48 protein-coding genes and 1 pseudogene are annotated in these 57,082 nt (G+C 62.5%); 16 read left to right on the plus strand and 33 right to left on the minus strand.

Annotated features, from left to right (window positions below):
• Positions 1-75: 75 nt before the first annotated feature.
• A complete protein-coding gene (locus HX818_RS18895; protein ID WP_003208253.1) occupies positions 76-966 on the minus strand; it encodes a LysR family transcriptional regulator in 891 nt (296 codons plus the stop codon).
• Between the two features lie 101 nt (positions 967-1,067).
• Here HX818_RS18895 and HX818_RS18900 point away from each other — a divergent pair, with 101 nt between their 5' ends.
• The 3 genes from HX818_RS18900 (at position 1,068) to HX818_RS18910 (ending at position 5,130) form a co-directional block, all read left to right on the plus strand.
• Positions 1,068-2,483, plus strand: a complete 1,416-nt coding sequence (locus tag HX818_RS18900) for an aldehyde dehydrogenase family protein (protein ID WP_177020544.1) — start codon at positions 1,068-1,070, stop codon at positions 2,481-2,483.
• A gap of 195 nt (positions 2,484-2,678) precedes the next feature.
• Positions 2,679-4,571: a penicillin-binding protein 2 gene (gene mrdA / locus HX818_RS18905; protein ID WP_177020545.1), complete on the plus strand. Its 1,893-nt coding sequence runs from the start codon at positions 2,679-2,681 to the stop codon at positions 4,569-4,571.
• A 91-nt stretch (positions 4,572-4,662) separates the two neighbouring features.
• On the plus strand, positions 4,663-5,130 hold the full coding sequence (locus HX818_RS18910) for an SRPBCC family protein (protein ID WP_003208248.1): 468 nt from the start codon (positions 4,663-4,665) through the stop codon (positions 5,128-5,130).
• Positions 5,131-5,151: 21 nt separating this feature from the next.
• On the opposite strand, the gene HX818_RS18915 is transcribed toward HX818_RS18910, so the two are convergent.
• The 7 genes from HX818_RS18915 to HX818_RS18945 form a co-directional block, all read right to left on the minus strand.
• Entirely contained in the window at positions 5,152-5,739 is a 588-nt protein-coding gene (locus HX818_RS18915) for a hypothetical protein (RefSeq protein ID WP_177020546.1), read from the minus strand.
• Positions 5,740-5,819: 80 nt separating this feature from the next.
• Positions 5,820-6,791: a cyclase family protein gene (locus tag HX818_RS18920; RefSeq protein ID WP_087695324.1), complete on the minus strand. Its 972-nt coding sequence runs from the start codon at positions 6,789-6,791 to the stop codon at positions 5,820-5,822.
• A gap of 27 nt (positions 6,792-6,818) precedes the next feature.
• Positions 6,819-7,577 carry an SDR family oxidoreductase gene (locus tag HX818_RS18925; RefSeq protein WP_008434578.1) on the minus strand — a complete coding sequence of 253 codons (759 nt, stop codon included), beginning with the start codon at positions 7,575-7,577 and terminating at the stop codon, positions 6,819-6,821.
• 32 nt (positions 7,578-7,609) lie between these two features.
• Positions 7,610-9,058 carry an aldehyde dehydrogenase family protein gene (locus HX818_RS18930; protein WP_177020547.1) on the minus strand — a complete coding sequence of 483 codons (1,449 nt, stop codon included), beginning with the start codon at positions 9,056-9,058 and terminating at the stop codon, positions 7,610-7,612.
• 2 nt (positions 9,059-9,060) lie between these two features.
• A complete protein-coding gene (locus tag HX818_RS18935; RefSeq protein WP_003208239.1) occupies positions 9,061-10,167 on the minus strand; it encodes a tartrate dehydrogenase in 1,107 nt (368 codons plus the stop codon).
• A 120-nt stretch (positions 10,168-10,287) separates the two neighbouring features.
• Complete coding sequence (locus HX818_RS18940; RefSeq protein ID WP_003208237.1) at positions 10,288-11,169, minus strand: LysR family transcriptional regulator; 882 nt, start codon at positions 11,167-11,169, stop codon at positions 10,288-10,290.
• Between the two features lie 194 nt (positions 11,170-11,363).
• Positions 11,364-13,598: a TonB-dependent siderophore receptor gene (locus HX818_RS18945; RefSeq protein WP_102369592.1), complete on the minus strand. Its 2,235-nt coding sequence runs from the start codon at positions 13,596-13,598 to the stop codon at positions 11,364-11,366.
• 230 nt (positions 13,599-13,828) lie between these two features.
• Here HX818_RS18945 and HX818_RS18950 point away from each other — a divergent pair, with 230 nt between their 5' ends.
• Both HX818_RS18950 and HX818_RS18955 read left to right on the plus strand, forming a co-directional pair.
• The gene (locus HX818_RS18950; RefSeq protein ID WP_177020548.1) at positions 13,829-16,186 is read left to right on the plus strand and encodes a DNA polymerase II; all 2,358 of its coding nucleotides are present in this window, start codon (positions 13,829-13,831) and stop codon (positions 16,184-16,186) included.
• A gap of 72 nt (positions 16,187-16,258) precedes the next feature.
• Positions 16,259-16,837, plus strand: coding sequence for a GNAT family N-acetyltransferase (locus HX818_RS18955; protein ID WP_087695329.1), 579 nt, complete (start codon positions 16,259-16,261; stop codon positions 16,835-16,837).
• Here HX818_RS18955 and HX818_RS18960 read toward each other — a convergent pair.
• Positions 16,834-17,049: an AbrB/MazE/SpoVT family DNA-binding domain-containing protein gene (locus tag HX818_RS18960; protein ID WP_003208231.1), complete on the minus strand. Its 216-nt coding sequence runs from the start codon at positions 17,047-17,049 to the stop codon at positions 16,834-16,836. The two genes, HX818_RS18955 and HX818_RS18960, sit on opposite strands and share 4 nt — an antisense overlap.
• 70 nt (positions 17,050-17,119) lie before the next feature.
• Between HX818_RS18960 and HX818_RS18965 the strand changes: the two genes are divergently transcribed.
• Together HX818_RS18965 and HX818_RS18970 are read left to right on the plus strand one after the other, a co-directional pair.
• Positions 17,120-17,740 carry a glutathione S-transferase gene (locus HX818_RS18965; RefSeq protein WP_177020549.1) on the plus strand — a complete coding sequence of 207 codons (621 nt, stop codon included), beginning with the start codon at positions 17,120-17,122 and terminating at the stop codon, positions 17,738-17,740.
• A 164-nt stretch (positions 17,741-17,904) separates the two neighbouring features.
• On the plus strand, positions 17,905-18,486 hold the full coding sequence (locus tag HX818_RS18970; protein WP_177020550.1) for a DUF4174 domain-containing protein: 582 nt from the start codon (positions 17,905-17,907) through the stop codon (positions 18,484-18,486).
• A 103-nt stretch (positions 18,487-18,589) separates the two neighbouring features.
• Here HX818_RS18970 and HX818_RS18975 read toward each other — a convergent pair whose 3' ends face one another.
• From HX818_RS18975 to HX818_RS19055, 17 genes are all read right to left on the minus strand, one after another.
• Positions 18,590-19,654, minus strand: a complete 1,065-nt coding sequence (locus HX818_RS18975; protein ID WP_003208223.1) for an acyltransferase family protein — start codon at positions 19,652-19,654, stop codon at positions 18,590-18,592.
• Between the two features lie 15 nt (positions 19,655-19,669).
• Entirely contained in the window at positions 19,670-21,085 is a 1,416-nt protein-coding gene (gene murJ / locus HX818_RS18980) for a murein biosynthesis integral membrane protein MurJ (RefSeq protein WP_177020551.1), read from the minus strand.
• 2 nt (positions 21,086-21,087) lie between these two features.
• Positions 21,088-22,515 carry an O-antigen ligase family protein gene (locus tag HX818_RS18985; protein WP_177020562.1) on the minus strand — a complete coding sequence of 476 codons (1,428 nt, stop codon included), beginning with the start codon at positions 22,513-22,515 and terminating at the stop codon, positions 21,088-21,090.
• 2 nt (positions 22,516-22,517) lie between these two features.
• Positions 22,518-23,621, minus strand: coding sequence for a glycosyltransferase family 1 protein (locus HX818_RS18990; protein ID WP_008434566.1), 1,104 nt, complete (start codon positions 23,619-23,621; stop codon positions 22,518-22,520).
• On the minus strand, positions 23,612-24,829 hold the full coding sequence (locus tag HX818_RS18995; protein WP_177020552.1) for a glycosyltransferase family 4 protein: 1,218 nt from the start codon (positions 24,827-24,829) through the stop codon (positions 23,612-23,614). Before HX818_RS18995 ends, HX818_RS18990 begins: the two co-directional genes overlap by 10 nt.
• Before the next feature lie 8 nt (positions 24,830-24,837).
• Positions 24,838-26,166: a cellulase family glycosylhydrolase gene (locus HX818_RS19000; protein WP_008434562.1), complete on the minus strand. Its 1,329-nt coding sequence runs from the start codon at positions 26,164-26,166 to the stop codon at positions 24,838-24,840.
• On the minus strand, positions 26,156-27,346 hold the full coding sequence (locus tag HX818_RS19005) for a glycosyltransferase (protein ID WP_003208215.1): 1,191 nt from the start codon (positions 27,344-27,346) through the stop codon (positions 26,156-26,158). The genes HX818_RS19000 and HX818_RS19005 overlap by 11 nt, the downstream gene beginning before the upstream one ends.
• A complete protein-coding gene (locus tag HX818_RS19010; RefSeq protein ID WP_003208213.1) occupies positions 27,346-29,337 on the minus strand; it encodes an exopolysaccharide transport family protein in 1,992 nt (663 codons plus the stop codon). The genes HX818_RS19005 and HX818_RS19010 overlap by 1 nt, the downstream gene beginning before the upstream one ends.
• A 14-nt stretch (positions 29,338-29,351) precedes the next feature.
• On the minus strand, positions 29,352-30,116 hold the full coding sequence (locus HX818_RS19015; protein ID WP_008434559.1) for a polysaccharide biosynthesis/export family protein: 765 nt from the start codon (positions 30,114-30,116) through the stop codon (positions 29,352-29,354).
• Between the two features lie 29 nt (positions 30,117-30,145).
• Positions 30,146-31,057 carry a glycosyltransferase family 2 protein gene (locus tag HX818_RS19020; protein WP_008434557.1) on the minus strand — a complete coding sequence of 304 codons (912 nt, stop codon included), beginning with the start codon at positions 31,055-31,057 and terminating at the stop codon, positions 30,146-30,148.
• A complete protein-coding gene (locus HX818_RS19025; RefSeq protein WP_003208208.1) occupies positions 31,057-32,517 on the minus strand; it encodes a mannose-1-phosphate guanylyltransferase/mannose-6-phosphate isomerase in 1,461 nt (486 codons plus the stop codon). The genes HX818_RS19020 and HX818_RS19025 overlap by 1 nt, the downstream gene beginning before the upstream one ends.
• Positions 32,517-33,956: an undecaprenyl-phosphate glucose phosphotransferase gene (locus tag HX818_RS19030; RefSeq protein WP_003208206.1), complete on the minus strand. Its 1,440-nt coding sequence runs from the start codon at positions 33,954-33,956 to the stop codon at positions 32,517-32,519. The genes HX818_RS19025 and HX818_RS19030 overlap by 1 nt, the downstream gene beginning before the upstream one ends.
• Positions 33,957-34,400: 444 nt before the next feature.
• Positions 34,401-36,887, minus strand: a complete 2,487-nt coding sequence (locus tag HX818_RS19035) for a TonB-dependent receptor (protein ID WP_177020553.1) — start codon at positions 36,885-36,887, stop codon at positions 34,401-34,403.
• A 105-nt stretch (positions 36,888-36,992) separates the two neighbouring features.
• The gene (locus HX818_RS19040; RefSeq protein ID WP_177020554.1) at positions 36,993-37,952 is read right to left on the minus strand and encodes a FecR domain-containing protein; all 960 of its coding nucleotides are present in this window, start codon (positions 37,950-37,952) and stop codon (positions 36,993-36,995) included.
• Positions 37,939-38,454: a sigma-70 family RNA polymerase sigma factor gene (locus tag HX818_RS19045; protein WP_102369583.1), complete on the minus strand. Its 516-nt coding sequence runs from the start codon at positions 38,452-38,454 to the stop codon at positions 37,939-37,941. The genes HX818_RS19040 and HX818_RS19045 overlap by 14 nt, the downstream gene beginning before the upstream one ends.
• A gap of 129 nt (positions 38,455-38,583) precedes the next feature.
• Positions 38,584-38,886 (minus strand): DUF6124 family protein, encoded by a 303-nt coding sequence (locus HX818_RS19050; protein WP_003208197.1) that lies wholly within the window; start codon positions 38,884-38,886, stop codon positions 38,584-38,586.
• Positions 38,887-39,188: 302 nt separating this feature from the next.
• On the minus strand, positions 39,189-40,514 hold the full coding sequence (locus HX818_RS19055) for a PLP-dependent aminotransferase family protein (protein ID WP_177020555.1): 1,326 nt from the start codon (positions 40,512-40,514) through the stop codon (positions 39,189-39,191).
• 94 nt (positions 40,515-40,608) lie between these two features.
• Here HX818_RS19055 and HX818_RS19060 point away from each other — a divergent pair, with 94 nt between their 5' ends.
• On the plus strand, positions 40,609-41,238 hold the full coding sequence (locus HX818_RS19060) for a LysE family translocator (RefSeq protein ID WP_087695340.1): 630 nt from the start codon (positions 40,609-40,611) through the stop codon (positions 41,236-41,238).
• A 27-nt stretch (positions 41,239-41,265) separates the two neighbouring features.
• Positions 41,266-41,607: an antibiotic biosynthesis monooxygenase gene (locus tag HX818_RS19065; protein ID WP_003208192.1), complete on the plus strand. Its 342-nt coding sequence runs from the start codon at positions 41,266-41,268 to the stop codon at positions 41,605-41,607.
• Here the strand turns inward: HX818_RS19065 and inhA are convergent.
• A complete protein-coding gene (gene inhA / locus HX818_RS19070) occupies positions 41,604-42,284 on the minus strand; it encodes an isonitrile hydratase (RefSeq protein ID WP_177020556.1) in 681 nt (226 codons plus the stop codon). The two genes, HX818_RS19065 and inhA, sit on opposite strands and share 4 nt — an antisense overlap.
• 90 nt (positions 42,285-42,374) lie before the next feature.
• Here inhA and HX818_RS19075 point away from each other — a divergent pair, with 90 nt between their 5' ends.
• From HX818_RS19075 to HX818_RS19085, 3 genes are all read left to right on the plus strand, one after another.
• Positions 42,375-43,343 (plus strand): GlxA family transcriptional regulator, encoded by a 969-nt coding sequence (locus HX818_RS19075; protein ID WP_102369580.1) that lies wholly within the window; start codon positions 42,375-42,377, stop codon positions 43,341-43,343.
• A 131-nt stretch (positions 43,344-43,474) separates the two neighbouring features.
• Positions 43,475-44,062, plus strand: a complete 588-nt coding sequence (locus HX818_RS19080) for a biliverdin-producing heme oxygenase (protein ID WP_032899296.1) — start codon at positions 43,475-43,477, stop codon at positions 44,060-44,062.
• Positions 44,059-46,254, plus strand: a complete 2,196-nt coding sequence (locus HX818_RS19085; RefSeq protein WP_177020557.1) for an ATP-binding protein — start codon at positions 44,059-44,061, stop codon at positions 46,252-46,254. Before HX818_RS19080 ends, HX818_RS19085 begins: the two co-directional genes overlap by 4 nt.
• Here the strand turns inward: HX818_RS19085 and HX818_RS19090 are convergent.
• The 6 genes and pseudogenes from HX818_RS19090 to HX818_RS19115 all read right to left on the minus strand — a co-directional run bounded on the left by HX818_RS19090 (position 46,232) and on the right by HX818_RS19115 (position 51,924).
• Entirely contained in the window at positions 46,232-47,140 is a 909-nt protein-coding gene (locus HX818_RS19090; protein WP_177020558.1) for an alpha/beta fold hydrolase, read from the minus strand. The two genes, HX818_RS19085 and HX818_RS19090, sit on opposite strands and share 23 nt — an antisense overlap.
• An 82-nt stretch (positions 47,141-47,222) precedes the next feature.
• Positions 47,223-47,582, minus strand: a complete 360-nt coding sequence (locus tag HX818_RS19095; protein WP_177020559.1) for a VOC family protein — start codon at positions 47,580-47,582, stop codon at positions 47,223-47,225.
• A complete protein-coding gene (locus tag HX818_RS19100) occupies positions 47,582-48,214 on the minus strand; it encodes a BRCT domain-containing protein (protein WP_003208180.1) in 633 nt (210 codons plus the stop codon). The genes HX818_RS19095 and HX818_RS19100 overlap by 1 nt, the downstream gene beginning before the upstream one ends.
• A gap of 491 nt (positions 48,215-48,705) precedes the next feature.
• Positions 48,706-49,167 (minus strand): cysteine hydrolase family protein, encoded by a 462-nt coding sequence (locus HX818_RS19105; RefSeq protein WP_008434533.1) that lies wholly within the window; start codon positions 49,165-49,167, stop codon positions 48,706-48,708.
• A 137-nt stretch (positions 49,168-49,304) separates the two neighbouring features.
• Positions 49,305-51,131: a glycoside hydrolase family 15 protein gene (locus HX818_RS19110; RefSeq protein ID WP_008434531.1), complete on the minus strand. Its 1,827-nt coding sequence runs from the start codon at positions 51,129-51,131 to the stop codon at positions 49,305-49,307.
• Positions 51,124-51,924, minus strand: a pseudogene (locus HX818_RS19115) (SDR family oxidoreductase). The gene HX818_RS19110 and the pseudogene HX818_RS19115 overlap by 8 nt, the downstream one beginning before the upstream one ends.
• Before the next feature lie 161 nt (positions 51,925-52,085).
• Here HX818_RS19115 and HX818_RS19120 point away from each other — a divergent pair.
• The 4 genes from HX818_RS19120 (at position 52,086) to HX818_RS19135 (ending at position 57,020) form a co-directional block, all read left to right on the plus strand.
• Complete coding sequence (locus tag HX818_RS19120; RefSeq protein ID WP_134327032.1) at positions 52,086-52,829, plus strand: helix-turn-helix domain-containing protein; 744 nt, start codon at positions 52,086-52,088, stop codon at positions 52,827-52,829.
• A gap of 114 nt (positions 52,830-52,943) precedes the next feature.
• The gene (locus tag HX818_RS19125; protein ID WP_003208173.1) at positions 52,944-54,392 is read left to right on the plus strand and encodes an efflux transporter outer membrane subunit; all 1,449 of its coding nucleotides are present in this window, start codon (positions 52,944-52,946) and stop codon (positions 54,390-54,392) included.
• The gene (locus tag HX818_RS19130; protein WP_003208172.1) at positions 54,389-55,519 is read left to right on the plus strand and encodes an HlyD family secretion protein; all 1,131 of its coding nucleotides are present in this window, start codon (positions 54,389-54,391) and stop codon (positions 55,517-55,519) included. Before HX818_RS19125 ends, HX818_RS19130 begins: the two co-directional genes overlap by 4 nt.
• Entirely contained in the window at positions 55,509-57,020 is a 1,512-nt protein-coding gene (locus HX818_RS19135; RefSeq protein ID WP_003208170.1) for an MDR family MFS transporter, read from the plus strand. Before HX818_RS19130 ends, HX818_RS19135 begins: the two co-directional genes overlap by 11 nt.
• The last annotated feature ends 62 nt before the right edge of the window (positions 57,021-57,082 follow it).

A 57,082-nucleotide genomic window follows, 5' to 3' on the forward strand; every position in this document is an offset into this window, starting at 1 on the left:
TGCAGTCAGGGGTTTTGTTTTGGGCGGTCGGAAAACGGGGAGAGAGCTGTTGGCCGTAAAAAAGATCCAGCCTGGTTAAAAGCCTTGCTCCCTGATCAACTCAATCAGTGCCCTTAACCCGGCCGGCACATGGCGCCTACCTGGGTAATAGAGGCGCAAGCAGTCAAAAGACGGCGTCCATTCCTCCAGTACGCGCACTAACGTCCCGTTCGCTAAATCGGCAGCGGCATTCCATTCCGTAAGATAGGTCAAGCCTAGTCCCGCCCTGGCAGCCTCAAGCATCAGAGTCGGATTATCCAGGGTCAAAACCCCTTGCACCTCGACAGCAAGCGCTTCGCCATGTCGCTCAAACTCCCAGTGATAGATCGCACCGCTGGGCATCCGGCTGCGAATACACTGATGGGCCCGCAGATCCATGGGACTGACGGGAACTGGGTTGAGAGCAAAATAGTCCGGGCTGCCCAATACCGAAAAACGCTGGGCCGGACTGATATCGACTGCGATCATGTCTTGAGGAACCGTACCCCCGAGCCGAATCCCCGCATCAAACCCCTGCGCGACGATATCCACCAGCCGCCCCTCAGTGACGATATCCAATTTCATCCGTGGATAACGTCGCAGATACTCCAGCAGCAACGGCATCACCTGCTTTGCCGCCCCCGCCGAGGTATTCAGGCGCAAGGTACCGCTGGGTTCCGCGCTGCGATTTCCTGCCTGTTCCAAGGCCGTGCGAATGCTCAACAGTGCAGGGGTAATGGTTTCGACAAACTCCGCGCCCACTTCAGATAACGACACGCTGCGCGTGGTGCGATTGAACAGCCTCACCCCCATCCGCGCTTCAAGCCCCGCGATAGAGTGGCTCAACGCCGATGTCGACACATTCAACTCGGTCGCCGCTGCACGAAAACTGCGATGCCGAGCCACTGCCAGCACCGCTTCCAACTCATTCAGCCCGGATGTATTCATTGTCCTGAATCGCTCATCAACTCATGCCGATTTGTACGGCTTATCAGCTTAATCATAGTGACTTACCGTAGGACGCACTAGCTCAGCGTCCCGGAGGACCTATGCAATACATCAACCAGATTTACATCAACGGCGACTTTGTGACGCCCCATGGCGAAGAGCTTTTTGACCTGTTCAACCCTGCAACAGGCCAGCGTATCGGCCAGGTTCGATTGGCAAATGAACAAGACGCCCTGGATGCCATCGCTGCCGCCAAGCGAGCTTTTACCGAGTTCTCCCATAGCTCTAAAGATGTGCGCATCGACTATCTCAAACGCCTTCACGCCGCAGTTGAATCCATTGAAGACGCACTTACCGACGCGATTATCGAGGAGTACGGCGCCCCAATATCCCGTGCGCGGTGGATGGCCAGGCATGCAGCCAGCGTCCTGCAAGATGCCGCTTCAGTACTGGAGAACTACAACTTCTCCCGACGCATTGGCATCGCCGAGGTGGTCATGCAGCCGCTGGGTGTGGCCGGCTTGATCACACCCTGGAACAGCAACGCCGGTTTTATCTGCGGCAAGCTCGCTGCGGCGTTGGCCGCCGGCTGTACCGCCGTGATCAAACCCAGTGAAATGAGCGCAATCCAGACCTCGCTAGTCACCCGCGCCCTGCATGACGCAGGCTTGCCTCCCGGTGTATTCAACATCGTCACTGGCCGTGGCGAAACCGTTGGCGCCGTGTTGAGCGCCCATCCCGACATCGCAAAAGTGTCCTTCACCGGTTCAACCGCTGTCGGCAAAACAATCCTGCGGACCGGCGCCGAGACCCTGAAGCGCGTGACCCTAGAGCTGGGCGGCAAATCACCGGTGCTGATTCTCGATGATGCGGACCTCAAGACGGCCGGGCCCATGGCCCTTCAGGCCGGTTTCATGAACAGCGGCCAGGCCTGCATCGCCGGCACTCGAATCCTGGTACCCGAAAGTCGTTTGGAAGAAATCGAAGCGCTGATGATCGACGAGGTGGGCAACGTGCAAGCCGGCGACCCTCGTGACCCAGCCACTGCGGTCGGCCCCATGGTCAGCCAAAAACAGTGGGAGCGCGTACAGCGCTACATTCAGGTCGGGATCGAGGAGGGCGCCCACCTATTGGCAGGAGGTCGCGGTTTGCCTGAGGGCATCAAAGCCGGGTGGTTCGTAAAACCAACCATATTCAGCCGGGTGACCAACCAAATGGCCATCGCCCGCGAGGAGATTTTCGGCCCAGTGCTCTCGATCATTACCTACGCAACCGAGGAAGAGGCCCTGACCATCGCCAACGACACACCCTACGGCCTCCAGGCATACATCCTGTCTTCAAATCCCGAACGCGCCCGCAGGCTGGCCAGCCGTATAGACGCTGGCCGAGTGCTGATCAATACCCTGGCCCATGAACCTCTTGCGCCGTTTGGTGGCTTCAAGCAATCGGGTATCGGCCGCGAGTACGGCACATTCGGCCTCGAAGCCTTCCTGGAGCCCAAGTCGATCCTGAGCTGATCGTCAGCATAAAAACGCATGAATAAGGTCAACGGCTCAAACCAAAGTGCATGAACAGGCTCCATTAGCACACCGTTCAGGGAAATCGATGCAAAGTGTTTCTGCATTTTTGGTATGGTGCAGCACATTTTCACAAGGACTGATTTCTCCTCCGCAGGAAGCGGCGTCGACCTTATTCAACGAGATGCTGTAGAAATGCCTGAACCAATACCGATCAAGGATCACGAAAAAGAAAACCGCCTGGTCAACAAGCGGCTGCTGGCCTGCGCGCTGCTTGTAATCGGCATTACCTGCGCCCTGGTAGGTCGGATGTACTTCCTGCAGGTGGTGCAGTACGACTACCACTCCACCATTTCCGAAAACAATCGCGTCCACGTCCTGCCGATCACACCGACCCGCGGCCTGATCTATGACCGCAACGGCGTAGTACTTGCCGACAACCGTCCCAGCTACAACCTGACCATCACCCGCGAGCGCACCACCGATCTCAAAGGAGAGCTGGACGCTATCGTCAGCCTCCTGCATCTGCCCGCCGAGGATCGCGGCGTATTTGATAAGGCGCTCAAGCAAGCCCGTCATCCCTTCGTGCCCGTCACCCTGTTCTACGAGCTGACCGAAGAGCAGATAGCCGTGCTGGCCGTCAACGAATTCCGCCTGCCGGGCGTGGATGTCGAGCCGCAATTCGTCCGCCATTACCCCCTGGGTGCGCACTTTGCCCACTCCATTGGCTACGTAGGCCGGATCAACGAAAAAGAATCCAAAGCCCTCGACTCAGTGGAGTACCGGGGCACCCAGTCCATTGGTAAAACCGGGATCGAGCGTTTCTACGAGTCCGAGTTGCATGGCCACGTCGGCTATGAAGAGGTTGAAACCAACGCCCAGGGCCGCGTCCTGCGGGTGCTCAAGCACACCGACCCGATCCCCGGCAAAAACATCGTGCTGAGCCTGGACGTCAAACTCCAGGAAGCTGCCGAAGAAGCCCTCGGCGACCGCCGTGGTTCGGTGGTTGCTCTCGACCCGGCAACTGGCGAAGTGCTGGCGATGGTCAGCAAGCCAAGTTTCGACCCGAACCTGTTTGTCACCGGCATCAGCTTCAAGGAATACGCCGCGCTGCACGACTCCCTCGACCGTCCGCTGTTCAACCGCGTGCTGCGCGGGCTCTACGCGCCGGGTTCGACGATCAAGCCGGAAGTCGCCATCGCTGGCCTCGACAGCGGCGTGGTTACCGCCCAGACCCGGGTGTTCGACCCGGGCTATTACCAACTCCCGGATTTCGACCACAAATACCGCAACTGGAACCACAGCGGTGATGGTTGGGTGGACATGGACGCAGCCATCATGCGCTCCAACGACACCTACTTCTACGACCTGGCCCACAAGCTGGGTATCGACCGCCTGCACGACTACCTGGCCGAGTTCGGCCTTGGCCAGAAAGTCTCCCTCGACATGTTCGAAGAGTCAGCCGGCCTGATGCCGTCCCAAGCCTGGAAGCGCGCTACCCGGCGCCAGCCTTGGTTCCCGGGTGAAACCGTGATCCTCGGCATCGGCCAGGGTTACATGCAGGTCACCCCGTTGCAGCTGGCCCAGGCCACTGCGCTGATCGCCAACAAGGGCGTGTGGAACCGACCGCACCTGGCCAAGACCATCAATGGCGTGCCGCCGGTGGATGAAAACCCGATGCCCAACGTGGTGCTCAAAGACCCACGCGACTGGGAGCAGGTCAACCACGGCATGCAATTGGTAATGCACGATCCACGCGGTATCGCCCGGGCGGCTGCAGCCGGTGCGCAGTACCGGATTGCTGGCAAGTCTGGTACTGCGCAGGTAGTGGCGATCAAGCAGGGCGAGCGTTACAACCGTCTCAAGACCCTGGAGCGCAACCGCGACAACGCCTTGTTCGTCGGCTTTGCCCCGGCGGAGCACCCGCGGATCGTGATTTCGGTGATGATCGAAAACGGCGAGGCTGGTGGCCGAGTGGCGGGGCCGGTGGTGCGCCAGATCATGGACGCCTGGCTGCTCGATCAGGAAGGCCACTTGAAGCTGCAATACGCAACCCCTGCCAAGGCGCCGGGTGATCCCCACGTTTGACGCCACAAGGGCATGACACCCTCATGCCCTATCCCTTTTCAAAGGTTGCGCATTGGTCGATGTCGCCTACTGTCAATACAGGAGGTGTCTCATGCACGAATCAAATGAAATCAAACGTAAAGTCCTGCTCAACGCTCCACGCCAACGGGTCTGGGAAGCACTGACCGACGCCGAGCAATTCGGCAGCTGGTTTGGCATCGCCCTCAAGGGCAAACAGTTCGCCCAGGGGCGGGCCATTGAAGCCCCCATCACCTATCCCGGTTACGAGCACGTGGTGTGGAAGGCAAGGATCGAGCGGCTTGAACCACAGACGCGGTTCTCTTTCAGCTGGCATCCCTACGCCGTAGACAAGGATGTGGATTACGACGCGGAAACCCCCACGCTGGTGGAGTTCACCCTTGAGGATCACGCCGAAGGCATCTTGTTGCGCGTGGTGGAGTCAGGTTTTGACGGGATCCCGGACGTTCGCCGCCAGAAGGCCTACAAGAAGAACTCCCGAGGCTGGGATGATCAGATGAACAACATCGAAGACTATCTGGCGAAATCCCATCAGCCGTGAGCTGATGGGGCGCCGCATTCATCAGCCTTCGTGGGCGGTGCTGATTTCCAGGGTATCGGTGTAGGTCACCAACACGCTTTGGCCGACCTTGAGGTCTTTGAGGCCGGCGCGGATTTGCGGTTTCTCCACGGTCAGCACTTTGCTCTGGCCCGCCGGGTTTTCCAGGGTTACCTGGTTTTTCGCCAGGTCAATGTGGGTGATCTTCAACTGCACCTGTACCTGGCGGAAGGCCGCACCGCCCGGGTTCGGGTTATCCGCGGTGGCGCGCAAGACGCCAGTCTTCTCGGTGGCGTCCGGTGCGCTCTTGTCGATGTCGGTGTCCAGCACGGCGGCGACCGAATGGGTCACCAGCACCTTGACCTGATCACCTGCCTTGAGATTGCCCAGGTCCTTGGCCTGGTCGCTGAGCTGCACATGCACCTTGCGGCCTTCGGCACCTTCGAGCACCACCTGATGGTTGGCGGCATCCACCTCCAGCACCTTGGTGGTCACCTCATCGGCTTCCAGCGACTTGGACAACGGGATATCGGCAGCATGTGCCGTCAGGGCACCAGCAGACAGCAGGGTTGCCAGGGCAATTGCCTGGCGAAGAGGGCGCAATACATTCATTGAGTGGACTTCCATGTGAGAGGAGCCTTGAGTCTAGTGGCGAGTTCGCGATTCGCAAATTCGCCACTGAGACGGAACGGCTACTTGATCACCACCGGATTCACCGGTGCGCCACTGCCCCCGACAATCTTCAGCGGGGCGGCGGTGTAGAGGAATTTCCACTGGCCGTCGTCCGCACAATCGGCGGCCAGTTCCTCCAGCAACACGATTTCGGTGAAGGCGATCCCCAGGTTGCGCATCAGCGCGCAATGCAGCGGAATCTGCACCCCGGACACCGGGTCGGTGATCACTTCGTTGGCGATGGTGTCGGTCACCAGGTTGGGGATTTCCATCTCGTGGAACCACTCCACCAGCTCCCGGCTGTAGGTCAGCCCCGGCTCCATCAGGTCCTTGAAGAACTCGGTCTTGCCCAGCTCATAAAACGCCCCCATGGACCCGGTGCGGATGATCAGGATGTCACGTTTTTCAATGGTCACGCCCTGGGCTTTGGCGGCGTCGAGCAGGTCCAGGTGGTTGAAGGTTTCGCCCCGGCCCAGGCACTTCTTGCCGCGATGGCGGGCCATGTCGATCAGCACCGCACGGCCCACCACGCCGCGTTCGGCAATCGCCAGCACGCTGGCCTTGGCCATGCCGCCAACGGTGGTCTGGGCGTCGTAGCCGTTCCACAGTTGATTGTCGTACCAGGCGTGGCCGAGGGCGTCGTACTGGGTCGAGCCTTGCAGCTGCATGAAGATCACGTCATCGGAATACGCCGCACCACCGGTCATGTGCGGTTGTTTGCCGAAGTGGTAATGGCTGTGGTCGAGGGTATTGAAGCGCATCGACGGGTTGCGCGCCGGCCACATCGGGTCGCCGTCGGGGTGGCCGATCTGCACTTGCAGGGTAAAGGTCTTGCCCTGGCGCACCGAGGCCACGCCCCGCAGTACTTCGGCTTCAGTCAGGTAATTGAGGGCGCCGACTTCGTCGTCCGGGCCCCATTTACCCCAGTTCTTTGGCAGGCCTTCAAGCAATTCGCGGGTGTTCGGCTCGTTCTTATTATGAAGATCACACATAGCAATTCCGGTCCCTGTGAAAGTGAGTTACACGCAGCGCCCGCCATCGACTTCAAGGCAAGTGCCGGTGATGAACGCCGCTTCGTCCGACGCCAGGTACAGGCAGGCGTTGGCCACATCTTGCGGGGTGGAAAAGCGCCCCAGGGGAATGGTCGCCATGAATTTCTGGCGGTTTTCCGGGGTGTCCGGCACGCCCATGAATTCGCTGAGCAACGCCGTGGCACCCACTACCGGGTTCACGCAGTTGACGCGGATATTGTCCGGCCCCAGCTCCGCCGCCATGGTCTTGCTCATGACCACCACTGCGCCCTTGCTGCCGTTATACCAGACCAGTCCCGGACGCGGGCGGATCGCCGCCGTCGAGGCAATATTGACGAACACGCCGCCGCCCTGGCCGCGAAAATGCGGCACAAAATGCTTGGCGCTCAAGAAGATGCTTTTGACGTTGACCGCAAACACCCGGTCGAATTCGGCTTCGTCGACTTCCAGCATCGGCCGGTTGCGGTGGGTGGTACCGGCGTTGTTGATGACGATATCGAGGCCGCCGAACTGCTCCAAAGTGCCACGCAGCAGGGCGCCCATGCTTTCATCGTTGGCCACGTTGACCTCGATGAAATGCGCATGGCCGCCGCTTTCGGCGATTTCATTGACCACCCGCTGACCGCCGACGGCGTTCATGTCGGCGACGATGACCTTGGCGCCCTGGCGCGCGAAAGTCTTGGCGATGCCCTCGCCAAACCCCGAACCGGCGCCGGTGACGATCGCGACTTTATTGGCTAAACGCATGGTGTGTTCTCCGTTCTTGTTGTTGTGAGGAATCAACCGTGTTTGATCGCAATGGTCTTCAAGGTGGTAAAGCCCAGCAGCGCCTCGAAGCCTTTTTCCCGTCCATACCCGCTGGCCTTCACGCCGCCGAATGGCAATTCAACGCCGCCACCGGCGCCATAGTTGTTGATGAACACCTGGCCACAACGCAGGGTGCGCGCCAGGCGCATTTGCCGCGCGCCATCGCGGGTCCACACGCCGGCCACCAGGCCGAACTCGGTGCCGTTGGCCAGGCGAATCGCTTCGGCTTCATCATCGAAGGGCATCACGGCCAGCACCGGGCCGAACACTTCCTGTTGCGCCAGGCGACTGTCAGGCGGCACATCGCGAAACAGCACCGCCTCCTGGAAATACCCGCCGCTGCCGGCCTCGGCCACCACCGTTCCGCGCGCGGCGACGGTGATCCCTTCCCGTTCGGCTTGACGAATAAACTCGCGCACCAGGCGCAGCTGCTTCTGATTGATCAGCGGGCCCATGTCCAGGTCCAGCGCCGAAGGCCCGGCGCGCAGTTCGCTGAAACGTTGGCTGAGGCGTGCGAGCAGGGTTTCGTAAATGCTGCGTTCCACCAGCAAACGGCTGCCGGCGGAGCAGGTTTGCCCGCAGTTCTGAATGATGGCGTTGACCAGCACCGGCAACGCTTCATCCAGGTCGGCATCGGCGAACACCAGTTGCGGCGACTTGCCGCCCAACTCCAGGGTGACCGGGCAGTGGCGTTCGGCAGCGGCTTTCGACACGGCAGTACCGGTGGCGGTGGAGCCGGTGAACGAAATGTGATCGATGCCCGGGTGTGCACACAACGCCGCGCCGGCTTCGTAGCCGTAACCGGTGACTACGTTGATCGCGCCGGCTGGAAAACCAACCTCGGCAGCGATTTCCGCCAGGCGCAGCAACGACAGGCTGGCATCTTCCGCCGGCTTGACCACGCACGCATTACCCGCCGCCAACGAGGCGCCGACGCTGCGCCCGAAAATCTGCATCGGGTAATTCCACGGGATGATATGCCCGGTCACCCCGTGGGGTTCGCGCACCGTCAACACCGTGTAGCCGGCCTGGTACGGCAGGGTTTCGCCGTGCAGTTTGTCGGCGGCACCCGCGTAGTATTCGAAATAGCGGGCAAGGGCGGTGGCATCGGCGCGGGCGACTTTCAGCGCCTTGCCGGTGTCCCGCGCCTCGATCTGCGCCAGCTCTTCATGATGTTCCAGCACCGCCACGCCAAGCTTGGCCAGCAAACGGCTGCGCTCCACGGCCGACAACCGGCCCCACGGGCCGTCGAAGGTTTCGCCGAGTGCCAGGCGCGCCGCGCTGATCGCCGCCTCGATATCGGCGGCCGTGCCACGGGCGATGCTCGAATAGGTTTCGCCGGTGCTGGGGTCGATCACCGGAATGTCTTCCAGCGAGGTCGACGCCAGCCATTGGTTGGCGATGTAATGTGCGTTGGTCATGTTCAGCTCCTGTTCCCTGCGACGCATTCGGCGATGGCGCGACCCACTTCGACAGTGCTGGCGCTGCCGCCCATTTCCCGGGTGCGCGGGCCTTCGGCAAGCACCGTTTCGATGGCGGACACGATGGCTGCCGCCGCTTCCTGATAAAGCGGATCACCGTCGCCCAGGTGCTCGATCATCAGCGCGGCCGACCAGATCTGCCCGATGGGATTGGCGACACCGAGCCCGGCAATATCCGGCGCGGAACCGTGTACCGGCTCGAACAGCGACGGGTAACGCCGCTCGGGATTGAGGTTGGCCGACGGCGCGATGCCGATGGTGCCGGTGCACGCCGGGCCGAGGTCGGAAAGGATGTCGCCGAACAGGTTGGAGGCCACCACCACATCGAACCAGTCGGGATGCTGCACGAAGTGCGCGCACAGAATGTCGATGTGGAACTTGGCGGTCTTCACGTCCGGGTAGCGCCGGGCAATTTCGTTAACCCGCTCGTCCCAGAACGGCATGGTGATCGAGATACCATTGGATTTGGTCGCCGCCACCAGGTTTTTCCGCGGGCGCTGTTGCGCCAGTTTGAAGGCGTAGTCCACCACGCGGTCCACGCCTTCGCGGGAGAAGATCGACTCCTGCACTGCGATTTCCCGCGCCGTGCCTTCCCACATGCGGCCGCCAACGCTGGAGTATTCGCCCTCGGTATTTTCCCGCACCACGATAAAGTCGATGTCCCCCGGCACGCGGCCGGCCAGTGGGCAGGGCACGCCGGGCATCAGGCGCACCGGGCGGATATTCACGTATTGATCGAACTGGCGGCGGATCTTCAGCAGCGACTCCCACACCGCAGTGTGGTCGGCAATGATGTCGGGCGCACCCACCGCGCCGAAGAAGATCGCGTCATGGCTGCCGATCTGTTCGGCCCAGTCGTCGGGCATCATCGTGCCGTGGGCCAGGTAGTGTTCGCTGCACCAGGCAAAGTGGTCGAAGTGAAAGTGAATACCGAAGCGCCGGCTGACAGCGTCCAGTACCCGCAGGCCTTCGGGCACCACTTCGCGGCCGATGCCGTCGCCGGGAATCACGGCGATGCGGTGGGTGGGGCGGGTGTGGGATTGGGACACGCCGTGTCTCCTGTCTTGTTTTTATAGGAAGGTCTGGCGGGGGCATTCTTGGCACAGCTGTGACAACAGGGGAATTGCTAATTGTGGAATCGGCCTTCGCAAAATTCGAAGGCCAAAGGTTTACGCAGGGTTGGCACTCAAGTAGTCGAACAGTGCCAGGCTCGTCAGCGACGGCTGTTCCTTGCGCATGCACAGGTACATCTGCCGGTCGGCCCAGCTGTCGTCGATTTCGATAAAGCGCAAGGCCATCTCCTTGCGGAAGATCTGCACCGCGCCCTGCGGCAACACGCCCACGCCCTGGCCGGCAGCGATCAAGCGGCACACTGCTTCGAAACTGCGCACCTGCACCCGCAGCCGCAACGGCATGCCGATCGCCGCGGCGGCTTCGGTAATCAACGGGGTGATGGCGGCGTTGTCTTCCAGGCCGACGAAGTCGTAGCCGAGCAAATCCTCGAAGCGCGCATGGCGCATTTTCAGTGGGTGGTCATTGGGCACGAGCAGGCACAGGCGGTCCTGGCAGTAGGGCTCGAACCGCAGCTCTTCGCTGGGGCGGGTGGTGACGATACCGACATCCGCCACGCCCTCGCGCACGGCCTGGAGGATCTCCCGGCTGCGCTCCTCGCGAATATCCAGGCGGATGCCCGGGTGCAAGGTGTTCCACTGGGTCAGTTGGCGCGGCAGTTCCTGGCTCATCGCCGAACTGTTGGCGTACAGGCAAACCCGGCCGGTGGCGCCCTTGGCGTAATCGGCGAGATCGGCGTGCATGCCGTCCACGGCCCGCAGGATCGATTGTGCATGCTGGGCCAATACTTCCCCGGCTGCCGTCGGTGAAACGCCGGTGGAGGTGCGGGTCAGCAGGGCGACCTTGAAGTGCTGCTCCAGCAGCGACAGGCGTCGGCTGGCGGCAGAGAGGGAGAGATGGGATTGCTCGGCCGCCCGGGACAGGTTGCCCAGCTTGACCGCCTTGAGGAACAGCTCGATGGAAGTGAGGTCGGGGGACATGCCGGGGTCCTTGTGCGCAGTGGTTGGGAAACTACGCAGTTGGCGTTCGGCTGTCCAATGTCCGGCAAATAACCCGGGTGCAGGCAGATCTGCTTTCTGTAGGAGCTGGCTTGCCTGCGATAGCATCACCGAGGTGCATCTGACACACCGAGGTGCCTGCATCGCAGGCAAGCCAGCTCCTACATTGACTAGGGTTAGAAGTCGATACTGGCCGACAGCTTGGCCACGCGCGGGTCACCTTGGGTCAGGTAGCCGCCGAGTGCCGATTCCCAGTACTTGGTATTGGCGACGTTCTCCACAGTGGCGCCGAGGGTGACGTCTCGCTGGTCCACCTTGAAGGTGTAGCGGGCGCCCACGTCGAAGCGGTTCCAGGCGGGCAGGCTGAGGTTGTTGGCCGCGTCGGCATATTGGCCGCCGGTGCGCAGCATCCGTCCGTTGACTGTCACGCCTTGCAGGCCTGGTACATCCCAGTCCACGCCGGCATTCAGTTGGAAGGTCGGTACGCCGATGGCGCGGTTGCCGTCGTTGGCGCCGTTCTGGGTGCCGTGGACTTCGGTGTGGATGATGGTTGCGCCGCCCAGCAGGCGCAGGCCGGCGATCGGTTCACCGAACACGTTGAGCTCAACGCCTTTGTTGACTTGCTCGCCCTGGCGAACATAGGTGGCGCTCAAGCCGTCGGCGCTGAGTTGTGAGTAACCGTCAGTTGGTTGCTCGATGCGATACACACCCAGGGTTGCGCCATAGGTACCCATGTCGAGCTTGACCCCGGCTTCGGTCTGTTTCGAGCGCGCCGGGGCATAGGCCTGGCCGGCATTGGTGATGGGCGCGGTGCCGGCGTTCTGAGGTGCGGTCGGGCCCTGGGCCAAGCCTTCGATATGGTTGGCATAGAACGACACGTGGTCCCACGGCTTGAACACCAGGCCGTACACCGGTGTGGTGATCGACTTGTCGTAATTGGCGTTACGTGGGCCCGACCCGTAGGCATACCCTTGGACCACCAGTTCCTGGCGGCGCAACCCGGCGGTCACCAGCAAGCGATCATCCATAAAGCCCAGGGTGTCCGAGACCGCTGCACTGCGGGCGAAGGTCTTGGCGGTGATGCCCGGATCGTTCAGGTCGCCGCCGACGAAACTGCCCTTGACCGGTTCGGCAACGTCCACCGGGTTATAGATATTGCTGGCGTGGCCGTTGAGGTCGAAGTCATAGGCGTTGCGCGTCTGGGCCCAGATCCCGGTCAACCCGAAGTTCAGTTTGTGGCTGACAGCGCCGGTCTGGAACTTGCCATTCAAGCCCGCCATCAGGCTGGTGTTGTCTTCCTGATGGGCGATGCGCGAGCCGCTGACGGTGGCATTGCCCAGGGTGTCATTCAACGTGACCGAGGAGTAACGGCCAATCTCGTTGGTGTGCTTGGCGCCGCCCGCGATGTAGGCGGTCCAGTTGTCGTTCAGGTCGTACTCGGCGCGCAACATGCCGAAAGTGTCTTCCAGGCTGCTGGTGCCCCAGCTCGGCGCGTAGTTGGTGTCGGCCGAAGGCGCGTTGGGGATATGGGTCAGGTTCTGGCCGAGCAACACGGTGTTGCGCCCGCCATTGATCTGCTGTTTCGAGTAGACAAAGTCTCCCGACAAACGCAGCGCATCACCGCGATAGTCCAGGCCAACCGCAAACAGCTTCGAACGCTGGCTCTCGTCATCGATCCCGGTGTCGCCTTCGCGCTGGGAAATATTCACCCGTGCGCCAAAACGATTGTCCTCGCCAAAACGTTGCCCGATATCCAGGTGCTCGCCGACCCGGCCATCGCTGCTGATGTCGGTGCTGAAACGCCGCAACGGCACATCATCGGCGCGCTTGGGTTGCAGGTTCACACCGCCGCCAATCCCGGAGCCGCCGGGCGTCACGCCGTTGATAAAGGCGTTGGGGCCCTTGAACACTTCAACCCGCTCCAGGGCGTCGGTGGACATGATCTGGCGCGGCAGGATGCCGTACAGACCGTTGAACGAAATGTCATCGCCGTTCAGCGGCAGGCCACGGATCACAAAGGCCTGGGCCTGGTTCGCGTACCCCGACGCCTGGCGCACGGACGAATCGTTGAGCAGCACATCGCCGACGTTCTCGGCCTGCTGGTCACGGATCAATTTTTCGGTGTAGGAAGACATGCTGAAGGGCACGTCCATGATGTCCTGGTTGCCCAGCACCCCCAGTTGCCCGCCGCGGGCGACCTGGCCGCCGGCGTACACCGGGGGCAGGGCGTTGGGCGTGGCCGCGTCGGCGCTGATGGTGGTAGCACCCAGTTCCAGAGCCTTGCCGTCCTGACTGTTGTTCGCATCCTGCGGGGTTTCTGGAGTGGCGGCGTGAGCGGCGAGGCTCAGGGAGCAGCAAAGGGCGAGCAGGGTAGGGCGAAACGGCACAGCCAAACGGGTGGAAGTGGGCATGGTCAATCCTGACGGCGAACCGTCAATGTGAGGAAAAGGGCAACAACGTTGCGCGTCCTCGCTGCGCGGATACGACTCCGGTGCGAATGATAGTAATTGTCATTAATGTTCTGCAACAAGTTTGTGAGATTACTCTCTCCGTATACGTAGGCCATTTCGGTTAAATCGCCGCGCCGTGGCACAGGCCGAGTAGAATCACGCCCTGAAAGTGATTCTTGAGGTGTGGCAAGGTGGATTTACAGCAGGGGTTTGTCCTGACCCGGCATTGGCGCGACACCCCGGCGGGCACGGAGGTCAGCTTTTGGCTGGCTACCGATCAAGGCCCCAGGTTCGTGCGCTTGCCGGTGCAGACCTCCGTGATGTTCATCCCGCAAGCCCATCGCAAGCCGGCCGAGCTGCAGCTCAAGGGCGAGCGCGGTATCGAGTTGCGTGACCTGGCGCTCTGCGACTTCCACCATCGCCCGGTGCTGGGCCTCTACACCAAACAGCATCGCCAATTGATGGACCTGGAAAAGCGCCTGCGTCGAGCCGGCATCGACGTCTACGAAGGCGATGTGCGCCCGCCCGATCGCTACATGATGGAGCGCTTCATCACCGCGCCGGTGTTGTTCGGCGGCAAAGCGGGCGAGGGCGGCATGCTGGTGGAGGCGCAGATGAAACCCGCGCCGGATTACCGCCCGCCCCTCAAGCTGGTGTCGCTGGACATCGAGACCACCGCCCAGGGCGACCTGTATTCCATCGCCCTGGAAGGTTGCGGCGAGCGCCAGGTGTACATGCTCGGCCCGCCCAACAACACCGATGCGGTGGACTTCAAGCTCGACTACTGCGACACCCGCGCCGAACTCCTCGAACGCCTGAATGTGTGGCTCGCCACCCATGACCCCGACGCGATCATCGGCTGGAACCTGGTGCAGTTCGACCTGCGCTTGCTGCACGAACACGCGCAACGCCTGAACGTGCCGCTGCTGCTGGGCCGTGGCGGCGATGCCATGGGCTGGCGCGAGCACGGCAGCCGCAATCACTACTTCGCGGCAGCGGCCGGGCGGTTGATCATCGATGGCATCGAAGCCTTGCGCTCGGCCACCTGGAGTTTCGAATCCTTCAGCCTGGAAAACGTCGCCCAGACCTTGCTCGGTGAAGGTAAATCGATCTCCACGCCGTACCAGCGCATGGACGAAATCAACCGCATGTTCGCCGAGGACAAGCCCGCGCTGGCACGCTACAACCTCAAGGACTGCGAGCTGGTCACGCGGATTTTCGAGAAGACCGAGCTGCTGAAATTCCTCCTCGAACGAGCCAGCGTCACCGGCTTGCCGGCAGACCGCAACGGCGGTTCGGTGGCAGCGTTCACGCACCTGTACATGCCGCTGATGCACCGCCAGGGTTTCGTCGCGCCGAACCTGGGAGACAAACCACCCCAGGCCAGCCCCGGCGGGTTTGTCATGGATTCGCGCCCGGGCCTCTACGAGTCGGTGCTGGTGCTTGACTACAAAAGCCTCTACCCGTCGATCATTCGCAGCTTTCTGATCGACCCGGTGGGCCTGATCGAAGGCCTGCGCCACCCCGAAGACAGCGAGTCGGTGGAAGGCTTTCGCGGTGCGCGGTTTTCCCGCACCCGGCATTGCCTGCCGTCGATTGTCGCGCGGGTTTCCGAGGGCCGCGAAGTGGCCAAGCGCGAACACAACGCGCCGCTGTCCCAAGCGCTGAAGATCATCATGAACGCCTTCTACGGCGTACTCGGATCCAGTGGTTGCCGCTTCTTCGACACGCGACTGGCATCGTCCATCACCCTGCGCGGCCACCAGATCATGCGCCAGACCCGCGAGCTGGTCGAAGCCCGGGGTTATGAGGTGATCTACGGCGATACCGACTCGACTTTTGTCTGGCTCGGCAGCCCCCATTCCCAGGAAGACGCGACGCGCATCGGCCTGGACCTGGTGCAGCACGTCAACACCTGGTGGCGCGAGCGGCTGCAGAATGAGTTCGGCCTGCAAAGCGCCCTGGAACTGCAATACGAAACCCACTTCAGCCGCTTCCTGATGCCGACCATTCGTGGTGCGGAAGAGGGCAGCAAAAAGCGCTACGCCGGGCTGGTCACCCGTGCCGACGGCAGCGAAGAAATGGTCTACAAGGGCCTGGAAACCGTACGCAGCGACTGGTCGCCCCTGGCCCGGCAATTCCAGCAGGAACTCTACCAGCGCATCTTCCACCGCCAGCCCCACCAGGATTATGTGCGCGACTACGTACGTCGCACCTTGAGCGGCGAGCTCGACGACCTGCTGATCTACCGCAAGCGCCTGCGCCGGCAACTGGGTGACTACGAGCGCAACGTACCGCCCCACGTGCGCGCCGCGCGGCTGGCCGACGAATACAACGACCGCCAGGGCCGCCCGCGCCAGTACCAGAACGGTGGCTGGATCAGCTACGTGATCAGCGTCAACGGCCCCGAACCGCTGGAAGTGCGCCAGGCACCGATCGACTACGACCACTACGTCACCCGGCAACTGCAACCGGTGGCGGACGCGATCCTGCCGTTTGTAAACGATGACTTCGGCACCCTGGTGGGCGGCCAGATGGGCTTGTTCTAAAACGGCTTGCCTTGAGGTGGCGAGAGCCTGCAATCTTGGCCACTGACGACCACCAGACAGCGCAGCCCTCCCATGACTGAAATCACCCTGACCGGCACCACGGTCGAACTCCGGCCCCTGCAACGCGAACACGCCACCGCGCTGGTACAGGCTGCTGCCGACGGGCAGTTGTGGAACCTCAAGGTCACCAACGTGCCGGGGCCCGACACCGTCGAAAAGTACGTGGACATTGCCCTGGCCGGGCGTGAGGCGGGCACCGTGATGCCGTTTGTCATCGTGCGCCGCGACACCGGTGAAGTGGTGGGCAGCACCCGGTTCTGGAAAGTCGACCGGGTCAACCGCAAGCTGGAGATCGGCCACACCTTTATCAGCCAGTCGGTGCAGAAGTCCGGGGTCAACACCGAGGCCAAGCTGTTGCTGCTGACCTACGCGTTTGAAGTGATGGAGTGCGTGCGGGTGCAGTTCACCACCGATGAACTCAACGAAAAATCCCGGGCCGCGATCCTGCGCCTCGGCGCGGTACAGGAAGGGATCGTGCGCCACGAGCGCATCATGCCCGATGGCCGCAAGCGCAACTCGGTGCGCTTCAGCATCATTGATCCGGAATGGCCACAGGTGAAGGCGGGGTTGCAAGCCAGGCTGGCTCGCTAGGGCTTATGGCTCAGCTCTTCCACCAACTCATCCATCCGGTCGGCAATTTTCGGCGTGGTCGACAGCACAAAGCCTTTTTGCGTGCCCACATAGGTCTCGACGATGTACAGCGTGTCGCCCACATCCAGCCCCAGTTCCTGCAAGGCTTCGTCTGGCAGGCGGATGGCGCCGTCGCCGTCCCAGTCTTCGATCGTGACGCGTTTGCTGTGCATGATGGCTTCCCGTTGAACGAATGAACGGCCTAGCCTAACACCTCAATCCACTGCCAGGAGGCTTGGCACTGTGTACACCCTTTACGGAACCCAAGGCACCGGCTCGTGCATCATCGAAATTGCCCTGCAGCGTTGCGGTGTCGAGTGGTGCCAGGTCGACGCCTGCTCCTGGGAAGACCGCGTGGGCAACGAGGCGTTGGTGCGAATCAACCCGCTCAAGCAAATCCCTACCCTGCAACTGCCCAATGGCAGCGTGTTGACGGAAAGCGCGGCGATCCTGATTCACCTGGGCCTGCAGTTTCCCGCCTCAGGGCTGCTGCCCGAGGAGCCCGCCCAAGTCATTCGCGGCCTGGTGTACATCGCCGCCAACTGTTACTCGGCGATTGGCATCATCGACTATCCGGAACGCTGGACCGACAGCCTCGATGCGCAGCGGCATGAACAGCTGATCAGCGGCACCCGTCGCCGCCTGCATGGGGCCTGGGAAGTGTTTGCCGATCAATTTGCCGAGCAACTGTTCACCCCGGCGCAGGTTCCGAATGCACTGGCGATCATGGCTGCGGCGGTGTCGCGTTGGGCAGGCGGGCGGGACGCGCTGCACCAGTCGCGGCCTGAGTTTGCCCGGGTGCTGGCGCAGGTGGATGCCCACCCAAACGTAGCGCCGGTATTTGCCCGGCATTGGCCGTCGTGAGCATCCGCAATCAAAAGAAACAATGAGGCGTAAGGTGGCTAAACGCCTTGCGTCGCGGGCGTCCTGACCTACGCTTTCTGAAGTTGTTGTAGGAATCATCCTTGAATTTGACTGTCGCAGACATGAAACTCAAGAACCCTGCATGGAATTCAAAGGAGGTGTGCATGCTCATCCGGTCGCTGACCCTGGCTACCCTGATGGCTTTTACGGGGCCGCTGTTGGCCGCGGATGATCTCAATCCGCTCAAGCAGGACCTGGGCAAGTCCCGCCCGTTGGTGGTGGTGGAGCTCGACTCCGGCAACCCGACGTTGGCCACCCTCAAGAAACAGCTGGACGAGCCTGCCAACAAGCAGTCCTTTGAAGAGCGCAACATGGTGCTGTACACCGTGTCCTTTGGCAGCATCGGCGCTGAAGGCGAGAAGTTCGCCAAGGACGCGAAGGACAACAAGAAGCTCGCGCCGCCGGAAACCAACGCGCTGATCCGCGCACTCAAGCTGGGCGCCGGCAGTGGTACCAAGGTGATCCTGGTGGGCAAGGACGGCGAGAAAAAACTCGAGAAGACCGTGCCACCCGACACCCTCAGCCTGGCGGATTTCTTCAGCGCGATTGATCAGATGCCCCAGGCTGAAAAGGAGCTTGCCGCCCCGGCCGAACCGGAACCGGCTGCCCCTGCAGCTGGCAAGCCTGGCGCCAAGGCGGGCAAAAACACCAAGCATCCAGCGCCACAACCGGCACTGGATGATTGAGCGTTTTTCTGTAGGCGCTGGCTTGCCTGCGATAGCATCACCTCGGTAATTCAGGCACACCGCGGTGATGCCATCGCAGGCAAGCCAGCTCCCACATCACGCCTCAAGCTCCAGGCTTTTCACCGGCCACCGCCGGTGCCTTGCGCACCGGGAACGGGAAGTAGAAAAACCGCAGGAACGCCACCCGCTTGATCACCTCGCCGATCATCAACGGCACCACCACCGCCACCACCAGCCCGATGCTCGCCGACAGCAGCGGATGCAGCCCGAACCGTTCCATCAAGTCCACCGTCTTGTGTTGAATTTCCCCGTGGAAGATCAACAGAATCAACGTTGACTGCCCGATGTACGTCATCGCCCGCGTCAGCAGCCCCGAGACCATCATCACCCCGGCCAGCGCCCAGCATACATACACGCCGATCACCGCCAGCAAACTGGTCCACAGCCAGTGGTCGTAACGCCGCTGTGCCAGGTCCATGGTGTCCCAGCTGTAGATGAACACCACCGCAAACAACGCCATGGCGCCCAGTAGCGTCAGCAACGAACTCTGGTGGCGACGCAGCACGTCCCGCAGCAGGTAACCAAAGATGAAATAGGTACTGCTGATCAACGTCACATCAATGCTGAACGGCAGCCCCGGCATCGTCCAGGTCTGCCCGCCGACGGTCACCGGCACCTGCCAGAACCACGGCAGGGTCCAGATCCCGAGCATCAATTGCAGGGTGATCACCACGCAGCTCATGGCCAGCGACAAGCCTAGGCGCTGCATCAGCCGCAACATCACCCAGCCGAACAGAATCGCCACCCAGAAGTGCGGCAGGAACCACAGCGCCTGCCATGGAATGGTGTCCACCGAGGCATACAGCACGCCGCCGATGTCCGGCAGCAGTGCCTGGCCGCGCAGCAGGTCGCGGATCAGGATGTACACCAGCATGGTGAAGAAGAACGGCTTGAGCAGTGCATCGGCCTTGCGCACCGCCATCTCGACAAAGGGTTGTTCAGGCTTGAAGAACACCCCGGAGAGAAAGAAGAACAACGGCAGGATAAATACCGCCAGCAGCGGGTACAGCAAGTCCAGGGAACTGGCGACAAACCAGCTGTGCCCGAACACGATGATCAGGATGCCAATGCCCTTGGCAATATCCATTTGAATCCAGCGTTTTTTCACCTGACTGCTCCCACTCTATAAATCTGCCTTGCGCCACGGCTTGAGCCACAGGCCCATGCCCAGCAACACCACGGCCCCCGCCAGGGTGCTCAACCCCAGCTGAAGCCAAATACCTTGAACCCGAAACAACACCAACGCCGCCAAGCCCATCACCAGCCCACTCAGCAACCAGTGCCCCTTCCAGGGCAGGGCGCCGAGCAAGGCCTGGCGTTGCATCAGCAGCAACGCGGTGCACAACACCCCGGCGAGGGCGGCCAGCGGAATGCCCGCCAGGCCAAACACAAACGGCAGCGCAGCCAGCAGCAGCACGTTCACCAGGCTGCCCAGCAACTCGCAGCGCAGCGGTTGGCGGGTGTCGCCGGCGGCGTAGGCATAACGCGCCAACAGGGCGTTCCAGGCGCCGAACACCAGCGGCACGGCAAACCAGGCCAGCAACAGCGGCAACGGCGAATCCACCGACTGCTTGGGCAGCAGCAACGCCACCAGGCTCGGCGCCGCGGCCACCAGGCCGACGCCTGCGGGCAAGGTCAGCAGGCTGGCGGTTTCCAGGCCACGCTTGAGCAGGGCCAGGCGCTCGTCGCCCTGGCGCCGGCTCATCATGCCCAGCAGCACCTGGTTGAGGCTCATCAGGGCAATCAACGGCAAGTTCATCAGCTTGCGGGCCAGGTTGACCCAGGTCACCGCACCTTCACCCAGCAAGGACGCCACCAGCCGTTCAATCAACGCCAAACCCTGGCTGGCGCCGTTGCTTAAAAGCAGCGGGCCTATGCGTGCGCCCAGCTCGCGCAATTCCAATGTCGAAGCCCGCAGCCGCCACGGCCGCCAGCCCAGGCGCAGCATCGACGGCAACAGCGCCAGGGGCATCAGCAGGCTGCCGGTGAGGCAGGCCAACGCCAGCGAGTGCGGTTGCGTGGCGGTGCCGGCGAGGGCGAGGTAGGTCACCGGCGGCAGGTTGAACAGCAACGAGCCGAGCCCCGCGACCACAAAGCGCTCGCTGGCCTGCAGCGGAATACTGAACAGCGCATGCAGCATCAGCCCCGGCACACTCCAGGCGAGAATCTGCAAGTTGCTGCTGGCGAGGCTGGTGGCCGTCGCCGCCAGCCCCGGGCCGAGCAGTTGCACCAGCCATGGCGCCAGCAACGTCAGCAGCAGGCTGGTCACCAGGGCGATCAGCAACAGCGCCGGGAACACCACCGCCAGCCAGTCCAGGCGCTCGCCTTCCTTGCGTTGCAGGTACAGCGGCAGGGCGGCGGCACTCAGCACACCCCCGGCCAGGGACATGCGTAACGCTTCGGGCAAGAACAGCGCGATCAGGAACGCATCGCTGCGCTCGCCCGCACCCCACGCCGCCACCAGCAACCACTCACGGGCAAACCCGAGGCACAGCCCCAGCAAGGTTGCCAGGGTCAACCAGAACGCCGATCCGAGCATGCCTAGGGCCCGACGCTATCGAGCACAGGCTTGCGGTGCGCCACGGTCTTGACCTTTGGCAGACGCGCCGGAAACAGCCGCCGCGCCTCCAGCACGTTGATCCCCACCATCAGCCAGAACAGCGCAATCATCACCAGGGCGAAGCTGAAGTAGTGGTCGAAAAAGCCGCTGACCAGCGCCGACAGAATCCCCGCCGTGCTACCCAGCCAGATCGCATTGTCCTTGGTCAGGCGGATCGGGCCGATTTCCGGACGGGACTCGCGCCACCAGCGCCAGGTCACTGCGATAAACAGCAGCATGCTGATCACCCCGGTCTTGTAGACGAAATTCAGCCACAGGTTGGAAATCCCCAGCAGGTGCGTACCCGGCACTGGAGGGTCAACCTTGAAGCCAATGCCCAGCGGGTAACTGGCCACGGCCTGGGGGAACATGCGGTATTCGTCAAAGCGCACTTCGGTACTCGCGTTCTGCGCCGAAAAGATTGTCGCCAGACGTTCCTGCAACGGTGGGTACGACAGCACCAGCGCCACGGCCAACGCCACGCCGATCATCAGCAAACGCCCGGTGTACGGCACCCGTCGCGACGCCATCCAGATCAGCACCAGCGCCAGGCTGACCATCGCCCCCCGGCTACTGGCCAACAGCAGGGCCGCCGCACCCAGGCAGGCAACGCCCAGGCCGAGACCGCGTTTCCAGCCGGTGTTGGTGATGCCGTAGCAGAACGCCAATGGCAGCAGCAGCGCCATGATCCCGCCGGTGGCATTCGGGTGCATCCATGGCGAACCCATCCGCGAGGCCATGGCACCCAGGCCCAGGGACAGGGTGTCGAGGCTGCCGTAGTTCATCAGGGTCAGGATCGGCAACATGCCCGAGGCCGAGCGCGAGCGGATAAATACACCGATGGACATCACCAGCATCGCCAGTGTGCCCAGCAACAAGGCGATCACCAGGGCTTCGCGGTTCTTCTGTTCAACCAGCAGCTTGGCGGCGAGGAACAGCACCGACAGGTTCAGCAGCCAACGCAACCAGTTCGCCACGCCGCTGGCCTCGGCGGTGATGCTGACCTGGCCGACGATAAACGGCACCACTGTGAAGATCATCAGCCACATCAACATGCGGTCGGTAGGGCGCCGCGACAGCGGTGGGGCGGCCGGCAGGCGCGAGAGGAAACCGTGCCAGATCACCGCCGCCCAGGTCAGGGCGATCAGCGCCTCACTGACCGTACTGCGAATCCCCAGGTTGAGGGTGGAGTAGGGCATGAACGTCGCCACCAGGGCGAACAGCAGCAGCCCCCAGAACGGGAACCGCAGAATCGTCACGGCAGCGGCCAGGCCGATCACTGCCAGCACGGCCTTGACCGGGGAAAGAAACAGGATCAACCCACCAAACAGCAGGCCGAAGACGATGGCGACGAGGCTACCCAGTGAGATTCTCAATTCAATTCCTCGATCAGTTCGGCCAGGCGCCGACGGTAGGCCTGGTGGTTGAAGCGTTCGGCCCAGCTGCGTAACTGTTCAGGTGGTTGTTCGACGGGTTGGTCGGCCAGGTGCAGCATCAATTGCACCAGCGCCGCGCCGTCCGTGGGTGAAAACCGCGGTGCCAGCGGCGGGGTGATTTCGTCCAGCGAGGTACCGCTGGCCACCGCCACCGGAGTGCCGACGCTCAGGGCTTCGATTACCGGCAAGCCAAAGCCTTCCGCGTAGGAAGGCTGCCACAGGCGCAAGGCCTTGCGGTAGAGCCCGTGCAATTCAGCGTCGGATACGCCGCTCAAGGCGCGTATCCCCGGGTAGTTGCGTTGTGCTTCGGGCAAATGCTCCAGGCTGCCCACCAGCACCAGTTCCGGCACGCTCGGCGACTGGCTGCGCGCTTGCTGCCAGGCGTCCACCAGGAACGGCACGTTCTTGCGCAATTCCCGGGTACCCACCAGCAGCCAGTAGCGCTCGGGCAGTTGCCGGGCCGAGAGGTCCGCCGGCAGTCCGACAAAACCGACCACCTGGTTGGGCAACACGCGAATCTTGCCTGCCGCCTTGGGAAACAGCCGCGCGGTTTCGTCGGCACTGTACTGCGAAGGCGTCCACACCCGGTCTGCCGTGTGCACCGCATAGGTGATCGACAGCCGATCACTGGCCTTGTAGATCAGCGCCTTCAGGCGGTTGGCGTGATAGTTGTCCAGGGTGATCTGAAACAGGTCATGCAGCAGCACCACGGTGCGCAGGCCCTGGGGTTTGGGCGGCAGCGGCAGGCCCATATTGAAGGTGCTGATGTACACATCGATATGCTCATTGCGCAGCGCCTTGGGCAGGTAGCCCGCCTCGAAACGCAGGCGCTGGTGCGGCTGGTGCATGGCGGTCTTGGCGCAGCCCCAGTCCGGGCAATGCACGTTCAGGCGCAGCTCATCCCCCAGCGGCGCGACGCTGAAGCGTTCGAGCTCGATGCCGGGCAGGGTGCGCAGGGCATCTTCCAGGGCGTACACCTGGCGACTGATGCCTGATTGCGGCGAGGTGCCGACGGTGCGGTAATCGAGGCCTATGCGCATGCCGGCTCCTTTTGGCTCTGGGGCGACAGTTGCGCGTACACCTGCTCCAGCTGGCTGGCGGCGACGCTCCAGTCATGGGCACGGCGCACATAGGCGCGACCGGCTTCGCCCATGGGGGCTGCGATTTCAGGCTGTTGCAGCAGGCGCACCACGGCGTCGGCCAGGCTTTCAGCGGTCTGGCCGCCGAGGTAATCCAGGCCTTCCACCAGGTCCAGGCCGGACACGCCCTGGTCGGTACTCGCCAGCGGCAGGCCGGCGGCCAGGGCTTCAAGCACCTTGAGCTTGGAGCCGCCGCCATGGCGCAACGGCGCCAGAAACACCGAGCAACTCGATTGCAGGGCCAGCAGGTTGGAGACAAAACCCTGCCATTCGATGCGTCCGTCCTTCCAGCGTTCGCGCCAGCTTTCCGGCATGCCGAAACCGCAGACGCTCATGCGTGCGTCGGGGCAGCGGGCCCACACTTTCGGCAGGATCTCATCCAGTGCCCACTCGATGGCATCGACGTTGGGCGCGTATTCGTAGTTGCCCAGAAACAGCACGCGGCGGGTCGTCGGGTCGGGTCGGGCAGCAGCGAAGTGCGCGCAATCCACCCCGTTGACCACCACCGGTACCGGCTTGCCGGCAATCTGCGCCAGGGTCTGGGCGTCGGCGTCGGTCACGGCGACCACTTGCGCGGCCTGGCGCATCACCCGGTGTTCCCAGCGGCCGTAGCGCCATTGATCGTAGCGTATGAACGGCAACGCCCAGCCGGGCAGGCGGTCGTAAGTCGCGGCGCCGAGGGACGATTCGACATTGTGCTCGGTCAGCACAAACGGCTGGGAGCGACGGGCCAATGCAGCTTCGTAAGGCTGGAAGGTGTAGGTATGTTCGATCTGCACCACGTCCCAATGCTCGGTCAGCAAGCGCTCGAAGGTGTCCTGCAGTTCACCCGACAGGCCATTCACACTGGCCAGCAACGGGTACGGCGCAAACAGCCCGGCCAGCAGGGTCTTCAGGCTGCGCAGCGGGCGCCGGGGGAGGATGATCACCTGTTCCAGAAAGGCTTCCAGCACGTGGCGATCCGTCAGCGATACCGCATGTTTGTCATGCAGCAGCAAGGTGATCCGATGCCCGCGCGCAGCCAGGCTGCGCAGCAAATGAAACTGGCGCGTCTTGCCGCCGCTGGTAGCGGGCCAAGGCGAGTAGGGCAGGATCCAGAGGATGCGCATGGGTGGCTTCAATCCCATAACAGAATTTGCAGGTTCGGCTTGACCGGTACGTCCAGTCCATTGGTGCCACTCAAGGGTGTTTCGGTGCCGCGCAACGGGTCATACAAAGTGGCGGTGGTCATGCCCGGCAAGTGCGCGCTGCCGCCACGGGCCGACCAGAAAAACCACACTTTGCGCCCGTCGGCACGGGACCAGCCGATGCTGAACAGGCCATCGGGCAACTGATCGGCGGTGGGTGGGTCGCCGGGGGTCAATTTGGGCCCGCTCACCTGCAGGAAATTCTGCAGCGCGGTGTACGACGGCTTGGGGTTGGCGTCGATGTCGAGCAAGCCATAACTCTGGTCGCGCACGCTGGCGCGCTGGTCCAGGTCGCTCAGGGTGAACAGGAAGATCTTGTCGAAATCCAGCGCGCTCATCAGCGCGACGCGGCGCACGATGTAGTCGGCCTGGCCCTGGGTGGTGATGAAGTCCTGCACCTCTTTCGGGCCTTTGTAGGTCGACCAGCCCCACTCGGTGCTCCACAGGGTATTCACCCCGGCCGCCCGCAGCTTCTGGTTGAGGGCGCTGGTTTTTTCGACAAAGTCGAGGTTCGACGGCGTGTTGCCTTCGGGCAATTGGGTGTAGGGGTGATAGGACATGATGGTATTCAGGCTCGGCACGCCCAGTTGCAGCAGCCCGTCGAGCATGTTCTGGCCGTTGGGCATTTCGCTGAAGAATGCCATGCCGGCGGCCACCACCGGTTTGTTCGGGTTCACCACCCGCAACGCGGCGGCGGTGACTTGCAACAGGTTCGCATAGCCGGCCGGGTCGGCGGCGGGGCGCCAGAACCCCAGCAGGTTCGGTTCGTTCCACACCTGCCACGCATCTACGCTGGGGTAACGCTGTTCCAGCAATGCCATGCGGTTGGCGAAGATATTCGGGTCCTTGGGCGGGAACTGGTCCTGGTACGGCGAGGAGGCGGGCGCGGTGGTGGCGAACTTCGCCGAGCCCACCAGGTAGAACACCGACTTGATCTGGTTCTGCTGCAGCTTGTTCACCAGTTCGTCGAGGGTCGCGACGTTGTACTGGTTCTCGGCGGTTTCCAGCTGGTCCCAGTGCAGGTCCAGGCGCACCCACTCCAGGCCCAGGGCCTTGAGGCGGTCGATCTGCTTCTGATAACGCTCGGGGCTGAACCACAGGAACTGCGCGTTCACCCCCAGGAAGTCCTTCCACACGACCTCTTTGCTGCCCTTGAGCACATGGCTCTCGGCATCGGCCGGGCGGCCCCAGAGAAAGGCGGTCAAACCCAGCGCAGCGACGACTGCGAGGGTAGCGAGGTAAGTCCGTTTACGCGCCATGGTTGCCTCCTGCAACGGTTTGCTCAAACAGGCTCGCGAACTTCTGCGCGGTCACTGGCCACAACCGTTCGCGGCCTATGGCGGCGGCGCGTGCGGCCCAGTCCGTGGCCATGTGCGGGTTGCGTGCGAGCCGCAGCAGTTGTTCGCTCAAGGCGGCTACATCGCCTTGTGGATAGATGGCGCCATTGCCGCTGGCGACTTCCTCGGCAAACGCCCTGGCATCGGAGGTGATCGCGCCGCGCCCGCAGGCGGCAGCCCAGGACAATGCGCCGCTGGTGCCGCGCTGGCGGCCCAGCAGGCCGAGCTTTTTCGATTCGCGATACGGCAGCACCATCACATGGTGCGCCTGGATCGTCTGCGGGATCTCGCTGGCCGGCAAATTCAGCCGCCAGTCGATGGAGCCTGCCAGGCCGAGTTCGGCAATCTGGCTGTTCAACTGCTCCAGGTAATTGCCGCCTGTGCCAAACGCCATTTCGGCGGCAGTGCCACCGGCCAGGGTCAGGCGCACACGGTCACGCAATTCGGGGGCTTTTTCGAAGGCGGCGGCCAGGGCCTGCAACAGGTCTTCGATGCCTTTGCCACGGTAGATAAAACCGAAATACAACAGGTGCAGCGTGTCCAGCGGCGGCAAGGCCACCGGCGGGATATCCAGGTTGGCGTGGTTGATCACCGCCACCTTGCCGGCGGGCAATTGCATGCGCGCCGTCAGGCAGTCGGCGCCCAGGCGGGTGAGGGTCACCAGCCGGGTCAGGCCCTGGGCGACGTGACGTTCTTCGCGCAGGGTCAAGGGATCGGCCAGCACCACTGCCGCCTGGGGCAATGGGCTGGGCAAGGATTCCAGCAGGTTCAGCGGAAAGGGCAATTGCTCGCGCCGCCAGACCATGCGTTCCGGGTCATGCACCGTGGCGGTCAACGGCAGGGCGGGGTAGGCCTTGCGCAATTCGCGCAGGGCCAGGAACTCCCCCAGCCGCCCGCCGCCCAGCTCGGCGTGGACCAGGTCAACACCCTGCCAGTCGAAACCGGCAATGGCTTGCTTGATCGCCGCCGTGCTGCCGACCACGCCCGTCAAGGGCGTAGCCACCTCGACGCCCAGTTGCTCCAGTGCCGTCTTGAAGTGGTTCGCGTAGTCGGCGATCCCGTTCTTTTCCGGCGGCAGGGGAGCGAGCAGGGCGATGCGCATCAGAACGAACCCCGGTATTTGGCGATGGTTTTCAGCACCTTGACCGGTACCTCGAACTTGCGGCGGTTGATGATAATGCCATCGACCTTGCCGAACGCCGTGGTGAGGATCGACAGTGCGTGTTCCACCACCGGTACCGTGCTTTTTTGCGCTTCCACTACCAGCGCAATCAGGTCGGCACGGCGCAGGTTGATGAACGCATCACGATTGTCTAGGAGCGCCGAAGCATCCAGCAGTACCACCTGGCCCGGAATCGCCGGCTCAACCCCGCCGATCCGCACCCGCACGCCGTTCTCTTCCAGCAACTGGCGCAACTGTTCGACGATAAAGCTCACGCCTTCACCGTGCCGTGCCGAGGTCAGCCCCAGGGTCAGGCCCTGTTCGGCAATACGCTCCAGCGGCAGCAACCCATACAGGCGATAGATGCTCGCGTTGAAGGCGTTGGTGCTTTGCGCGGTGCTGGTGTCCAACTCCGGCAGCGTGGTCCACAGCGGCAGGCCGAATTTGCCTTCCACCAGGCCGCCGTCGTGGATCCGTTGATCCAGCAGGTAGCACAGGTAGATCACCAGCAAGCCGACCACGATGGAGAACGGGATCGCCAGCAACAGCATCAGCAGGGTTTTCGGGAAGACGCGCCCAGGGTTCAGGGTGGCTTCTTCGATCACCGCGATGTTACTGATCTGGCTCTTGTCCAGTTCGCGGTCGATCCGCGATTTTTCCAGGCTGTCGACATACAGCGCGTAGTTTTTCTCGGTGCCGTTCAACTCACGGGCCAGGCGCGCCAGTTCCGGCTCGATGGCCAGGGCGTCCTTGCGCTGGGCTTCCAGTTCAGTCAGTTGTTTCTGCTGTTGCACCAACTGTGTACGCAGCGACTGGTTGCGGCTGGTCTCATCCAGCAGTACCCGTTGCAGGTGGATTTCCAGGGTGTTCGGCGCGCGGTTCTCGGAGCTTTGCACCGTGTCGCTTTCACCGGCGACCTGGGCCTGCATGGCACGGATCGAAGCGTCCAGGGCTTTGACCGGCGGCGCGTTATCCGTATAGGTACGCATCATGTCAGCTTTTTCCAGGAGCTTCTGGTTCAGCAGGCGACGCAAGTCTTGTTGCTGCGGGTTCAACGCAATCTGGCGAACCGTGGTCACCTCTTTGGGCTGGCCCTTGAGTTGGTCACGGGTGCTCTGCAACGCCACGTCGGAGGAAGCGATCAGCCGAGTGGAGTTGAACACCTCGCCACGCAGCACGTTAATCCGCTCGGACAAGTCTTCCAGGCGATCGGTGATGCTCGAGGCGCCGATGTCGTTCAAGTGCGCGAGGATCTGCTCCTTGTAGCTCTTGATCTGCGCAGCGCTGGAAGACACCTGGCCTTCATAGAACGCATACAGGCTCTTGCGGCCCAACGCCTGGGTGCGCTCGTCGATGTAGGTCTCGACCCAATCCTTGACCACCGCCTGGGCGATTTGCGGGTCATCCCAGCGGAAGCTGATGTCCATCACCGTAGAGCCGATGGCGTGGGTCACTTCGAAGTTTTTCTCCAGGCTTTTCGCCAGGCGTTCCACCGGGGTGGTTTCTTCGACGATGCCAACGGTTTCCAGCACCACTCGCACACCGTCAAATACGGCACTGATGCCTTTCTTGACGTACCACTTGGTGCGCTTCCACACGCCTTCCGGCGGCTGCATCTTGTCCATCACGTCCAGGTAATGCTCGGCCACTGCACGCACGATAGGGCGGCCGGTCAGCAGGCGCTCTTCGTCGACAATCGGGTCGCGCTGGGTACTCGGCATGACGATCGGCTGACGGTTGTCGACCTCGATCGGCATCGTCGAGTCACGTCCTGGTTTTACCAGCAATCGCGCGGTGGATTCATACTTGGCCGGCAGCAGGAACGCCCCCAGCAAAATGATCACCAGCGCGGCAATCGCCGCCAGTTTGAACTCGTGCTTGAAGATGAAGAACAGACGCAGAAGATCACGAAAAGAACGGATCTCGATCATGGGATGTCGCTCCTTTAGTGGTTCGTGGTGTAGCTGTAGCCCACACCAATGGATTTGGTGAAGGGAATCAGCTGGTTCAGGTAAGTGTCCACGCCTTGGATCCGTTCGCCGACGTTGGACTTGGGTACAAACACCACGTCACCGCGTTGCAGCGCCACGGGCTTGCGGCCCAGTGCGCCGTTCTTCAGGTACTGGCTGAAATCGAGGAAGTAGGCGTGGTAGACGCCTTGGCCATCTTCACGCAGCAGGGCGACCATGCTCGCGTTGCCCACCGAGCTCACGCCGCCGGCACCGAGAATCGCCTGCTCCATGGTCGGGGCCGTGGCGATGGAGACAGCCGACGGGTTTAATACCGCGCCGCCGACGATCACCGTGTTGCCCGGCGCCTGGTTGATGTTCACCGTCACCCGAGGCTCGCGATACACCGGTGCGAGTTTCTGGCTCAGCTCGGCGGCGACTTCCGCCGGCGTGCGCCGCGCCACCTGGATCGGCCCCAGGAAGGGATAGTTGATCTTGCCGTCGTTCTGCACGGTGTACAGCGTCAGCTCGTAAATCGTGCTGACGTTGAACGCCGACAGGGTTGGCATTTCCCCGGCATCGCGGACAATCCGCAACTGGTCGCCGATGCGGATCCGCTCCACCGCCGGTGGCAGTTGGGCCATGCGATCGAGGGCCTGCTTGCCCTCGTCCACCGTCTTGCCATCGGGCGCGACGATCCGCGCGGGCGTATTGCAGGCGGCCAATGCCATCATGGCCAGGACGAGCAAGGTTCGTTTCATCAAAGGGGTCTTCCTGTAGGTCATGATGCTCACCTCCAATAACCGGGGAACATGCTGATGCGCCGCTTGAGGGCGAGGGGGAGCTGGCGCTCCAGATGGCCCAGCCGGTAGCCGAGCAATTTGAACGCGCTGCGCACCAGTACTTCGGGTACGCGGTGCAATGCACCGGCTTCGCGTAACGCTCGAAGCTCGGCCAGTACATAGCGTTTACCTTCACCGCCGGCATCGCCAAAAGCCTGGCGGATCCACGGCTCGCGGCCGTAGAAAACGCCAATGTCGAAGTAGCGGTGAAACTCATCCATGAGACGGTAATCGTGGGAGTGATAGACCAGGGCGGTGGCGGCGTAGCGCACCTTGTAGCCTTCCAGCAGCATGCGGGCGGCGACGTAGGCGTCCTCGCTGCCGATCACATCCGCGGGGAAGCCACCGACGGCTTGCAGGGCGCTGCGCCGGTACACCGAAAACGAATCCGAGCTGAAGCAGGTCTTGATCCCCAGCTCCGGCGCATCAGCCAGGCTTTTGCTGCGGCTTTGCGGCGGGTAATTGAAGTGGCGTGACTGGGCGCCCAGCACGCCGGCATCCGGGTGCGGCAACTGGCGGCCGTAAGCGACGCCGTTGAGCGGGTCCAGTTCCAGTTCGCCCACCAGGTTGGCGAACGTCTCGGGTTCGGCGGGGATCGCGTCCTGGGTCATCACGATCAGCGCGTCGCCGTCGACTTGCTCGCTGGCCCAGCGGCGGGTGCCGCCATGGTTGAAGTCCTTGGCATCGATCACTTCGACCCGTGCGCCGAACTCGCGAAAACGCGCCACGGTGTCATCGCTGGAAGCGCTGTCGACCACCAGGGTTTCGTCCGGTTGCAGGGTTTGCATGCGCAGCGCCGGCAGCAGCCGGTCGAGGTGGCTGGAAGCGTTGCGGGTCGGGATGATCAGGGCGGTACGCATCACTTCTTCACTTCGGCCGGAGCCCGGCCGTAGATGTCGTCAAAACGCACAATGTCGTCTTCGCCCAGGTACTCGCCGCTCTGCACCTCGATCATCACCAGGTCGATGATGCCGGGGTTGGTCAGGCGGTGCTTGTGCCCGGCCGGAATGTAGGTGGACTCGTTGGCGTTGATCAGGAATTCACGGTCGCCGTTGGTAATCATCGCCGCGCCGCTGACTACTACCCAGTGCTCGCTGCGGTGATGGTGCATTTGCAGGGACAGCGAGGCCTGGGGCTTGACCACGATGCGCTTGATCTTGAAGCGGCTGCTTTCTTCCAGCACGGTGTAGGTGCCCCATGGCCGGGTGACGGTGCGGTGCAGGCTGAATGCCGGATGGTCCTGGCGCTTGAGCTCGGCGACGATGTAGCGCACGTCCTGGCTGCGTTTGGCGTCGGCAATCAGGATCGCATCCGGGGTGTCGACGACGATCAGGTCGCGCACGCCCACTGCGCCCAACACGCGCTTGGGCGAGTCGATGTAGCAGTTGTGCACGTCATGCAGGATCGCCTGGCCATTGACCTGGTTGCCGTTGGCGTCGCTGGGGGTGAGTTGGCGCACCGCGTCCCAGGAACCGATATCACTCCAGCCGATGTCGCAGGGCACCACCGCCACTTGCGCGGATTTTTCCATCAGCGCCACGTCGATCGAGATGTCGGGCGCCGCGCCGAAACCTTCAGCGTTCAGCTCGCGCTGACGGCAACTGTTGTTGTTCAGGCTGTGGCCGTGCTCGAGGGCGGCCTTGGCGGCGTCCAGCACGGCGGGGGCGTGCAGCGCCAGTTCCTCCAGCAATGTACCGGCCTTGAAGCAGAACATCCCGGCATTCCACAGGTGCTTGCCGCCGTCCAGATAGCCCTGGGCGGTGGCCAGGTCGGGCTTCTCGACGAAGCGCTTGACCCGGAACCCCTGGCCCAGCGCCTCGCCTTGTTCGATATAGCCGAAGCCGGTTTCCGGGTGGTCGGGCTGGATGCCGAACGTCACCAGGTAGCCGGCTTCCGCCAGTTCGCGGGCCTGGGTGACGGCATCGGCGAAGGCGCTTTCATCAAGAATCAGATGGTCGGCAGGCAGGATCAGTAACTGTGCCTCGCTGCCGAAGTTTTCCTGTACATGCAGGGCGGCCACGGCGATGGCGGCGGCGGTGTTGCGCCCGAAAGGCTCAAGCAACAGGTCAAGGGCCAGATGGGCCTTGTTGACCACGCGGTAGTCATCGAGGGTGCGAAACAGCAGGTCGCGGTTGGTCACCGTCAGCACGCTTTCCACACCCGGCAGGTGACTGGCCCGCAGGAACGTCTTCTGCAGCAGGCTCTGGTCATCACGCATGCGCATGAAAGGCTTGGGCATGTTCTGCCGCGACACCGGCCACAGCCGGGTGCCCGAACCACCGGAAATGATGCAGGGAATCAAGCCGTTGAGGGTGTTCATCAATAGACTTCCTTGGTCGAAAGGACGGCCGGGACCGTCATGAAAACGATGTACAAGTCGAACCACACCGACCACTTCGAGATGTACTCCAGGTCGTACTCAACGCGTTTCTGGATTTTGAACAGGGTGTCGGTTTCACCACGATAGCCGTTGATTTGCGCCCAGCCAGTGATGCCCGGTTTTACCCGGTGGCGCGAGCTGTACTCGCTCACGGCAACTTCGTAGGGCACGCCGGCGGCCTTGGTCGCGGTGGCATGCGGGCGCGGGCCGACCATCGACATGTTGCCCAGCAGCACGTTGAACAGCTGCGGCAGCTCATCGATGCTGGTCTTGCGAATGATCCGGCCCACGCGGGTGATGCGCGGGTCGCCGCGGGTGGTCTGGCGGTCGGCGTTGAAGTCGCTCATCTCGGCGTACATCGAGCGGAACTTGAACACCCGGATCACGTTGTCGTTGTAGCCAAACCGGTTCTGGCGAAACAGCACCGGGCCCTTGGAGTCGAGCTTGATGGCAATCGCCGTGATCAGCATGATCGGCGACAGTGCCACCAGGCCCAGGGTTGCCAGGATCAGGTCTTCACAGCGCTTGATAAACGGCGACCAGCCCCGCAGCGGCACGTGGGAGGTGTTGAACATCAGGATGCCGCCCACATCGGTGATACGGCTGTGGCCATAGCGCAGGGCCGCCATGTCGGGCACCAGCATGACGTTGACCGACATCTGCCGCAGGCGCTTTACCAGCCCGTTGATCCGCTGTTCGGCGGCCCAGGGCAGGGTAATCATCACCTGGTTGACCTGCTCGGAGCGGATCAGTTTTTCCAGGTCGCGCGTGTTGCCCAGCAGCGGCAGGTTGCTCAGTTCCTTGGGGATGCGCTCGGTGCGGTCGTCGATAAAACCGATCAGTCCGGAACGGATATCGCCGTTGCGCTGCAAGTGGTCGGCCACGTGCACGGCGGTGTCGGTGAAGCCGAGGATCACCGTGCGTTGCAGGTATTTGCCGCTGGCCATCAGGTTGCGGAACAGGCGCAGCATCACGATCCGCTCCAGCCCGAACAACGCCAGGCTGGTGATAAACCAGAACGCCAGGTTGCGCGGGCTCAACTGCGGGAACATCAGCAGAATCTGGTACATGAACAGCAGGATGCAAAAGGCCGCGGACCAGGCCACCAGCATGGTGCGAAACCGCAGGCGGTTGCTGAACAGCTCCTCGGAGTAAACCCCCATGGCCTGGAACAGAATGATCGTCAGGATCGCGAAAAACAGCAGCAAGCCGAGAAAGTGCGCGCGCAGTTCGGGGGCCATCGGGTCTGGATAAAACAGCAGGATCAGTGCTGGAAAAACGGCGGTGAGGCCGTGCATCAATTTTACGAAAACAACAAAGAACTCAATGAAACCGGCCCGGGTCAAAAACAGGCTGTCGACTGACGACTTCTCGCGCATAAAAACATCCCTCATTGCACACCAGGGCTTCCTTGTTCGGCTGCTCATCCATAAAGGCAGGGCTTGCTTTATAAGTGGCGCCAGACGAACGGTTACTTCGCTGGGTAATACGCAATTACCTATCTATCTGCAGGGAATTTGCGGGGTAATGGCTAAATGATGGTTCCCTTTTCGTCGCTCGTCAAGGTTTTGACTTTTTTATAAGAACTTCGGTCTAGACACGTCAGGTGCTCTTCAGCGTGACAGTTTGTTGACTGTCTTGGTCGGATTTCCGGGTTTTCCCGGAACAAAATGCTGGCGTTTTGGAGTGTAGGAACAAATTTAGGAAATTTCCTGCGGCTGAGGAAAACCTTTTTTTGACGGAGGTCGGATGCGGGGTTTTTCGGGGACAAGCGACGAGTGGTGAGGACGTGAGTCCGTCACCACATTGAGGCGGTACTAACCTTAAAAATTGCCTTTCAAACTGACGGTAAAGTTGCGCGGTTCGCCGTAGAAATTACCCCAGTCGGCCGTTCCCACCGTCTGATAGTAATTTTTGTCGAAGAGATTGTTACCGTTCAGCGCCACCGTCCATGTGTCATCAACCCGGTACGCCAACCGCGCATTCCATACCGCATAACCGGCTTGTTCCAGTTTGATGCCTTGAATTCGGTAGTTGCTGCTCTGGGCGTTGACGCCGGTGCCGACGCTCCATTTCGACAGTGTGCCGTCCAACTGATAATCGCCCCACAAGCGCAGCATGTGTCGCGGCACGTAGCTGTTTGCAACCGCGCCAATGGCGGCGCTGTTGATGTTGTTGAGGTTCTTGGTCTGGGTGTAGGTGTAGCCGCCCGCCACTTGCAAGCGTTCCAGCAACTCGCCACTCAACTCGGCTTCGACACCTTGTGCGCGAACCTTGCCAGTGTCGGTGTAGCAATAGCCGTCTGCCGAGGTACCGCATTGGGTGGTGTAGTCGGTTTCGGCGGCGTTTTTCTCGATAGCGCGGAACAATGCCAGCGAGCTGTTGAGGCGCCCCTCAAACCATTCGCCCTTGATGCCCAGCTCGTAGTTTTCGCCGATTTTGGGCTTGAGGGCAGCGCCGGTCACCGTGGCGTTGGAGCTTTGTGGCTGGAAGATATCGGCGTAGCTGGCGTACACCGAAAGGTTGTCGTCGAGGTCATAGATCACCGCGGCGAACGGCGTGACTTCACCGGTTTCCTTGGTGCGTGCATCCTGCAGGGCCCATTCGCCCCAGGCGAGGTTATTCGACTGGCGGCGGTTTTCGAACCAACTGACGCGACTGCCGAGCACCACCATCAATGGCTCGGCCAGCCTCAGGCGCAAAGTGGCGTAGGTACCGTACTGGGTGGCGGTTTCCTTGACGGTGCCGCCCCGGTACATGTTGGGCCAGAAGGTATCGTTGGCGGGCTGCGGGAAGTGGTGGTTGGGCAGGAAGATACTTTGCCGGTCGGGCAGGCTGCGGATCGCGTAGACATCGTCCTGGGTGCCACGGCTGCCATTGGCGCCGATGATGAGTTCATGCTGCAAACCGAACGCTTCGAACTTACCGTCCAGGTAGGCATCCAGTCCGAAATCCCGGTGGTCGTAGTCAAACAGCGCGGCGTACATCTCGGCGGTTGGCGCCGGATCACCGTACTTCACGGTGCCTTGGCTGGCGGCGTATTTGATGTCTTGCAGGTTGCGGCTGTTCACCGCCGTGACCTTGAGTTGCCAGTCGTCGTTGAAGTGGTGGGTGAGGTCGGCAAACAGCGTAGTGCGTTGGCTCTGCCAGTCGTTCCAGGCCTGGCCCAGGCAGGTGGATTGGCTCAGGCCGATGCTCTTGCCGTCGCTGTAGCGCGGCACACCGCCCCAGCAGGGCGTTGCATCGACATCTTCGTAGCTGGCACCGATGCCCAGGGTGGTGTCAGGCGAGAGGTCAACATCCAGTGCGAGGTAAACAGCTTGGTCCTGGCGCTTGGAGACGTCCATGTACGAGCCACGGTTCTGTTGGCTGACCACGGCGCGGCCGCGTACGGTGCCGCTGTCATTGAGCGGGCCGCCGGTATCGACGTCGGCGCGGTAGTTGTCCCAGGTGCCGGCAGACAGCGACAGGCTGGTGGTGGGTTTGTCTTGTGGCCGCTTGCGCACGAAGTTCACCGCACCACTGGCGGTGCCGGCGCCCTTGAGCATACCGGCCGCGCCCTTGAGCACTTCCACCCGGTCATAGATCGCCATGTTGGCGGTGAAGCTGTCGGCCTGTACGTAGTCTTTGCCGATGTCCAACGGCACACCGTCGAACTGGTATTGGCCGAGCATCTTGAAACCACGGGAATAGAAATACTTGCCACCCATAGGTGAGTCGTAGGTGGTGATGCCCGGGGTGTGTTCCAGTAATTGATCGATGGTGGTGATGTTCTGGTCGTCGATCAGCTTGCGGGTCATGACGCTGACCGATTGCGGTGTTTCCCGCAGGCTGTGGGCGCCCTTGCCGATGGTCACGGCGCCAGTGGTGTAGGAACCGCTGCCGTCAGTGGTGACGCCGAGGTGTTCGCCGGTCACGGTGGTGGCACCCAGGTTCAGCGCGCCGGTGTCCGCGACTTGCGGCAACAGCAGCCAGGTGTTGTTGCTCTGGCGTTGGGCTTGCAAGCCCTGGCCCTGGATCAATTGGCTCAAGGCCTGTTGGCTGTCCAGCGCGCCGTTGAGGCCGGGGCTGGTCTTGCCGGCGACGCTGGTGGCGTCATAGGACAGGCTGATACTCGCCTGGCGCGCAAACTGGTCGAGCACGGTGGCCAATGGGCCGGGTGCAATGTTCCAGTCACGGGCCTGGGTGTCGCTGGCAGGCGTTTGCGCCATGACCGCCAGGGGCAGGGCGCTGCCGTTCAGGCAGGCACCGAGCAGGGCGGCGTGCACCGCATGCTTGAGGGGAGAACGCTTGGAGGGGAACGCTTGCATGACCGCGGAATGCTCCTGAAGGAAGTGGACAGAATCGGCCTGTTGATCGGCCTTTCCTTACAGGTCGAGCGAAGATGAGAATTCACCTCATTTATTTTCGGAAGGTCATGCACGAGCTGCGACGGTCACCCAATAACGGCTGCGATAGGTGATGTTCACCGACAGTGCCTGTGCCACCAGGGTCAGGATCTGATCGGTATCGTCCAACTGGTAAGTCCCGGACACACGCAGGCCGGCGACCGCTTCGCTGCAGCGCACCAGCCCAATGCGGTAACGGCTCAGCTCCGCGAGGAAATCGTCCAGACGCATGTTGTGAGCGCTGATCACACCGTCGCTCCAGGCCCAGGGATCCAGGCCCGTGGTGGCGGGTGGACGCAAGCCGTTTCGATCAAACAGCACCTGCTCGCCGGGCTGTATCACGCCACGTGCGCTGGCCTGATGGCTGTCGGCGAATACCGCGACGCTGCCTTTTTGCACGGCGAGCAAGGTGCCGTGGGGCTCCTCGCGCACCATGAACCGGGTGCCCAAGGCGCGCAGATAACCGTCGCGGGTTTGCACCCAGAAGGGCCGTGGCGCGCTACCGTCGGCGCCCATGTCGATCAGGATTTCACCCTGGCGCAACTGCACCAGACGCCTTTCGGTGTTGAAGACTGTGTCGATGGCGCTGGCACTGTTGAGCTGGATACGGCTGCCATCGTCGAGGGCGACCCAACGCCGCTCTCCGGTGGCGGTGCGGTAATCAGCCAGCAGGCCGGGCAATGGCGTGTAGTCGCGGCCGAACCATGTCAGCCCTGCGGCACCGGCGAACAGCCCGAGTAACTTCAACCCTTCACGGCGGCTGATGCGTTGGCGGGCACCTTGCAAGGCATGGCGGCCGACCTGTGCCGGCAACTGCGCAAACTCGTCACTCATCGACGAGACCCGTTGCCAGGCCTGCTGGTGGTCGCTACTGGTTTCAAGCCAGCGTTCGAAGGCGGCCGTGGTGGCGTCATCGGCAATATTGAACCGCAGCTTGATCATCCACTGGATCGCCTGGTCCACCAATGGCGGATTAGCCTTCGGCATAACGCAACCGATAACAGGCATGCAGTGCCTTGGCCAGGTCGCGCTCCACGGTGGCCTTGGACACCCCCAGGCGCAGGGCGATCTGTTGGCAGGTCAGGCCGTCCAGTTGCGCCAGCAAAAACGCTTCGCGCACCCGTGGCTTGAGTTGGTCCAGCAGGCGGTCGATGCGCTCCAGGCTGTCGAGGATCAGCAGGCGGGTTTCTTCCGACGGCACCTCGACTTGCGGGAAATGCGCGAGACTCTCCAGATAGGCACGCTCCAGTTCGCGGCGGCGATACTGGTCGATCATCAGGCTGCGGGCGATGCTGCTCAGGTAGGCCCGGGGTTGCAGCAAGGCTTGCTGCTTGCGCGCATTGAGCAGGCGCACGAAGGTTTCCTGCGCCAGGTCGGCGGCATGCTCACGGCAGCCCGTACGCCGGCTCAACCAGCCGCGCAGCCAGGAATGATGGGCATGGTAGAGCTGGCCGATGGCGGCATGATCCAGTGGGTGGTCGCTCGACATGGGCATCCTGGCGCGGGCGTCTTAATTGATAACGGTTCGCATTCTATGCGTTGGCCAGAGGATTGGGCAATCGTTGCCGTGTGGATTTGGTCGGATGCACAAACCCACACAGGCTTGACGGGGTTGCGGCTAAGCCTTGCGCAGGTGCAAACACTCAATCGAGCGGTCGACGGTGGTCTTGGCAATTTCCAGCAAATGCCACACCGCCAGCAACTTTGCCCGCTCGGGGCTTTGCAGCAGTTCGCCGCAGTCGAGGGCGGTGGCCGAGGCGCTGCTGAGCAGGCTGGCAGTGTAGAGCAGGGAGTCTTCGAAGCTCAGGTCTTCGTTGACGGTATGGAAGCCCTGGGAGGGCAGGTAATGTTCGAGGGCGCGATTGAAGGCAGCGCGGTTTTTGAGCAGGTCGATGGGTGGGTCGGGGACGGGTTTATTCATGGTGTAACTCCTTTTCGGTTAAGGAGCCGACCCCTTCGCGACTAAACGTAGGGTGGCGGCTGTACGCAGGTTAGTCGACCGGCCGAAAAGGAAAAACCGGCGCACCCGAAGGTGCCCTGCGCACAGCCACCATAAAACCTCATGATGGGACATGCGCCTTTTCGGATCCGGGCGACTAAACCCGATCACTGATGAGCAGTGACGGGGCGAAGACTAGCCACCGGTTCCGGCAGGCACAAGGCCGAAAGATTGTCTCGGAAATGTCCCGCAAATCAAAGGGATTTACCCTGCTGGCCCTTTATTCATATCCGAATTGCCTCGCGAATTTTCCCCAAGGCTATTCTCAACGTCGCCAAGTCAATCGACCCCAGCGCCACCCGCAACGCATGCGGCACATGGGCCGTACAGGCAAACGGCTCGGCACTGGTGACCCGCACACCCTGGCCCTCAAGCGCAGCCACCACTGCATCCGCCCGCAGACCTTCCGGCAACACCAGCCACAGGTAATACGACGCCGGATGCGCAATCACCTCACACCCTCGCAAGACCTCCCGGGCCAGCGCCTGGCGTTGGCGCGCATCCTGGCGCTTGTGCTCTTCCAGTGCATCCACTGCACCGGATTCTATCCAGCGGCACGCCAGGTTCACCGTGAGCGTCGGCGTGCTCCAGGTCGAGACACGGATCGCTTGCTCCAGCGCCGGCACCCACGCCTTGGGCGCGACGATAAACCCCACCCGCAACCCCGACGCCACACTCTTCGAAAGGCCAGACACATACACCGTGCGCAGCGGCGCATAAGTAAACAACGGCTTCGGTGCGGGCTCGGCGAGAAAGGCGTAGGCGCCGTCTTCGATCAGTAGAAAATCGTAGCGTTCAGCCAACGCTGCAAGGCGCTCCCGGTCGGCTTCACCCATCACTGTGCCCAGCGGATTGTGCAACGTGGGCATGCAATAAAAAGCCCGCACCGGGCGCCGTTTGCACAAAGCCTCCAGCGCATCCAGATCCGTATGCCCAGCCGGTTGCGGCAGCGGCTCCAGGTCGATGCGCTGGGACTGGACCAGGGTTTTCAACCCGGGATACGTCAGCGCATCCACCGCCAATACATCCCCCGGTTGCAGCAGCGCCATCAGGCTGACGGCGAGGCCTTGTTGCGCACCGTTGACGATCAGCACTTGCTCGCCACTCACGCGAATCTGCCGATTGCGCAGGTGCCGCGCGGCGGTCTGTCGTTCATGGGCGCGTCCACCCTGCGGCGCGGAATGCAGCAGCGCATCGAGGTCGCCCGAGGCGGCAATGGCACGCAAACCGTCGCGCAGCATCTCGGCCTGGCCCGGCAACGAGGGGTAGTTGAGGCTCAGGTCCACGGTGCCCGGTTGCAGCGGTTGTTGCACCAGGCCCATGCCCCGCAGCAACGTGGTGTCGCGCACAAACGTCCCGCGTCCCGGTTCACCCACCACCAGGCCGCTGGCCTCCAGTTCGCTGTACACCCGCAAGGCAGTGGCGAGGGCGATGCGATGGCTGTTCATCAGACTACGCAGGGTCGGCAACTGGGTGCCCGGCGGCAACTGGCCGGCGCGAATCCGCGTGGCCAGTTCATCGACGATCAGTTTGTAGCGAACCTGAGCCATGGTGCGTTCCTGTGTAAAGTGTATCTAGATCAATTTTTTGTTTGTATCAGGTGGGCTGATTAATCTACAGGCTTTCCCGGCGGATGGCTTGAGCATGATCGACCTCGCAACCCTGGCTGTGTTCTCTGGCGCAGTCCTGCTGCTGTTGTTATCCCCGGGCCCGAACATGGCCTTCGTCATCAGTCACGGTGTGACCTATGGCTGGCGTGGCGGGGTGGCATCCGGGTTGGGCATCAGCGTGGCGGATCTGCTGCTCACGGCACTGACCGCAACCGGCGTGACCGCTCTGGTCGCCAGCTGGCCGCCAGCCTTCGACCTGATTCGCTACGCCGGGGTGTTGTACCTGCTGTGGCTGGTGTTCAAGACCCTGCAGAAAACGCCCGCCCTGGACACGGCCCACGTCAGCCGCGTGCCGCTGGGCCGGGTGTTTGTGCGGGCAATGCTCAACAGTTTGCTCAACCCCAAGGCGCTGCTGTTTTTCATGGTGTTCCTGCCGCAATTCGTCAGCCCCGAGGCGGGCCCCATCGCGCTGCAACTGGTGCAACTGGGGATCATCCTGACGCTGATCAGCGGTGTGTTTCATGCCGTGCTGGGGATTTTTGGCGGGGCGGTTAGCCGGTTTTTTGCCGGCAAACCGGGGAGCGCAGGCTTACAGAAATGGGGCCTGGCAACCGTGCTGATGGTGCTGGCCGTGCGCTTGGCATTGATGTCTCGCCCGACGTGAAACATCACTCATAAAAGGACGTTACCCATGTACATCGCAGCCTTTATCTACAAGCCCGGCGAACGGGATGACGAGTTCCAGCGCCTCACGAATCTGATCGACGCACTGGCAGCAAGGCTGCCGGGATACGTGGGGGCCGAGTCGTGGCGTTCGGCGGATGGCGGGTTGATCAACGCCAGTTATTACTGGCGTGACGAGGCCTCCATTCGCGCCTTTGCCAGCCACCCGACCCACCTGGAAGCCAAGCGCCTATACCGCCGCTGGTACGGCGGTTATCACGTGGTGATTTCCAAAGTGGAGCGGGCGTATGGGGACGGCACCATCGGGCATCTGGTGCCCGCCGACCGCCACGGGCGGGCGAACGCTTAACCCAACCTGGCCGCCGCCCGTGCTACGATTTCACCCCGGGTCTTGCGCGACTCGGCGGTGCGCTTGCGGGCTTCCTCCAACACATGCGGCGGCGCGGTTTCCGGCCGGCCTGCATTGAACGGCGGTGCCGGGGCATATTCAATCTGCAGCTGCACCAGTTGCGCCGCCGCTTCGCTGTACAGCTCGGCCGCCAGGGTCAGGGCAAAGTCGATCCCGGCGGTAATCCCGCCACCGGTCAACAGGTTGCCGTCACGCACCACGCGCTCCTGCACCGGGATCGCGCCGAGCGGTGCGAGCAGGTCGTGGTAGGCCCAGTGAGTGGTCGCGCGACGCCCGCGCAGCAGGCCCGCGGCACCCAGCACCAGGGAGCCGGTGCACACCGATGTCACATAACGCGCGGTCTGGGCCTGTGTCTTGAGAAACGCCAGGGTCTGCTCATCCTCCATCAATGCCCCGACGCCAGAACCGCCGGGCACGCACATCACATCCAGCGTCGGGCACTCGTCATAAGTGGTGCTGGGGGTAAACACCAAGCCGGTGCTGGAGGTGACCGGCGCGAGGTCCTTCCACACCAGATGCAGCTTCACATCCGGCAGCGATCCCAACACGTCGTAGGGCCCGGTGAGGTCCAGTTGCTGGATGCCGGGGAACAACAAAAAGCCGATCTGCAAGGTCATGGGGACTGCTCCTGATAAAGGGATGGACGGCTTCACTCTAGTCACCTAGGCTTTGGCGCATACGCCATTGAGCCCACGAATTACGCCAACATGCCCAGAATCATCAACGTACTCGCCTTTCCCAATGTGCAGGTGCTCGACGTCACCGGGCCCTTGCAAGTATTTGCCTCGGCCAATGACCTGGCGCGCCAGCAGGGCTTGCCGTTGCCCTATGCGGTCAGTGTGATCGCCGCGCAGGCCGAGCCGGTGATGACCTCGGCGGGCCTGGCCCTGGTGGCCGAGCCACTGCCGCCTGCCGATGCCCCGTGCGACACACTGGTGATTGCCGGTGGCTGGGGGGTGTACGGTGCCGCCGAAGACCCGGCGCTGGTGGACTGGGTTCGGCAAAAAGCCACCCAGGCCCGGCGCATGACCTCGGTGTGCACTGGTGCCTTTCTGCTGGCCGCCAGCGGTTTGCTCGACGGCCGCCGCGTGGTGACCCACTGGACGCGCTGCGAAGAACTCGCGCGCAAGTACCCACAGCTGACGGTGGAGGCCAATCCGATTTTCATCCAGCAGGGCAACCTGTGGACCTCCGCCGGCGTGACCGCCGGTATCGACTTGTGCCTGGCGCTGGTGGAGGAGGACCTGGGTCGCGCCGTGGCCCTGGAAGTGGCGCGGCACCTGGTGGTGTTTCTCAAGCGCCCCGGTGGGCAATCGCAGTTCAGCGTGACGTTGTCCCTGCAGAAAGGCGGTAACCGTTTTGCGGAGTTGCACGCCTGGATCGCCGAACACCTGAACTTGGATTTGAACGTTGCCACACTGGCCGCCCAGGCGGGCATGAGCGAGCGCAGCTTCGTGCGCCACTACCGCGCCGAAACCGGCCAGACGCCGGCGCGCGCCGTCGAATTGATCCGTGTGGAAACCGCCCGCCGGCAACTGGCCGACAGCAGCGCGTCGATCAAACGTATTGCCGTGCACTGCGGCTTTGGCTGCGAAGAAACCATGCGCCGCAGCTTCCTGCGGGCGGTGTCGATCACGCCCCAGGCCTACCGCGAACGGTTTTCCTCACCCGGTTGAAGCGAAGCCTGTTTGAACGAATAGGTACGTTTTTGTATCAAGGTGCTATGTTACTCACAGTCCATTGCGCAGTGTCTTGATCCCAGGCCTCTACGTCGCGGTTTTGAACCTTCCCGGCGTGCGCACAGCTCATGAATTCACTACCTCCTGTCCTTGTCGAACTACGCGCGGCGACCGCTGCACTGCATCGACGCCTCGACACTCGGCTGCCTTTTTCCCGCATGGACCTGGCGCTGTACCGCGAGTTGATGAGCGCCTACTACGGCTTCTATCAGCCGCTGGAGCGAGCCCTGGCGCCGTGGGGTGAAATCATCCCTGACCTGGAATGGGGACGGCGCAGCAAAACCCCGTACTTGCAGGCTGATTTGCGGGCGCTGGGCCTGGAAAACCTGCAGATCGATGCCTTGCCGATATGCCCCGAACTGCCCGCCATCACCAACGTGGCCCAGGCCTTGGGCGCCCTCTATGTGCTGGAAGGCGCCACCCTCGGCGGCCAGGTGTTGCGCGACCTGATCGAGATCAAGATTGGCGTGGGCTCCACCAATGGCGGCGCGTTCATGAATGTGTACGGGGCCGAGACCAGCGCCCTGTGGCAGCGCTTTATGGCGTGCCTTGACCCGCTGCGAACCGCGTACGAGCGCGTGGAGGCGGTGAAGGTCGCCGAGTCGACCTTCCTCTGTTTCGAGCAGTGGCTGGACCGCTGCGGGGTGCTGCGATGACCACGGTCGATACGCTGATCGACGATTGCGCCAGCGAGCCCATCCATATCCCCGGCTCGATCCAGCCTCACGGGTTGTTGTTGACGCTGAGCGAACCGGCGCTTGAGGTGCTGCAAGCCAGCAGCAACCTGAGCGTCGCGCTGGGCCTGGACGCGCAACGCCTGTCGGGCCAGGCGCTGGCAAGTGTGCTGGGCAGCGAAGCGGCAGTTCAGGTGAGTCGTGCCCTGGCAGACCTGGACGCCTTTGAGGAGGACGTGCATCAACTGACGCTGGATGGCTACGCCTACGACATCCTGCTGCATCGTCATCAAGGCCTGCTGTTTCTCGAACTGGAGCGGAGCCTCACGCTTGAGCACAGCGCTGTGAAGCAGCTGTCCCGAACGCTGCGCCGCTTGCAGTCGGCCAAGACGCTCGACAGCTTGTACCAGATCAGCGTGACCGAGATTCGTAGCCTCACCGGTTATGACCGGGTCACCTTGTACCGCTTCGAGCAGGAGGGCCATGGCAAAGTGATTGGCGAGGCCCTCAGCGACGGCATGCAGCCGTACCTGGGATTATGTTTTCCCGCGTCGGACATCCCGCCCCAGGCCCGCGAGCTGTACCGGCTGAACTGGATCCGCGCGATTCCCGACGCCGAGTACCAGCCGGTGCCGATCCTGCCGGCCCTGCGCCCCGACAACGGCCAGCCCCTGGACCTCAGCTTCGCCGTGTTGCGCAGCGTGTCCCCGGTGCACTGCCATTATTTGAAGAACATGGGCGTGCGTTCCTCCATGAGCATTTCGCTGCTCAAGGACCACCAGCTCTGGGGCCTGATCACCTGTGGCCACCGTGAGCCGTTGCGCGTGCCCCATGAACTGCGCACGGCGTGCACCAGCATCGGCCAGTTGTTGTCGATGCAGATCACGTTGCTCCAGGAGCAGCAGGAGCGCCGCCAACAACGCGACAAGGCCGCCATGGTCGAAGCGTTGGTTGCTGCCATGACGGGGGTGCAGTGCGATGTGATGGAAAGCCTGTTGCCGCATGCGCAAACGCTGCTGAGCCTGACCGCCGCCGGTGGCCTGGCGATACGGGTGGAAGAGCGCCTGCATGTGTTCGGCGTCTGCCCCAAACGGGCTGAAATCCACGCCTTGTACCAGTGGGTGCGTGGGCAGGGCAAAGGCGTGGTGCACAGCCATCAATTGTCGGTGGACTTTCCCCCGGCGGCGGCCTACCAGGCCCATGCCAGCGGCCTGTTGGCGTTCTGCCTGCCCAAGCCGGTGGACAACGCGGTGATGTGGTTTCGCCCGGAGGTCCAGTCCTCGGTGGAGTGGAGCGGCCAGCCGGTCAAACATCAGGAACCGGGCAGCACGACCTTGAGCCCGCGCCTGTCGTTTGAGTTGTGGAAGCAGCAGGTCGATGGCAAGGCGCTGTATTGGTCGCTGTCGGAGCTACAGGCGGCGGAGAGCCTGCGGCGCAATGCCCTGGAGCATGACCTGGCGCGCCAGGTGCAACGCGAACATGCTGCGGTGCGGGCGCGTGACGAGTTGGTGGCAGTGGTCTCCCATGACCTGCGCAGCCCGCTGACCATCCTGCTGATGCAATGCGGCATGATGCGCAGCATGGTGCCCGCCGAGGACAACAAGGCGAACCGGCGCCTCTCCACCGCGATTGAAACCATGCAAAACGCCACCGCCCGCATGAACACGCTGCTGGAAGACCTGATCGATATTTCGCGCATGGAGGCCGGGCGCTACAGCGTTTCGCTGCAACGACTCGATGTGGCGGCAACCCTGGACCAGATCTGTTCGATGTGGCAACCGCTGGCGGCGGCCAAGGGTTTGGACCTGACTTGGCGCTCAGTGGACGGGCTGAGTGCCCAGGCCGACCCTGAGCGACTGTTCCAGGTGTTTTCCAACCTGCTGGGCAACGCCCTGAAATTCACCCCGGTGGGCGGTGTGATCGAGGTGATTGCCGAGGCCGCGGGCGATGAGGTGCTGTTCCGGGTGTGCGATAACGGTGTCGGCATCGACCCGGCGCAGTTGCCGTATATCTTCGAACGCTACTGGACCTCCCGCGTGGGCAACCCCACCGGCAGCGGGCTGGGGTTGTACATTTCCCACGGCATCATCGAGGCCCACGGCGGCACCCTGTGGGCTGAAAGCGTGGTGGGGCAGGGCAGCGTGTTCAGCTTCAGGATTTCCGCTGGGGGCTGAGGCTCAGCAGCTCGAATATCGCCTCAAGGGTCGCTTGGGGCGCTTCCTGGGGAATGTTGTGGCCCACGCCGGCCAACACTTCGCGCCGATAAAACCCGCTGAAATTTTCCAGGTCGTCATCTTCAACCGGAGCCGGACCTACGCCGTCATCAGCGCCGCACAACGAGATGCTCGGTACTGAAATCGGCGGTGGCTGTACCAGCGCCTGCTCGATGCTTTCCAGCGCCGGATCACCCGGCGCGTACATGAAGCGGTGCCGGTAGGAATGGACCACCACCTCGACAAAATCCGGGTTATCAAACGAGGGCGCTGTCTTGCCATACAGGCTCGGCCCTTCGGCCCAGGACGGCGACCAGAGCGCCCACAGTAACTGGCAGAACTCGCGACGATTGGCGGTCAAGCCGTCGACGCCGCGCTGGGTATGAAGGTAAAACTGATACCACAACCGATGTTCTGTTTCCGGCGCCCGAGGCTTGGTCGACGCAGCGATATCCTGAATGTTGTAGCCATCGCCCGTCACCAGGCCGCGCACCCGTTCAGGCCAAAGCGCCGCAACGATACACGCCGCGCGTCCGCCCCAGTCATAGCCCACCAGCGTGGCTTTTTCGATGGACAGGGCATCCATGAAATCCAGCAAATCCTTGGCCAGCGCTGCTTGTTGGCCGGAGCGCATCACCTGTTCGTTGATAAAGCGCGTCGGGCCATAGCCGCGCAGGTATGGCACCAATACCCGGTAGCCACGTGCGGCGACCACCGGGGCGATCTCGTCATAGCCACGAGGGTCGTAGGGGAAGCCATGCAGCAGGATCACCACCTCGCCGCCTTCCGGGCCATGGGCTTCGTAAGCGATATCGAGCATGGGCGTGCGGATTTGGAGGGTTGGCATGGAGGCTCCGAGGGTGGAGGGAAAGTGTTGGAACTGTAGACCAATCGGGTTACTGAGCATCGTCAGAAAGGCTGCAGTTGTTTTACTTGTCTAGACCGGCCTGGCGCAAGCCGATGCAGTTGCCCCACGGGTCGCGCACCTGGCACATCCACTCGCCGCCTTGGATTTTCATCGGGCCGCGATACAAAGTGGCGCCTAACGTGACCAGTCGCTGTACCTCGTGATGCAGGTTAACCACCCGCCAATACACCACCGACCCCGCCGCACCGCTGGCGACCTTGTTGTCGGCGTTCACGATTTCGATGGCCACGCCGCCCACGTCCAAATGACCGAAATCATCGGGCTCGTGGTAGATGCGTGTGGCGGCATAGAAGGCGGTGGCGTACCACTCAGTGGCGGCACGCCAGTCGGGGACGTGAATCAGGATGGAGATAATGGGCATCAACCGAACAACACCTGCTGCCAATGGGTTTCACTGATGATAGCGATCGGAATACCGCTATTTCTTAACTCGACGGCTTTTTTGATCTTCGTTCCATATGAGCTATGGAGCCATTGTTCATTACCAACGCTCCCGACCACGAGAAAATGAACCTTCTTGCTCACCGAGTTGCCGATTAGGCCGCCGCGTTCTACGACAAGTAACTCACATTCCTTGCGAGGCCCGTACGCCATGACACCGGTAAACAAAAAAGTCCGGTCCTGCCACTCCAGTGTCGGAGCCGGATTGTTCAGCGGCAGGCTGCTGACAGCAGAGGGGCGTTGAGGTGACCCCACCGAGATACCGGAAAACTGATGCAGCATTTCCAACAGTTCTGCGGACTCTTCCGCGTCGAGAGCACCGTCACTCAACATGCTGGCAAGGCGCTGATAAAGAATGTTTACCACCGGGTCTTCCAACTGGAGCAGATGGGTTTCTATCCAGGTCTTTAGAAACGCTGCTTCCATCTGATTGATGTTTCCGTCGGCGACCAGGCCGGCAGTGACGCCGAGTAATGCGTCGGCAGAGCGCCGATCAATACGCGCCTTGTGGAAGAGGTGACTGCGTTCGAATTCCTGATGAAGATCGGTCATGCGTCCATGCTCCTTAAGTCAGTGCTTTGCCAGGTCTCGGTCCAGCTCAGCATGGGCCGAAGGTTTCGCGTTGATGGTGAAACCGATATACACACATGTTGTGATGTTTGCCAAATAACCTGTGGCGAGGGAGCTTGCTCCCGTTGGGCTGCGCAGCAGCCCCAGGTTTTGTTGAATGTGTTCTTTGAGTTAGATGGCGTTGAGCTTTTGGGGCCGCTTCGCGCCCCAGCGGGAGCAAGCTCCCTCGCCACAGGTATTGCGGTCATATTCCTTCCTTGAATATTTAGCGGTGTCGTAAACGGTGCGACCGATCTACACAGATCTTGTGTTTTTTGCCAAACAACCTGTGGCGAGGGAGCTTGCTCCCGTTGGGCTGCGCAGCAGCCCCAGGTTTTGTTGAATGTGTTCTTTGAGTTAGATGGCGTTGAGCTTTTTAGGGCCGCTTCGCGCCCCAGCGGGAGCGAGCTCCCTCGCCACAGTGAGGGGCTGACTTAAATCTCTGCGTGGGTGATGACGTGTTTAAAGTGATGCCGCCACAAATCCGCGCCCAGTTTCCCCGAGCGATCCAGCGATGAACCCACAGTCAAATCGCTGATCAGCGTGGGCTGTAATCCGGCATCAAACAACGCAAACCCGGCCGCCAGCACACAGGTATCAGTCTGGATGCCACACACCAACACCCGGTCTGGCGCGAGGCTTTTCAGGTGGCTGATGGTCTCGGGCGTGGGCGCATAGCCGTGTTTGATGAAGATATGGTCAGCGGCGATCAGGCTGTCGTCGTCGGGCGCCGGTTGCCAGCCGAGTTGGCGAGCGAAGGGGGTTATGTTTTCGTCGTGGCGCTCTACGGTGGCCACTGACGGCATGCGACCCAGCAAGGCGTTGATACCGATTACCAGCCAGTCGGGCGGGGCGAAGGAGGGTTGTACATCGATGATCAGTAGGACTTGGCGCATTGGCATCCTGGTATAGATCGAAGGACCACGCATTGTGCACCGGGTACACCTCGTCTCCAAGTCTGGCGCGGTCTATGTGGGAGCAGGCAAGCCAGCTCCCACAAGGTTACTCAATTGCCTTCAGATTGTGCTCGGGCTCAAGGCTGCCAAACCGTCTTCACCCCACTCAACTTCCGGTCCAGGAACGTTGCCGCGCTGATCAGCGCCAAATGGCTCAACGCCTGCGGCGTATTCCCCAAATGCCGTGCCTGGTTATCAAACTCTTCGGCATACAACCCCAGCGGGTTGGCATAGCGCAGCAACTGTTCAAACTCCAGATGCGCCTTCTCCACTTGCCCGGCCCGGGCCAGGCATTCCACGTACCAGAACGAGCACGCTGCAAACGCGCCCTCGGTGCCTTGTAGCCCATCAATCTGGCTGTCGTCGTTGCGATAGCGATAAACCATCCCATCGCGCACCAGGCTTTTCTGGATCGCCTCCAGTGTCGACAACCAGCGCGGGTCGGTCGCCGCAACGAAGCGCACCAGAGGCATCAACAGCATCGAGCCATCCAGCGCGGTGCTGCCGATATGCTGCACGAAGTGGCCGCGTTCTTCGTTCCAGAAGTTGCTCCAGATATCGGCATAAATCGCCTGGCGAGTCTGGTCCCAACGGGCAAACGGCGCCGGTAGCGAGCGCTTGGACGCCAGGCGGATCGCCCGGTCCAGGGCCACCCAGCACATCAGCCTTGAGTGCAGGAAGTGATGCTGCTCACCGCGCATTTCCCAGATGCCGACGTCTTTGTGGTTCCAGGTTTCGCAGACCTGGTCGGCTACTTCCACCGTGTGTTTCCAGCCCTCGTGGGAGATGGCCTCACCGTATTTGTTGACCAGGTATACCGCGTCCATCAACTCGCCGTAGATATCCAGTTGTACCTGGTCGTACGCCTCGTTGCCGATGCGCACCGGTTGCGCGCCGCCGTGGCCGCTGAGGTGGCTCAACTCGGTTTCCGGCAGTTCCTGGCGGCCGTCGATGCCGTACAGGATGTTGATTTTCATCGGCTGATCGCAGCAGTCACCCACCCGGCCTTTCAACCAGCGCATGTAGCCGTTGGCTTCCTCGATAAACCCCAGGCGCATAAAGGCGTAGACGGTAAACGAGGCGTCGCGGATCCAGGTGTAGCGGTAGTCCCAGTTGCGCTCGCCGCCGGGTGTTTCCGGCAGGCCGAAGGTGGCGGCGGCGAGGATTGCACCGTGTTTGCGCGAGGTCAAAAGCTTCAAGGCCAGGGCCGAACGATTGACCATCTCGCGCCAGCGCCCACGGTAGTTGGATTGGGAAATCCAGCCGCGCCAGAACTTAAGGGTGCGCTCCAGGCACAGGTCGGTGCAGTCGTTTTTGACTCGGGCATCGTCCAGCCCGCCGAGGACAAACTCGGCGCCTTCTTCCTGGCCGAGTTCAAAGGATGCTACGGCAGCGTCGCCATCCAACTGCAGGGTGTGGCTGCTGGTCAGGCGCAGGCCGGGTTGGTCTGCGGCCTCAAACAACACGTCGCCGTCATCTTGAGTGGCCCGGGTCTGGGCGCGGGCGTAGTCATGACGCACTGCGCAGCGCATATGGATGCTCGCTTTGCCGCTGACCACCCGCACCCGCCGAATCAGGATCGGCAGGTCGTCAACTTCTTCACTGACGGTCAAGAAATCGGTAATTTCCACCACCGCGTCATTACTCAACCAGCGGGTTTGCAGTACGTTGGTGTCGGGCAGGTAGATCTGCTCGCGGCGGGCGTCGGGCAGGTCCGGCGTGAGCTGGAAGATGCCGGCGGCGGGGGAGTCCAGCAATGAGCAAAAGATGGAGGGGCTGTCGAACTCCGGCCAGCAGAAAAAATCGATGCTGCCTTTGTCGTTCACCAGCGCTGCACTGCGCATGTCGCCGATGATGCCGTGGGCATCAATGGCACTTTGTGGTTCGTTTTTCAGATCAACCATTGCCACGAAACTCCGGATAAAGGCTCATGCCGCCATCAATGAACAGGGTGCTGCCCACCACTTAGTCGGAGGCATCACTGGCCAGCCACACCACCGCGTTGGCCACGTCTTCGACGTCACCCACGCGGCCATAGGGAATCAACTTGAGCAGTTCCACTTCGGCCGCGCCTTCGGTGGCGGCGCGGTTGATGGCCGTGCGGATCGCTCCCGGCGCAACGCCGTTGATGCGGATGCGCTGCTGGCTGACTTCCTGGGCCAGGGTGCGCATCAGCATTTCCACGCCGCCCTTGGACGCGGCGTAGTTCACGTGCCCGGCCCAGGGAATCACCTGGTGCACCGAACTCATGTGGATAATCTTCCCGGCGGCCCGGGAAACACCTTCGCGGATGCCCTGGCGGTTGAAGATGCGCAACGCGGCGCGGGCGCAGAGGAACTGGCCGGTGAGGTTGACGCCGATCACGGTGTTCCAGTCGTCGAGGGTCATGTCCACGGCAGCGGCGTCTTTCTGCATGCCCGAGTTGGCCACCAGGATGTCCAGGTGCCCGAAGGCATCAAGGGTCTGGGCAAACAGGCGCTCCACATCGGCCTCTTTCGACACGTCGGCGCCAATCGCAATGGCCCGGCCGCCGTTGGCGTTGATCTGCGCCGCCAGTGCTTCAGCCGGCGCCGCCTGGGCGTTGTAGTTCAGTACCACGGCGGCTCCGGCCTCGGCCAGGGCCTTGGCGGCCCCCGCGCCGATTCCTGAACTGGCGCCAGTCACCAGCGCCACTTGTTGCTCCAACGAAATGCGCATTGCCCACCCAACCTTTTTCAGAGTGCCCAACTAGCTGACTGGCGGGGCGGCCTACAAGTTCACCGGCTGTCTGGAATGCGACGATGGCTGTCTATATCTATCGTTTTTGCCACAGGACTTTTCGCTAGAATCGACGCTTGATTGATGCGAGACCTCAGCCGATGAACAGCCCATCCCGCCCGTGGCTTGAAGCCTACGCCGACAACTACCGCAACGATGACGTGGTGCATCCTCATTGCCACGCCCAGGCGCAATTGATCCACGGCGTGTCCGGGGTGATGGTGGTCAGCACCGCCCAGGGCAGTTGGCTGGTGCCGTCCGGGCATGCGTTGTGGGTGCCGGCCGGCACCCCGCATGAGATCCGCATGGCCGGCGAGGTGCATATGCGCACGCTGTTCCTCATGCCCGAGGCCGAGCCGGGGCTGGGGCGCACCTGCCAGGTGATTGAAGTGTCGGCATTGCTGCGGGAGCTGATCGTCGCCGCCACGCAGATTGCCGGGCACCACAGCCCGCGTCTGCAGGCCATGATCGAGTTGATCCGCATGGAACTGCTCGCCGCGCCGGTGGTGGCGATGCACGTGCCGGTGCCCGGCGAAGCACGGCTGGCCAGGCTGTGCACGCATTTCATCCGCAACCCTTCTGACGACAGCAGCCTGGAATCCTGGGCCGACAGCCTGAACATGAGCGCCCGCACCCTGAGCCGGGTGTTCCAGCGGGAGTTGGGCATGAGTTTCGGTGAATGGCGCAAGCGTGCGCGGTTGGCCCTGAGCTTGAAGTTGCTGGCCCAGGGCGTGTCGATCCTGGAGGTGGCGCTGGAGCATGGTTACCAGAGCCCGAGTGCGTTCAGTGCGATGTTTCGCAAGTCGCTGGGTTATCCGCCAAGTCATTTTCGGCCCGGAGTTTAGTGTTGCGTCAGGTAACGCTATTGTCCGTTTAGCGACGATACATGGCCCTGACGCGGGCGAATCGGACAGGCCATCTGCCTAATCTGCAAGGCTCCTTCTTGAGCGAGCCTTGTGATGCACAGCCCTTCTTTTCACCCATGGATGCCCATCGCCCTGTTGAGTGTGCTGGCCGGGTGCACTGGTGTGCCCGGTCAACCGTCGACCGTCACGGCGCAGCCTGCACCGCGGCTCTCCGCCGAGTCGGCCGAGGCGTTGCCCGCCCGTTGGTGGCAGCTGTACCGCGACCCGCAACTGGACGCCCTGGTGGCGCGGGCCCTGCACCAGAACAAAGACCTCGAAGCCGCCGCCGCCCATGTCGATGCGTTGCTGGCGCAGCTGGAACAGGCAGACGGCGAGCGCCTGCCGTCGACTTCCCTGGACTATGGCCTGGCCTACGGTCGCAGCCGCGATGACCAGACGCTGGCCCAGGCGACTAACCGTCATGCCGGTGCCGAATGGAGCCACACCCCTGAGTTTTCCCTGAGCTACACCCTCGATTTGTGGGGCGAGGTGCGTTATCGCATCGCTGCGGCACGGGCGGATGCCCAGGTGGCGCGGGCGCTGGAGGATGAGCTGCGGGTGACGGTGGCCGCGCAGACGGCCCGCGCCTATGCCCAGGCCTGCGTCTATGGTGTGCGCGAACAGGTGCAGGCGCACTCGGTGCAGCTGCTGGAGCAGAGCGTCGCGGTCACGCAGAAGCTGCAAAAGGCCGGCGCGGCCACGCAACTCGACCTGGCGCGCCTGCAAGGGTTGCTGGAAGAAACCCGGGCACCGTTGCCGATGTTCACGGCCCGGCGCAGCAGCGCGCTGTATGAGTTGGCCGTGCTCAGCGGGTTGCCGCCGGAGCAGGTCACGCCACGCAGCTGTACCCAGGCCCCGCAGTTGCAGGCGCCTTTGCCGGTGGGCGAGGGTTGGGCACTGCTGCAACGGCGGCCGGACATCCGCCGCGCCGAAGGGCAATTGCGCGCAGCCACCTTGACGGTGGGCCTGTCCCGCGCCGAGCTTTACCCGCGGATCACCTTCGGCGCGATGCTCGGTTCGTCCGCCAGCAGCCTGGGCAAACTCGGGGACCGCTACGCCACGGTGTATTCCGTCGGGCCGCTGGTGTCCTGGCGCTTTCCCAACCGGCAGGTCGCCCAGGCGCGGGTCAGGCAGAGCCAGGCCGAAGCGCGCCAGGCCCTGGCACGGTTTGACGGTACGGTGCTCAACGCACTGAAGCAGGTGGAGCAGGCCATGGCCCTGTACCAGGGCGAACAGCAGCGTGGGCAGGCCCTGGCCGCCGCCCTGGACAACAACCGCCGCGCCTTCGACCTGGCCTCCCGCGGCTACCATTCCGGCGCGCTGGATGCCCTGCAACTGCTGGACAGCGAACGCAGCCTGGTGGGCCTTGAAGCCCGCGTGGCCGAGTCCGACCTGCGCTTGATCAACCGCCAGATCGACCTGTTCCAGGCCCTCGGTGGCGGCTGGCAGCGTGACGATCCAACCGCCCCCTTATCTGTCGCTGTCAATGGAGCCAAACCATGAACCAGGCTGTTGAACCCATTCGCCTGACCGTTATGCAACGTCATCGTCGCGCCCTGGTGACCACGGCTTCCCTCGCGACGCTGGTGGGGCTGGCAACCTTTGCCGGGTACTGGTGGCAATGGGGGCGTTTTCTTGAAGAAACCGACGATGCCTATGTGCGCGCTGATTGGGTCGCTATCAGCCCGCGCATTGCCGGGTATGTAGCCCAGGTGCTGGTGGAAGATAACCAGCCGGTCAAGGCCGGGGATGTGCTGGTGCGTATCGATGAGCGGGATTTCACCGAGCGTCTGAACAGCGCCCAGGCGCAACTGCAACAGGCGCAAGCAGCAGCGAGCGCACAGCAGGCATCGGTGCAAACCCTCGACGCGCAAATGGGCGAGCAACAGCAACGCATCGCCCAGGCCCGGGCGGAACTGAGCAGTGGCGAGGCCGAAGCCCGGCGCGCGCGGCTCGATTACCAGCGTTATCGTGAATTGGTCGCGCAACAGGTGGCCAGCGCCCAGCACCTGGAAACCGTCAGCGCCAGCCAGGCCAAGGCCCAGGCGGCCCTGGCCCAGGCGAGCGCCCAGGTCGCGCGGCAGCAGGCGCAGTTGCAGGTCTTGCAGGCACGCCGGCAACAGGCGCAGGCGCAAATCGTCGAGCATCAGGCACGCATCGGCGAGGCCCAGGCCAACCTCGCGCTGGCCCGCAATGCGTTGAAGGACACCGAGATCCGCGCGCCTTTTGACGGCGTGGTGGGCCAGCGCAAGGTCCGGCGCCAGCAATACGTGATGCCCGGCCTGCCGCTGTTGGCTGTGGTGCCGGTGGAGCAGGCCTATGTGATTGCCAACTACAAGGAAACCCAGTTGCAGCACATGGCGCCGGGGCAGTCGGTGGAAATCGCGGTGGACAGTTTTGCCGGCGCACATTGGCACGGCAAAGTGGAAAGCATCGCCCCCGGCTCCGGTGCCGTGTTCGCGCTGTTGCCGCCGGACAACGCCACCGGCAACTTCACCAAGATCGTCCAGCGGTTTCCGGTAAAGATTCGCCTGGAACCCGGTGAGTCGCGGGTGCTGCCGGGCATGTCGGTGATTGCCACGGTTGACACCCGCCCTGCCGCCAGCCAGGAGCACGTCCATGGAGGCTGAAGGGCGTGTGCCGTTTCGCGCCTGGGTCGCGGTGATCGGCGGGCTGTTCGGCTGCTTCATGGCCGGGATGAACGTGCACGTCACCAGCGCCGCACTGCCGGAAATCGAAGGTGCACTGGGCGCGACGTTTGAGGAGGGCTCGTGGATTTCCACCGCTTACCTGGTGGCGGAGATCATCATGATTCCCCTCACCGCGTGGCTGGTGCAGGTGTTTTCCCTGCGCCGGGTGATGCTGTGGGGCTCGGGGATATTCCTGGTGGCCTCGGTGGCGTGTTCGCTGTCGCCCAACCTGCAAGTGATGATCCTGATCCGGGTGGTGCAGGGCGCGGCCGGGGCGGTGCTGATTCCCTTGTCATTCCAACTGATCATCACCGAGCTGCCGCCCAGCAAGATCCCGCTGGGCATGGCCTTGTTCAGCCTGGCCAACAGTGTGGCCCAGGCGGCCGGGCCGTCGATTGGCGGCTGGCTGACCGATGCGTATTCCTGGCGCTGGATCTTCTACCTGCAACTGTTCCCGGGGATCGCGTTGCTGGCGGCGGTGGCCTGGTCCATTGACCGCCAGCCGATGCAGCTGGGCCTGCTGCGCCAGGGCGACTGGCTGGGTATCGGCTGCATGGTGCTGGGCCTGGGCGCGTTGCAGATCGTGCTGGAGGAGGGCGGTCGCAAGGACTGGTTTGGCTCGCCCTTTATCGTGTGGATGACACTGCTGGCGGTGGTGGGCCTGATCGGCTTCGTTGCCCGGCAATTATGGGGCGCGCACGCCTTTATCAACCTGCGACTGTTGGGCCACTACAACTTTGGGGTGGCCAGCGTGGCGATGTTTATCTTCGGCGCCAGTACCTATGGCCTGGTGTTCCTGGTGCCCAACTACCTGTCGCAATTGCAGCACTACAACGCCAGCGAAATTGGCGTGAGCTTGATCGCGTATGGTCTGGTGCAACTGATCATGGCGCCGTTTTTGCCGCGCCTGATGAAGTGGGTCAGCGCCAAAATGCTGGTGGCCTCGGGGTTCGCGATCATGGCTTTGGGCTGCTGGATGGGTGCGCACTTGTCGGCGGACAGCGCCAGCAATGTGATCGTGCCCTCGATCGTGGTGCGCGGCATGGGCCAGCCGCTGATCATGGTGGCGTTGTCGGTGCTGGCGGTGCACGGCCTGGCCAAGGCGCAGGCGGGGTCGGCGTCGGCGGTGTTCTCGATGCTGCGCAACCTGGGGGGCGCGGTCGGCACGGCGCTGCTGGCGCAATTGGTGGTGGTGCGCGAGCGGGTGCATTCGGCGCGTATTGGCGAGTCGGTGACGCTGTTTGACCCGGCCTTGCAACAGCAGCTTCCCGGTGGCGGGGTGCTGCAGGATCAATTGCCGGAACATCAGGTGGTGCTGAACCTGCTGGACCAGAGTGTTCGTCATCAGGCGTTTTTGATGGCTTACAGTGATGCGTTCTTTCTGGCGTGCGTGGCGTTGGCGGCGTGTGGGGTGGCGGCGTTGATGTTGCGGCGTATCTAGGGGCAGTGCTGTGGGTGATTCAAGTGAGCGCAATAACGGGGCGCCCAAGATCAAGATCAAAA

Origin of the sequence: Pseudomonas sp. F9001, assembly GCF_013385435.1 — a bacterium.
Lineage (GTDB): Bacteria > Pseudomonadota > Gammaproteobacteria > Pseudomonadales > Pseudomonadaceae > Aquipseudomonas.

Bases quoted from the DNA above. Each gene is read 5' to 3' on its own strand.
- HX818_RS18895 (WP_003208253.1), bottom strand. From the start codon at position 966: ATGAATACATCCGGGCTGAATGAGTTGGAAGCGGTGCTGGCAGTGGCT.
- HX818_RS18900 (WP_177020544.1), top strand. From the start codon at position 1,068: ATGCAATACATCAACCAGATTTACATCAACGGCGACTTTGTGACGCCC.
- mrdA (WP_177020545.1), top strand. From the start codon at position 2,679: ATGCCTGAACCAATACCGATCAAGGATCACGAAAAAGAAAACCGCCTG.
- HX818_RS18910 (WP_003208248.1), top strand. From the start codon at position 4,663: ATGCACGAATCAAATGAAATCAAACGTAAAGTCCTGCTCAACGCTCCA.
- HX818_RS18915 (WP_177020546.1), bottom strand. From the start codon at position 5,739: ATGAATGTATTGCGCCCTCTTCGCCAGGCAATTGCCCTGGCAACCCTG.
- HX818_RS18920 (WP_087695324.1), bottom strand. From the start codon at position 6,791: ATGTGTGATCTTCATAATAAGAACGAGCCGAACACCCGCGAATTGCTT.
- HX818_RS18925 (WP_008434578.1), bottom strand. From the start codon at position 7,577: ATGCGTTTAGCCAATAAAGTCGCGATCGTCACCGGCGCCGGTTCGGGG.
- HX818_RS18930 (WP_177020547.1), bottom strand. From the start codon at position 9,058: ATGACCAACGCACATTACATCGCCAACCAATGGCTGGCGTCGACCTCG.
- HX818_RS18940 (WP_003208237.1), bottom strand. From the start codon at position 11,169: ATGTCCCCCGACCTCACTTCCATCGAGCTGTTCCTCAAGGCGGTCAAG.
- HX818_RS18945 (WP_102369592.1), bottom strand. From the start codon at position 13,598: ATGCCCACTTCCACCCGTTTGGCTGTGCCGTTTCGCCCTACCCTGCTC.
- HX818_RS18955 (WP_087695329.1), top strand. From the start codon at position 16,259: ATGACTGAAATCACCCTGACCGGCACCACGGTCGAACTCCGGCCCCTG.
- HX818_RS18960 (WP_003208231.1), bottom strand. From the start codon at position 17,049: ATGCACAGCAAACGCGTCACGATCGAAGACTGGGACGGCGACGGCGCC.
- HX818_RS18970 (WP_177020550.1), top strand. From the start codon at position 17,905: ATGCTCATCCGGTCGCTGACCCTGGCTACCCTGATGGCTTTTACGGGG.
- murJ (WP_177020551.1), bottom strand. From the start codon at position 21,085: ATGCTCGGATCGGCGTTCTGGTTGACCCTGGCAACCTTGCTGGGGCTG.
- HX818_RS18990 (WP_008434566.1), bottom strand. From the start codon at position 23,621: ATGCGCATAGGCCTCGATTACCGCACCGTCGGCACCTCGCCGCAATCA.
- HX818_RS18995 (WP_177020552.1), bottom strand. From the start codon at position 24,829: ATGCGCATCCTCTGGATCCTGCCCTACTCGCCTTGGCCCGCTACCAGC.
- HX818_RS19000 (WP_008434562.1), bottom strand. From the start codon at position 26,166: ATGGCGCGTAAACGGACTTACCTCGCTACCCTCGCAGTCGTCGCTGCG.
- HX818_RS19005 (WP_003208215.1), bottom strand. From the start codon at position 27,346: ATGCGCATCGCCCTGCTCGCTCCCCTGCCGCCGGAAAAGAACGGGATC.
- HX818_RS19010 (WP_003208213.1), bottom strand. From the start codon at position 29,337: ATGATCGAGATCCGTTCTTTTCGTGATCTTCTGCGTCTGTTCTTCATC.
- HX818_RS19015 (WP_008434559.1), bottom strand. From the start codon at position 30,116: ATGAAACGAACCTTGCTCGTCCTGGCCATGATGGCATTGGCCGCCTGC.
- HX818_RS19020 (WP_008434557.1), bottom strand. From the start codon at position 31,057: ATGCGTACCGCCCTGATCATCCCGACCCGCAACGCTTCCAGCCACCTC.
- HX818_RS19025 (WP_003208208.1), bottom strand. From the start codon at position 32,517: ATGAACACCCTCAACGGCTTGATTCCCTGCATCATTTCCGGTGGTTCG.
- HX818_RS19030 (WP_003208206.1), bottom strand. From the start codon at position 33,956: ATGCGCGAGAAGTCGTCAGTCGACAGCCTGTTTTTGACCCGGGCCGGT.
- HX818_RS19035 (WP_177020553.1), bottom strand. From the start codon at position 36,887: ATGCAAGCGTTCCCCTCCAAGCGTTCTCCCCTCAAGCATGCGGTGCAC.
- HX818_RS19040 (WP_177020554.1), bottom strand. From the start codon at position 37,952: ATGCCGAAGGCTAATCCGCCATTGGTGGACCAGGCGATCCAGTGGATG.
- HX818_RS19045 (WP_102369583.1), bottom strand. From the start codon at position 38,454: ATGTCGAGCGACCACCCACTGGATCATGCCGCCATCGGCCAGCTCTAC.
- HX818_RS19050 (WP_003208197.1), bottom strand. From the start codon at position 38,886: ATGAATAAACCCGTCCCCGACCCACCCATCGACCTGCTCAAAAACCGC.
- HX818_RS19055 (WP_177020555.1), bottom strand. From the start codon at position 40,514: ATGGCTCAGGTTCGCTACAAACTGATCGTCGATGAACTGGCCACGCGG.
- HX818_RS19060 (WP_087695340.1), top strand. From the start codon at position 40,609: ATGATCGACCTCGCAACCCTGGCTGTGTTCTCTGGCGCAGTCCTGCTG.
- HX818_RS19065 (WP_003208192.1), top strand. From the start codon at position 41,266: ATGTACATCGCAGCCTTTATCTACAAGCCCGGCGAACGGGATGACGAG.
- inhA (WP_177020556.1), bottom strand. From the start codon at position 42,284: ATGACCTTGCAGATCGGCTTTTTGTTGTTCCCCGGCATCCAGCAACTG.
- HX818_RS19075 (WP_102369580.1), top strand. From the start codon at position 42,375: ATGCCCAGAATCATCAACGTACTCGCCTTTCCCAATGTGCAGGTGCTC.
- HX818_RS19080 (WP_032899296.1), top strand. From the start codon at position 43,475: ATGAATTCACTACCTCCTGTCCTTGTCGAACTACGCGCGGCGACCGCT.
- HX818_RS19085 (WP_177020557.1), top strand. From the start codon at position 44,059: ATGACCACGGTCGATACGCTGATCGACGATTGCGCCAGCGAGCCCATC.
- HX818_RS19090 (WP_177020558.1), bottom strand. From the start codon at position 47,140: ATGCCAACCCTCCAAATCCGCACGCCCATGCTCGATATCGCTTACGAA.
- HX818_RS19095 (WP_177020559.1), bottom strand. From the start codon at position 47,582: ATGCCCATTATCTCCATCCTGATTCACGTCCCCGACTGGCGTGCCGCC.
- HX818_RS19100 (WP_003208180.1), bottom strand. From the start codon at position 48,214: ATGACCGATCTTCATCAGGAATTCGAACGCAGTCACCTCTTCCACAAG.
- HX818_RS19105 (WP_008434533.1), bottom strand. From the start codon at position 49,167: ATGCGCCAAGTCCTACTGATCATCGATGTACAACCCTCCTTCGCCCCG.
- HX818_RS19110 (WP_008434531.1), bottom strand. From the start codon at position 51,131: ATGGTTGATCTGAAAAACGAACCACAAAGTGCCATTGATGCCCACGGC.
- HX818_RS19120 (WP_134327032.1), top strand. From the start codon at position 52,086: ATGAACAGCCCATCCCGCCCGTGGCTTGAAGCCTACGCCGACAACTAC.
- HX818_RS19125 (WP_003208173.1), top strand. From the start codon at position 52,944: ATGCACAGCCCTTCTTTTCACCCATGGATGCCCATCGCCCTGTTGAGT.
- HX818_RS19130 (WP_003208172.1), top strand. From the start codon at position 54,389: ATGAACCAGGCTGTTGAACCCATTCGCCTGACCGTTATGCAACGTCAT.
- HX818_RS19135 (WP_003208170.1), top strand. From the start codon at position 55,509: ATGGAGGCTGAAGGGCGTGTGCCGTTTCGCGCCTGGGTCGCGGTGATC.